53 protein-coding genes are annotated in these 57,671 nt (G+C 55.1%); 26 read left to right on the forward strand and 27 right to left on the reverse strand.

The genetic code is table 11. The features are described 5' to 3' along the window. The 4 genes from B2R48_RS04105 to B2R48_RS04120 form a co-directional block, all read right to left on the reverse strand. Positions 1-318, reverse strand: a 318-nt coding sequence (locus B2R48_RS04105) for a 23S rRNA (pseudouridine(1915)-N(3))-methyltransferase RlmH (protein WP_296998133.1), incomplete at its 3' end; no start/stop codon positions are given. Between the two features lie 81 nt (positions 319-399). Beyond that, a complete protein-coding gene (gene rsfS, locus B2R48_RS04110) occupies positions 400-789 on the reverse strand; it encodes a ribosome silencing factor (RefSeq protein WP_342344550.1) in 390 nt (129 codons plus the stop codon). Between the two features lie 55 nt (positions 790-844). After that, on the reverse strand, positions 845-1,453 hold the full coding sequence (locus B2R48_RS04115; RefSeq protein WP_296998136.1) for a nicotinate-nucleotide adenylyltransferase: 609 nt from the start codon (positions 1,451-1,453) through the stop codon (positions 845-847). Further along, a complete protein-coding gene (locus B2R48_RS04120) occupies positions 1,450-2,736 on the reverse strand; it encodes a glutamate-5-semialdehyde dehydrogenase (RefSeq protein WP_296998139.1) in 1,287 nt (428 codons plus the stop codon). The genes B2R48_RS04115 and B2R48_RS04120 overlap by 4 nt, the downstream gene beginning before the upstream one ends. A gap of 256 nt (positions 2,737-2,992) precedes the next feature. Between B2R48_RS04120 and B2R48_RS04125 the strand changes: the two genes are divergently transcribed. Next, positions 2,993-4,867 carry an ABCB family ABC transporter ATP-binding protein/permease gene (locus B2R48_RS04125; RefSeq protein ID WP_296998142.1) on the forward strand — a complete coding sequence of 625 codons (1,875 nt, stop codon included), beginning with the start codon at positions 2,993-2,995 and terminating at the stop codon, positions 4,865-4,867. A gap of 161 nt (positions 4,868-5,028) precedes the next feature. Beyond that, entirely contained in the window at positions 5,029-6,042 is a 1,014-nt protein-coding gene (locus tag B2R48_RS04130; RefSeq protein ID WP_296998144.1) for a YHYH protein, read from the forward strand. On the opposite strand, the gene B2R48_RS04135 is transcribed toward B2R48_RS04130, so the two are convergent. After that, a complete protein-coding gene (locus B2R48_RS04135; RefSeq protein ID WP_296998146.1) occupies positions 6,043-6,999 on the reverse strand; it encodes an AEC family transporter in 957 nt (318 codons plus the stop codon). A gap of 88 nt (positions 7,000-7,087) precedes the next feature. On the opposite strand from B2R48_RS04135, the gene B2R48_RS04140 reads away from it, so the two are divergent. Continuing rightward, positions 7,088-7,702: a DUF4269 domain-containing protein gene (locus B2R48_RS04140; protein WP_296998149.1), complete on the forward strand. Its 615-nt coding sequence runs from the start codon at positions 7,088-7,090 to the stop codon at positions 7,700-7,702. Here the strand turns inward: B2R48_RS04140 and B2R48_RS04145 are convergent. From B2R48_RS04145 to nadB, 3 genes are all read right to left on the reverse strand, one after another. Further along, positions 7,699-8,769 carry a GAF domain-containing protein gene (locus B2R48_RS04145; protein WP_062955914.1) on the reverse strand — a complete coding sequence of 357 codons (1,071 nt, stop codon included), beginning with the start codon at positions 8,767-8,769 and terminating at the stop codon, positions 7,699-7,701. The two genes, B2R48_RS04140 and B2R48_RS04145, sit on opposite strands and share 4 nt — an antisense overlap. 78 nt (positions 8,770-8,847) lie before the next feature. Next, positions 8,848-9,297: an MOSC domain-containing protein gene (locus tag B2R48_RS04150; protein WP_296998154.1), complete on the reverse strand. Its 450-nt coding sequence runs from the start codon at positions 9,295-9,297 to the stop codon at positions 8,848-8,850. After that, positions 9,298-10,944: an L-aspartate oxidase gene (gene nadB, locus B2R48_RS04155; protein ID WP_296998157.1), complete on the reverse strand. Its 1,647-nt coding sequence runs from the start codon at positions 10,942-10,944 to the stop codon at positions 9,298-9,300. A gap of 262 nt (positions 10,945-11,206) precedes the next feature. Here nadB and B2R48_RS04160 point away from each other — a divergent pair, with 262 nt between their 5' ends. Both B2R48_RS04160 and B2R48_RS04165 read left to right on the forward strand, forming a co-directional pair. Beyond that, entirely contained in the window at positions 11,207-12,406 is a 1,200-nt protein-coding gene (locus B2R48_RS04160; RefSeq protein WP_296998160.1) for a hypothetical protein, read from the forward strand. Then, on the forward strand, positions 12,403-12,849 hold the full coding sequence (locus tag B2R48_RS04165) for a GFA family protein (protein WP_296998162.1): 447 nt from the start codon (positions 12,403-12,405) through the stop codon (positions 12,847-12,849). Before B2R48_RS04160 ends, B2R48_RS04165 begins: the two co-directional genes overlap by 4 nt. On the opposite strand, the gene B2R48_RS04170 is transcribed toward B2R48_RS04165, so the two are convergent. The 8 genes from B2R48_RS04170 to B2R48_RS04205 all read right to left on the reverse strand — a co-directional run bounded on the left by B2R48_RS04170 (position 12,840) and on the right by B2R48_RS04205 (position 22,442). Next, positions 12,840-13,811, reverse strand: coding sequence for an SAM-dependent methyltransferase (locus B2R48_RS04170; RefSeq protein WP_296998165.1), 972 nt, complete (start codon positions 13,809-13,811; stop codon positions 12,840-12,842). The two genes, B2R48_RS04165 and B2R48_RS04170, sit on opposite strands and share 10 nt — an antisense overlap. A 97-nt stretch (positions 13,812-13,908) precedes the next feature. Beyond that, the gene (locus B2R48_RS04175; protein ID WP_296998168.1) at positions 13,909-15,210 is read right to left on the reverse strand and encodes an esterase-like activity of phytase family protein; all 1,302 of its coding nucleotides are present in this window, start codon (positions 15,208-15,210) and stop codon (positions 13,909-13,911) included. A gap of 166 nt (positions 15,211-15,376) precedes the next feature. After that, complete coding sequence (locus B2R48_RS04180) at positions 15,377-15,982, reverse strand: flavin reductase family protein (RefSeq protein ID WP_296998170.1); 606 nt, start codon at positions 15,980-15,982, stop codon at positions 15,377-15,379. A 77-nt stretch (positions 15,983-16,059) separates the two neighbouring features. Then, a complete protein-coding gene (locus B2R48_RS04185) occupies positions 16,060-17,349 on the reverse strand; it encodes an amidohydrolase family protein (RefSeq protein ID WP_296998173.1) in 1,290 nt (429 codons plus the stop codon). A 48-nt stretch (positions 17,350-17,397) separates the two neighbouring features. After that, positions 17,398-18,339: an ABC transporter permease gene (locus tag B2R48_RS04190; protein ID WP_062955907.1), complete on the reverse strand. Its 942-nt coding sequence runs from the start codon at positions 18,337-18,339 to the stop codon at positions 17,398-17,400. An 11-nt stretch (positions 18,340-18,350) separates the two neighbouring features. Continuing rightward, a complete protein-coding gene (locus B2R48_RS04195; RefSeq protein WP_296998176.1) occupies positions 18,351-19,421 on the reverse strand; it encodes an ABC transporter permease in 1,071 nt (356 codons plus the stop codon). Beyond that, positions 19,418-21,025 carry an ABC transporter ATP-binding protein gene (locus tag B2R48_RS04200; RefSeq protein ID WP_296998179.1) on the reverse strand — a complete coding sequence of 536 codons (1,608 nt, stop codon included), beginning with the start codon at positions 21,023-21,025 and terminating at the stop codon, positions 19,418-19,420. Before B2R48_RS04200 ends, B2R48_RS04195 begins: the two co-directional genes overlap by 4 nt. A 409-nt stretch (positions 21,026-21,434) precedes the next feature. Beyond that, the gene (locus B2R48_RS04205; RefSeq protein WP_213474153.1) at positions 21,435-22,442 is read right to left on the reverse strand and encodes a BMP family protein; all 1,008 of its coding nucleotides are present in this window, start codon (positions 22,440-22,442) and stop codon (positions 21,435-21,437) included. Positions 22,443-22,928: 486 nt separating this feature from the next. On the opposite strand from B2R48_RS04205, the gene B2R48_RS04210 reads away from it, so the two are divergent. Beyond that, positions 22,929-24,029, forward strand: coding sequence for a site-specific DNA-methyltransferase (locus B2R48_RS04210; RefSeq protein WP_296998184.1), 1,101 nt, complete (start codon positions 22,929-22,931; stop codon positions 24,027-24,029). A gap of 142 nt (positions 24,030-24,171) precedes the next feature. Then, positions 24,172-24,381: a hypothetical protein gene (locus B2R48_RS04215; protein ID WP_232310642.1), complete on the forward strand. Its 210-nt coding sequence runs from the start codon at positions 24,172-24,174 to the stop codon at positions 24,379-24,381. Between the two features lie 93 nt (positions 24,382-24,474). Here B2R48_RS04215 and mutY read toward each other — a convergent pair whose 3' ends face one another. Then, complete coding sequence (gene mutY / locus B2R48_RS04220; protein ID WP_296998187.1) at positions 24,475-25,554, reverse strand: A/G-specific adenine glycosylase; 1,080 nt, start codon at positions 25,552-25,554, stop codon at positions 24,475-24,477. 60 nt (positions 25,555-25,614) lie between these two features. Between mutY and B2R48_RS04225 the strand changes: the two genes are divergently transcribed. The 9 genes from B2R48_RS04225 to B2R48_RS04265 all read left to right on the forward strand — a co-directional run bounded on the left by B2R48_RS04225 (position 25,615) and on the right by B2R48_RS04265 (position 35,025). Further along, the gene (locus B2R48_RS04225) at positions 25,615-26,226 is read left to right on the forward strand and encodes a DUF721 domain-containing protein (protein WP_296998189.1); all 612 of its coding nucleotides are present in this window, start codon (positions 25,615-25,617) and stop codon (positions 26,224-26,226) included. A 232-nt stretch (positions 26,227-26,458) separates the two neighbouring features. After that, a complete protein-coding gene (locus tag B2R48_RS04230; protein ID WP_213474150.1) occupies positions 26,459-27,055 on the forward strand; it encodes a DsbA family protein in 597 nt (198 codons plus the stop codon). A gap of 73 nt (positions 27,056-27,128) precedes the next feature. Further along, complete coding sequence (smc, locus tag B2R48_RS04235; RefSeq protein ID WP_296998192.1) at positions 27,129-30,662, forward strand: chromosome segregation protein SMC; 3,534 nt, start codon at positions 27,129-27,131, stop codon at positions 30,660-30,662. A 108-nt stretch (positions 30,663-30,770) separates the two neighbouring features. Next, positions 30,771-32,102 carry a class I SAM-dependent methyltransferase gene (locus B2R48_RS04240; RefSeq protein ID WP_296998195.1) on the forward strand — a complete coding sequence of 444 codons (1,332 nt, stop codon included), beginning with the start codon at positions 30,771-30,773 and terminating at the stop codon, positions 32,100-32,102. Between the two features lie 460 nt (positions 32,103-32,562). Next, positions 32,563-32,928 (forward strand): AtpZ/AtpI family protein, encoded by a 366-nt coding sequence (locus B2R48_RS04245; RefSeq protein ID WP_062955897.1) that lies wholly within the window; start codon positions 32,563-32,565, stop codon positions 32,926-32,928. A gap of 21 nt (positions 32,929-32,949) precedes the next feature. Next, a complete protein-coding gene (locus B2R48_RS04250) occupies positions 32,950-33,672 on the forward strand; it encodes a F0F1 ATP synthase subunit A (protein WP_008889876.1) in 723 nt (240 codons plus the stop codon). Between the two features lie 60 nt (positions 33,673-33,732). Next, a complete protein-coding gene (locus B2R48_RS04255; RefSeq protein WP_007089066.1) occupies positions 33,733-33,957 on the forward strand; it encodes an ATP synthase subunit C family protein in 225 nt (74 codons plus the stop codon). Between the two features lie 74 nt (positions 33,958-34,031). Further along, on the forward strand, positions 34,032-34,517 hold the full coding sequence (locus B2R48_RS04260) for a hypothetical protein (RefSeq protein WP_062955896.1): 486 nt from the start codon (positions 34,032-34,034) through the stop codon (positions 34,515-34,517). 4 nt (positions 34,518-34,521) lie between these two features. Beyond that, positions 34,522-35,025: a F0F1 ATP synthase subunit B gene (locus tag B2R48_RS04265; protein ID WP_062955895.1), complete on the forward strand. Its 504-nt coding sequence runs from the start codon at positions 34,522-34,524 to the stop codon at positions 35,023-35,025. A gap of 77 nt (positions 35,026-35,102) precedes the next feature. Here B2R48_RS04265 and B2R48_RS04270 read toward each other — a convergent pair whose 3' ends face one another. After that, positions 35,103-36,062, reverse strand: coding sequence for a glutathione S-transferase family protein (locus B2R48_RS04270; RefSeq protein ID WP_062955894.1), 960 nt, complete (start codon positions 36,060-36,062; stop codon positions 35,103-35,105). 161 nt (positions 36,063-36,223) lie between these two features. On the opposite strand from B2R48_RS04270, the gene B2R48_RS04275 reads away from it, so the two are divergent. Then, on the forward strand, positions 36,224-37,189 hold the full coding sequence (locus B2R48_RS04275; RefSeq protein WP_062955893.1) for a LysR family transcriptional regulator: 966 nt from the start codon (positions 36,224-36,226) through the stop codon (positions 37,187-37,189). On the opposite strand, the gene B2R48_RS04280 is transcribed toward B2R48_RS04275, so the two are convergent. From B2R48_RS04280 to B2R48_RS04295, 4 genes are read right to left on the reverse strand one after another with little or no spacing between them, the layout of a single operon-like run. Then, the gene (locus B2R48_RS04280) at positions 37,190-39,265 is read right to left on the reverse strand and encodes a hypothetical protein (protein WP_296998204.1); all 2,076 of its coding nucleotides are present in this window, start codon (positions 39,263-39,265) and stop codon (positions 37,190-37,192) included. Continuing rightward, complete coding sequence (locus tag B2R48_RS04285; protein WP_296998207.1) at positions 39,262-41,973, reverse strand: DUF4159 domain-containing protein; 2,712 nt, start codon at positions 41,971-41,973, stop codon at positions 39,262-39,264. The genes B2R48_RS04280 and B2R48_RS04285 overlap by 4 nt, the downstream gene beginning before the upstream one ends. Continuing rightward, complete coding sequence (locus tag B2R48_RS04290; RefSeq protein WP_296998210.1) at positions 41,970-42,923, reverse strand: DUF58 domain-containing protein; 954 nt, start codon at positions 42,921-42,923, stop codon at positions 41,970-41,972. Before B2R48_RS04290 ends, B2R48_RS04285 begins: the two co-directional genes overlap by 4 nt. After that, positions 42,924-43,964 carry an AAA family ATPase gene (locus B2R48_RS04295; RefSeq protein WP_296998213.1) on the reverse strand — a complete coding sequence of 347 codons (1,041 nt, stop codon included), beginning with the start codon at positions 43,962-43,964 and terminating at the stop codon, positions 42,924-42,926. 113 nt (positions 43,965-44,077) lie between these two features. On the opposite strand from B2R48_RS04295, the gene B2R48_RS04300 reads away from it, so the two are divergent. From B2R48_RS04300 to B2R48_RS04320, 5 genes are read left to right on the forward strand one after another with little or no spacing between them, the layout of a single operon-like run. Further along, positions 44,078-44,659, forward strand: a complete 582-nt coding sequence (locus B2R48_RS04300) for a DUF1285 domain-containing protein (protein ID WP_213474142.1) — start codon at positions 44,078-44,080, stop codon at positions 44,657-44,659. Further along, positions 44,656-45,300: a CoA pyrophosphatase gene (locus B2R48_RS04305; protein ID WP_296998219.1), complete on the forward strand. Its 645-nt coding sequence runs from the start codon at positions 44,656-44,658 to the stop codon at positions 45,298-45,300. Before B2R48_RS04300 ends, B2R48_RS04305 begins: the two co-directional genes overlap by 4 nt. 23 nt (positions 45,301-45,323) lie before the next feature. Then, positions 45,324-45,611 (forward strand): hypothetical protein, encoded by a 288-nt coding sequence (locus B2R48_RS04310; RefSeq protein ID WP_062955886.1) that lies wholly within the window; start codon positions 45,324-45,326, stop codon positions 45,609-45,611. A 52-nt stretch (positions 45,612-45,663) separates the two neighbouring features. Then, positions 45,664-46,998 carry a CCA tRNA nucleotidyltransferase gene (locus B2R48_RS04315; RefSeq protein WP_296998223.1) on the forward strand — a complete coding sequence of 445 codons (1,335 nt, stop codon included), beginning with the start codon at positions 45,664-45,666 and terminating at the stop codon, positions 46,996-46,998. After that, the gene (locus B2R48_RS04320; RefSeq protein WP_296998227.1) at positions 46,995-47,639 is read left to right on the forward strand and encodes a GDSL-type esterase/lipase family protein; all 645 of its coding nucleotides are present in this window, start codon (positions 46,995-46,997) and stop codon (positions 47,637-47,639) included. The genes B2R48_RS04315 and B2R48_RS04320 overlap by 4 nt, the downstream gene beginning before the upstream one ends. Before the next feature lie 29 nt (positions 47,640-47,668). On the opposite strand, the gene B2R48_RS04325 is transcribed toward B2R48_RS04320, so the two are convergent. From B2R48_RS04325 to B2R48_RS04345, 5 genes are all read right to left on the reverse strand, one after another. After that, positions 47,669-48,022 carry a hypothetical protein gene (locus B2R48_RS04325; protein ID WP_296998230.1) on the reverse strand — a complete coding sequence of 118 codons (354 nt, stop codon included), beginning with the start codon at positions 48,020-48,022 and terminating at the stop codon, positions 47,669-47,671. Positions 48,023-48,150: 128 nt separating this feature from the next. Continuing rightward, positions 48,151-49,992, reverse strand: a complete 1,842-nt coding sequence (locus tag B2R48_RS04330; RefSeq protein ID WP_296998235.1) for an EAL domain-containing protein — start codon at positions 49,990-49,992, stop codon at positions 48,151-48,153. Between the two features lie 217 nt (positions 49,993-50,209). Further along, positions 50,210-51,160 (reverse strand): site-specific tyrosine recombinase XerD, encoded by a 951-nt coding sequence (xerD, locus tag B2R48_RS04335; RefSeq protein ID WP_296998237.1) that lies wholly within the window; start codon positions 51,158-51,160, stop codon positions 50,210-50,212. Between the two features lie 42 nt (positions 51,161-51,202). Beyond that, positions 51,203-53,269, reverse strand: coding sequence for an antifreeze glycopeptide (locus tag B2R48_RS04340; RefSeq protein ID WP_296998240.1), 2,067 nt, complete (start codon positions 53,267-53,269; stop codon positions 51,203-51,205). Between the two features lies 1 nt (position 53,270). Further along, positions 53,271-53,408: a hypothetical protein gene (locus B2R48_RS04345; RefSeq protein ID WP_165374927.1), complete on the reverse strand. Its 138-nt coding sequence runs from the start codon at positions 53,406-53,408 to the stop codon at positions 53,271-53,273. A gap of 387 nt (positions 53,409-53,795) precedes the next feature. Between B2R48_RS04345 and B2R48_RS04350 the strand changes: the two genes are divergently transcribed. The 4 genes from B2R48_RS04350 (at position 53,796) to B2R48_RS04365 (ending at position 57,638) form a co-directional block, all read left to right on the forward strand. After that, a complete protein-coding gene (locus B2R48_RS04350; protein ID WP_296998243.1) occupies positions 53,796-54,407 on the forward strand; it encodes a shikimate kinase in 612 nt (203 codons plus the stop codon). Between the two features lie 4 nt (positions 54,408-54,411). Further along, positions 54,412-55,527: a 3-dehydroquinate synthase gene (gene aroB, locus B2R48_RS04355; RefSeq protein ID WP_296998246.1), complete on the forward strand. Its 1,116-nt coding sequence runs from the start codon at positions 54,412-54,414 to the stop codon at positions 55,525-55,527. Between the two features lie 133 nt (positions 55,528-55,660). Continuing rightward, on the forward strand, positions 55,661-56,935 hold the full coding sequence (locus B2R48_RS04360; RefSeq protein WP_062955877.1) for an HlyC/CorC family transporter: 1,275 nt from the start codon (positions 55,661-55,663) through the stop codon (positions 56,933-56,935). Positions 56,936-57,188: 253 nt separating this feature from the next. After that, on the forward strand, positions 57,189-57,638 hold the full coding sequence (locus B2R48_RS04365) for a CBS domain-containing protein (RefSeq protein ID WP_296998249.1): 450 nt from the start codon (positions 57,189-57,191) through the stop codon (positions 57,636-57,638). The last annotated feature ends 33 nt before the right edge of the window (positions 57,639-57,671 follow it).

Below are 57,671 nucleotides of genomic sequence, written 5' to 3' on the forward strand. Positions count from 1 at the left end.
GCCATGCCCGTCCGCCCCGCCAATGGCAAAGGCGATATTGCCGGAATATTGATCCATCCAGCCTTCAAGCTTTTGCGAAAACTCGATCGAGCCGTATTCCTTGCCGCGCTCATCAAGCGCGATCAGAAACGCGTTTTCCGGAATGACGCCAAGCAGGAGATCCGCTTCGCGGTCTTTAAGCTGATTGGGCGGGAGTTTCTTTTTTTCTTCAACTTCGCGAAGCGCAAAAGGCCAGCGCAGTCGGCCTGCGTAATGGTCAAACAGATCTTTCTCGGGGCCGGATTTCATCCGTCCCACAGCTGCAAGGGTAATTTGCATGTCTTCGATCCAGACCGTTACGCAGATATCTGTTCGGCGTCCGTTCGGGGGACCCGGGGAAGCGCCAAACAGCGCGGGCTGTTAGTACAGCCGCGCTGCCTGCTGTTTCAGAGCCGGGTTTTCAACGCCCCACATCTCTTCGATGTTGTAAAAGGCACGAACTTCCGGACGGAACAGGTGAACGATGACGTCGCCCGTATCCACCAGAACCCAGTCGCCCTGTTCCTTGCCTTCGGCCAAAGCACGGCCCTGACCAGCATCCTTGATGGCCTCGACAATGTGTTCGGCCATGGCTGCGACCCGGCGCGATGAAGAGCCGGTTGCGATAACCATGTGATCGGCAAGAGAGGTTTTATCGGTCAGATCAATGGTGACAAGGTCTTCGGCCTTGTCATCTTCAAGCGTACTCTTGATGAGCGAAAGCATTTCGCCCGGTTTAAGAGTCTGTTTTGCGGTACCTATGGTCGCCACCTTAATTTTCCGCGCGATGGTCGGCTTTTGCCGACAAATAACATCGCTGCGATGCTTACACCTGCCATCTGCCTTCGGCGCGAATTGCGGTCGAAGAAGCCGGATGGCGCTTGATTGGCAGGTACACCCAGGCCGGAACATCGAGATCGGCCAGCAAACCCGCCCTGTCCATGGGAATGCGCCAGCGTTCCATACGGCGCGCGGCGGTTCCGGACAATGCCTTGTCAGAATACCCCTCACGGTCGAGAACCGCAATGGGAGCACGTAAAATCAACCTTTCCCACCATTTCCATTTATGGAACTGGGCCAGGTTGTCTGCTCCCATCAGCCAAACGAACTTTGTTCGGGTAAAACGGCGTTGCAAGGCTGCAAGAGTATCGGCCGTATAGCGGGTTCCGAGCTCGGTTTCAATTGCAGAAACAACAATGCGGGGATGCTTTGCCATCATCAGTGCAGAATCAAACCGATCCGCGAAGTCGGCCATACCTGACGATGATTTCAACGGATTTTGCGGCGATACCAGCCACCAGACCGCATCAAGCTGCAAGCGTTTCAATGCTTCGAGCGATATATGAAGGTGACCTTCATGGGCGGGATTGAACGACCCGCCCAACAGGCCGACCCGTGGCGGGGCCACATGTGATCTGGGCGCAGATGACGTCATGGACGGGTCTGACCCTGACCACGGACAATGTATTTGTAGCTGGTCAACTGTTCGACTCCGACCGGGCCACGCGCATGCAGCTTGCCGGTCGAAATGCCGATTTCAGCCCCCATGCCAAATTCGCCACCGTCTGCAAACTGGGTTGATGCATTAACAATCACGATCCCGGAATCCACACCATTCAGGAACGTGGCCGTGGCGGTGGGATTTTCGGCAACGATTGCATCAGTATGGTGTGATCCGAACGTGTTGATGTGATCAACGGCTTCTTCGACACCCGATACAACCTTGATCGAGACAATCGCATCAAGATATTCGGTGACCCAGTCATCGGCGGTGGCGGGTTTGATGCGCCCGTCAATTGCTTGCGCGGTTTCATCACCACGCAGCTCACACCCCTTGGCGACAAGTGCTTCGGCAATGCGGGGCAATAGACGACCCGCAACCGAACTGTCGATCAGAACCGTTTCGGTCGCACCACAGATACCAACCCGGCGCATCTTGGCATTGACGACAATATCCACAGCCTTTTGCGGATCGGCACTGGCATGGACATAGGTGTGGCAAAGCCCTTCAAGGTGCTTGAAAAGCGGAATGCGGCTTTCATCGGTGATGCGCGAAATCAGTGACTTGCCACCGCGCGGGACAATGACATCAATGTAATCTGACAGTTTCAGCATCTCGCCAACAGCGGCACGGTCGGTCACCGGGATCATCTGAATGGCGTTCTCCGGCAGGCCCGCTTCACGGATGCCTGCGACCATGCAATCAAAAATCGCACGCGATGAATGGAAGCTTTCCGATCCACCGCGCAGGATGGCAGCATTGCCCGACTTGATGCACATGGCACCGGCATCGGCCGTCACGTTCGGGCGGCTTTCATAGATGATGCCAATCACGCCAAGCGGCACGGACACACGTGCGATATCAAGTCCGTTATGTTCCGGGCTCCAGCGCGCCAGCTCGCGTCCGACGGGGTCGGGCAATTCACCAACGGCTTCGACACCCTTGGCAATCCCTTCGATGCGGTCTGCATCCAGTGCCAGACGATCAAGCAAGGCTGCGGTCAGGCCCTTGGCACGACCGGCTTCCATGTCCTTGGCGTTGGCGCTCAGGATGGCATCGGAATTTTCACGCAACTTGGCAGCCGCGGCCTTGAGGGCAGCTTCTTTTGGTTCGGACGGGACCTGTGCGAGTTCGAGTGCTGCTTTGCGGGCTTTGATTCCCATATCGCGCATCAATGCTGCGATATCCTGGCTTTCGATACTGGCAAGCGCCGTCATGGTCCTGGTTCCGTTCATGAAGATAGAAAATGGGTTGGCAATCAGGCACCAAACCCGGTGTTTCTGAGATTTTATCAACAAATTGGCAAAATAGACATCAAACCGGCTATCTGCAATGACCTTCGTGGATAAACGACCCAGGATGCTTGCCAAAATGGCCTGATCGGTCCATCTGTTGATGACAGAATGAAAAGATATGCCGTGCACATCCTGAAATGCTGTTCGGTACCTGTTTGGGGATAAGAAATTGAAAAGCATGGGTTCCGACCAGCCAACTGCGCGCGCAGAGTTTGGCGTCGTCAAGACATTCCTGCCGTATTTGTGGCCGCGCGGCGAGGTTGAACTCAAGGCGCGTGTTGTGTTGGCATTGCTGTTCCTGGTCGGTGCCAAGGTCGCCAATGTCTATATCCCGGTATTGTATAAATACGCGGTCGATGCGCTTGGCGGTGGTGACAAGGCCGGTGATGCAGCAGCAAACGCGACCCAATCTGGATCGACAGATACCACAGCCCTGATTGTTGTGCCGGTGGCATTGATCATTGGCTATGGTCTTGTGCGTATTCTTGTCTCGGCCTTTGGTGAAATGCGCGATGCGGTCTTTGCCAAGGTGGCCCAACGTGCCATTCGCAGATCCGCGCTCAGCGTTTTTGAGCACCTGCACGGTTTGTCGCTGCGTTTCCATCTGGATCGTCAGATGGGCGGGTTGTCGCGTGCGATTGAACGCGGGGTGAAGGGCATTGAATTTCTTTTGTCCTTCATGCTGTTCAACATCCTGCCGACCTTGCTCGAGATCTTCATGGTCTCGATCATCTTGTGGGCGCTTTATGACGTCTGGTTTGCGCTGATCACCTTTACCACCATTGTGATCTATATCGTCTTCACACTGGTGGTGACGGAATGGCGCATGAAATTCCGTCGCGAAATGAACAAGCGCGATGATGAAGCCAACACCAAGGCCATCGATAGCCTGATCAATTACGAAACAGTCAAATACTTCAACAACGAAGCCCATGAATCGACCCGCTATGACAAGGCATTGCGGGGGTATGAAGTTGCCGCGGTTCAGTCGCAAGTCTCGCTGTCTAAACTTAACGTCGGGCAAGGCGCGATCATTGCGCTGGGCTTGGTTCTGAACATGCTGCTGGCTGCGCAGGGCGTGAAGGACGGTACGATGACGGTGGGTGATTTCGTTCTGGTGAACACCTATCTGCTGCAGCTTTACATGCCGCTGAACTTTCTTGGGTTTGTCTATCGCCAGATCAAACAGTCCCTGACGGATATGGAGCGGATGTTCTCGCTTCTCGATGTCGAAAAGGAAGTCGAAGACAAGGCGGATGCCAAAAGCCTTGCCTGTGATGCGGCAACCGTCCGGTTTGAGGATGTGCATTTCTCCTACAACCCGGATCGCAAGATTCTTAAGGGTGTAAGTTTTGAGGTTCCGGCTGGAAAAACCGTTGCCGTTGTCGGGCCAAGCGGTGCAGGCAAATCAACCCTGACCCGTCTGATGTTCCGCTTTTATGATGTGTCGGGCGGCAAAATCACGATTGATGATCAGGACATCCGTGAGGTTACGCAAAACTCGCTCAGACGTGAAATCGGCATCGTTCCGCAAGATACCGTCCTGTTTAACGATACCATTGCCTATAACATTTCCTATGGTCGACCGGGTGCGGCGCACGATGAGATCGAAAATGTCGCCAAGCTTGCCAGCATCGACGGATTTATCGCAGGCTTGCCTGAAGGCTTCAAAACCATGGTTGGTGAACGTGGCCTGAAACTTTCGGGTGGGGAAAAGCAGCGCGTATCGATTGCACGCATGCTCCTGAAACGTCCGAAAATCATGATCTTTGACGAGGCAACATCAGCGCTTGATACCCGGACTGAAAAGGATATCCAGCAAGCACTTCGCGATGTGTCACGCGGGCACACGACCCTGATCATTGCGCACCGTTTGTCGACCGTGATTGATGCTGATGAAATCATTGTGTTGCGTGACGGGCAGGTGGCAGAACGCGGCCGCCATCAGGAATTGCTCGATCGTGACGGCCTTTATGCCGAGATGTGGGCACAGCAACAGGAAATCCGCGAGGCCGAGGAAATTCTGGCCCATGCTGGCGAAATTCCGACCTGACAGAACCGCGTGGCAAATTTGGACTGGAACCGTGCGCGGCGTCGCTAAATAATAGGGGTGTTATCGCAACTGGTTTTGGGGGGCGTCCAGTGCCGAAATTAACACGAACTGATCTGCATGCGCTTAGGGGGGCGTCGTCAGAACACCATCATCATCACCATATGCCAGCGGATGAAGGGTGTTATGCCGGTGATGCGCGTGAAGAAGTTGATCGCATGCGTCGCAATGTTCTGGTGGGAATGGGGATGTTGCCGCTTGCTGGCATGGTCCTCAATCCGACAAAGCAGGCCTGGGCTCTTTCAAATCAAGTCAGCATGCGCGAAGACGGTCGCTATCGTTACATACGGTCCAATGCAATCCCGGATCATGCGACCGGCAGTTTCCCCAACCGCAAGAACCCCAATTCCATCAAAGCCCAATCGCTTGAGTTCAGGTTGCCGCTAAATCCGACCAAAGGCGGGCGGTTTTCATCGATTGATCACATGTCATTTGGTGTGGCGGTAAACGGCGTGCCATTTGATCCCTTCACGGCCGAATTCTGGCAACGTGATCGTCAGTCCGGATGGCGCTATGAAGCGATCTCGCCGACAGTGGATCTTGGTCTTGATCAGAACAATGCCCATGTCCAGCCAGACGGAACCTATCACTATCACGGCCTGCCCACGGGATTGATCAAAAGCTGGTCGCCTGACCAGCATTCCATTCGCATTGGGTTTGCTGCGGACGGGTTTCCAATTTATGCGATGTTTGGCTATTCCGACCCCAATAATCCGGCTTCACCCGTGGTGGCAGTGCGCAGTTCATGGCGGGTAAAGACTGGAACACGACCGAGCGGCCCGGGAGGCACATATGATGGCACCTTTGGCGAGGATTTCGAATTCGTTCCGGGGCTTGGCGATCTGGACGAAGCCAACGGCCGTGAAACGGTGACGCCGGAATATCCCCGGGGCACCTACGCATACTTTGTCACGGAAAGCTTCCCGTTCGTTCCCCGCATGCTGGCAGGAATGCCTGATCGCAGTTTCGCAAAGGGGCCGGGCGGCATGGGACCCGGCGGTCAGGCAGGCGGGCCGGGCAGTGGCCCGGGTGGCGCCCCTGATCAGGGGCGACGCCCACCACCACCGGGCGGCGGTTTTCCGGGGCAACGGCCGAAATTCGGACAGCCGCCGCGATAATCAGGGCAATGGTCCGAATACCGCGGTGCTATCAAGTAACCATAGTGCTGTGCTTATGGTGATAAAGGATAGAGATGTCGCTGCCATCAGGGATGCTGCCCCCATGCCCTCGTGCCCGTAACGCTGACCATAGATCGGGTAGACGCTCAACATCGGGGCACAGGCAAAGCCGACCGCAGCCACCTTCATCAACGGGTCCAGGTCGGGAACAAGTCCGAGCAAAAGGAAAATGATTAACGGGTGCAGCACAAGTTTGCCAAACACGATGCGTGCCATGTCGAAACGCAAACCGCGCAGTTTGAGCCCAACAAGCCCGCCACCGATAACAAACAGCGCCACCGGGCCCGACGCCGAGGCCAGCATATCGATCACCGAAAAGATCGGGCCGGGTAATGTGATCCCGGAAATCGAAATGCTCATCCCGATCACGATGGCGATAATGATTGGATTGCGTGCAAGCCGGGCAAGGGTCTTGCGCAGAATTTGCCAACGACTAGTGCCCTCTGCCTCGGCACTATCACCCAGGATCAGAGCAAGTGGCGTGATGACCAGATTTTCGATGATGAAGCACAATGCCAGCGCAATACCCGCCGTAGGACCAAGCAGCTGCAGAACAATCGGATAGCCGATAAAACCACTGTTGGACACAGACATCCCCATGCCTTGCAGTGCGGCATTCTGTTGGCTTTTCCTGGCGATCAATCGGGCAAAGAAATAGCCCAGAGCGAATACGATCAGCGACCCGCTGCCATATGCCACCAGATAGTTTGTATTGAAAACCTTGTTGATATCATGGGCAATTACCGTGCGGATCAAAAGGCATGGCAGAGCAAAATTAATAACGAATGCCCCCATGCCACGCACAACTGTTTGAGGCACAATGTTGCGAAGAACAGCGATATAGCCGATGGCAATGATTAGAAAAATCGGTGTTGTTATGGCAAGAATATCAAGCATTTGTGCCAGCGGCTTTCGTTAGGGGTGGGCGTAGATATCAGCTATCCCGGTAAAACTGTGCAGGTCAAGAAACGGAATGACGTTCAGAATGAACCAAACGGTAATGGATTGGCCTGAAGGGTTGGATACCCAGAGCTTTTCGGGGATCGGTCGACTTGCGACTGCATCGCCGCAGGGCGCGCAGGCAGCCGATATTCTTGATCGTTTCCAGATTCTGGAATGTCTTTTGGGTTACGGTCCGGAAGTTGTCGGAACCCTGCCGTTGGGGATAGATATAGCAACATCTGACATCGACATATTGTGCAATGTGTCCGGACTGGATGCTTTTGGCTTGTTTGCTGATCAGGCCTTTGGTGATTTCGCGGGCTATACCCGGCACAGGCGTGATGCGACCGACCATGTCGACGCGGCCGTTGTCGTGCGTTTTGAATGCGACGGACTGCCCATTGAAATCTTTGCAACGGATCGCCCGGCCCGCGAACAATACGGCTTCGTACATATGTTGGTAGAGGCGCGCATCCTCCATGTCATGGGGGATGGCTTTGCCCGTAAAATACAGGACTTGAAGCAAGCAGGCATCAAGACCGAGCCAGCCTTTGCCAGCCTTTTACGGCTCGATGGGGATCCCTATCTCGCATTGGCAAAACTCGCTGACCTGTCGCCAAGCGAGCTCTGCGGGCGGCTTGGAGTATCGGGTATCTAATTTGCCTCTTCAGGCACAGGTAACGCGCGATAAACGACGTTTTCAATTTCCATTGAACGTGCTTCGAGAAGTGCGTTGCCTGCAAGGTCAAGGATTTCACCAGCTGTGTGGTGGAACTTGGTTTCCGGTTCCGCCCAAGTGGCACCGACACTCACGGTGATCCTGACCGGATCGCCTTCGGCATCGGTGAAACGGCATTGTTCGCGCACGGTGTCACACAGTTTGAAACCCAGAAAACTTGTTTGTTCTTCACGCGCGCCGGGCATCAGGCAGGCAAAGCCATATTTATCAACACGCCCGACAACATCACGGTCGCGAAGCGATGACGTCACAGCAGAAGCAATGGCTTGTACCACGCGCTCCAGGGTTTCCGCTCCGTACGTCTTGGCAAGGTTTTCATGCTCATCAATCTCAAAGCGAAAGATGGCAATCGGTGTGTTTTTGAGGCGCGCATTGATCAGCTCGCGATGCAGGAATTCCGTCATGCCTGCCGCATTCCAGGAGCGCGTTTGGGGATCGGTCAGGAGTTCTTGTTTGGCCGGATCAAGGTCATCAAAGACCTGTTGTGGGGTTCTTGCACCATAACGCAGTGCGATGATGGTTTCCGCCCACAACCCGAGATCCTCAAGAATCTGAATGTCTTCATCGCTGAACTGGCGACTGGTGGTGTCGACCACACACAAGGTTCCGATCTTGAAGCCGTCCGGGTTTGTCAGGGGCACACCGGCATATGACCGAACAAACGGCGCGCCGGTGACCAGCGGATTGTCACGGAACCGGTCATCGGATATCGCATCTTCGACGACGAATGTGCGATCATCATGAATCACATGACCACAAAATGAAACGTCCCGCGGTGTTTCAGAGGTCGGCTGGTTGATGTTGGACTTGAAAAACTGGCGGTCGTTATCAAGCAGCGATATTGCCACGATTTCAGAGCCGAATATCCGTTGTGCAACACGCGTGATGCGGTCAAGTTCCGGATCGGCAACACTGGTCAGAATGCCCATGCTTTCAAGAGACTTCTGACGGTCCAGTTCGTTATCGGGCAGTTCCGCCTTGTGCATCCAGTAATCCCCCAATTAGGTGCTCTTGATATCCGGAATTCTAGATGGTTCAAAAATCTGATCAAGTTGACCTTTGAACTAGATAATCTGGTTGACCGGATCTCCGATCGATAGCGTTCCGGCTCCGACCACGCGGCAGGTTACGCCGCCACGCCAGTTTGGTGTCAGCGCGTCTTTCAGGCCCATGGCGACTTCGTCCATTCGATCACACGGGTCGGTTTCCCCGGTGATCTCGAATATCACACCACCGATTGAAAGTTTGCTGCCTTTGATCCGCGGTAACACGATGCCGCAGACATACAAGTTTGCGCGGCGTTCGGTCCATGGGATATCGCCTTGACCAATTTCGCGACATGCCGCCTGCCAGTCTTCCTTGGCCAGAATGGTGACCTGACGACGGCGCAACTTGCCGCGATAATCACCATTCACGCCAAGCTCTTTTGTGACCTCAACGCGGTCAAGGCTTTCCATGGGGGCTCGCGATCGCGCCTTGCGTGCGATGCCAATCAGTTCCGCTTTGATCTTCATTCAAGTTTTCCACTGACCGGAAATCACCCAGCGACCTGCGAAGTTTTCCGGGACCAATATGGTCTGGCGCGGGGTGCCGCTTTCATCAAGTTCAGGGTAGTCGATCGTGTAATGCAAACCCCGGCTTTCGCGACGCCACAGGGCGGACTGAATGATCAGTTTGGCTACCACCGAAAGGTTACGCAGTTCCAGAAGGTCATTGGTGACGCGGAAGTTGCCGTAATATTCGTCAATTTCTGACAACAGCAAGTCCACCCGGTGCTGAGCGCGTTGCATGCGTTTGGTTGTGCGCACAATGCCGACAAAGTCCCACATCACGTTGCGCAGCTGTTCCCAGTTATGGGCAACAATGACTTCTTCGTCTGAATCGGTAATGCCGGTTTCATCCCAGTCTGGGATCGGTTTGAAAAGATCTTCGACCGGAAGGGCTTCGATAATGTCCTTTGATGCGGCATCACCAAATACAAGGCATTCCAGAAGCGAGTTTGACGCAAGTCGATTGGCCCCGTGCAAGCCCGTGCCAGCACATTCGCCAATTGCGTAAAGGCCGGTCAGATCAGTACGCCCGCGCAAATCGGTAAGAACCCCGCCACAGGTATAATGGGCGGCTGGAACAACCGGGATCGGTTGTTTGGTCATATCGATGCCGTAGCTCAGGCAGTTCTCGTAGATGGTCGGGAAGTGCTCCTTGATGAAATCCGCCCCCTTGTGGGTGATATCAAGGTAAACGCAATCCGCACCAAGACGTTTGAGCTCATGGTCAATCGCGCGTGCGACAATATCGCGCGGGGCCAGTTCACCACGTTCGTCGAACTGGTCCATGAAACGTGTGCCATCGGGCAACAAAAGTTTGCCGCCCTCGCCACGTACAGCTTCGGAAATCAGGAAGGATTTGGCCTGTGGATGATAAAGGCAAGTCGGGTGGAACTGGCTGAATTCCATATTCATCACACGACAACCCGCACGCCAGGCCATCGCAATGCCATCCCCGGTCGAGCCATCCGGGTTGGACGTGAATCGGTACACCTTGCTTGCCCCGCCGGTGGCAAGGATCACGGTGCGCGCGTTAAATGATTTGACCTGCCCGGTGCCAAGATCAAGCGCATAAGCCCCGATACAACGCCTGCCTTCACCGCCGAACTTGCGGTCGGTCACCAGATCAATCGCCAGATAGTTTTCAAAGATATCAATGTTTGGGTGACTGACGGCTTGGCTTTGCAGTGTGGTCTGGACCGCGCGCCCAGTGGCATCGGCGGCATGGACGATGCGCCGATGGCTGTGGCCGCCTTCGCGGGTCAGATGAAATGGCTGGTTGTTGTCGCCATTCGGGTCGCGGGTCAGTTGAATGCCAAGTTCGTCAAGCCATGCAATTGCCTTTGGCGCGTTGGTGGCGACGAATTCGACGGTTTCACGTTTGCACAGGTCCGCACCGGCGACCAGTGTGTCACGGACATGGTTTTCAACACTGTCAGCGGCATCAAGAACAGCGGCAATGCCACCTTGTGCCCAATTGGTCGAGCCATCATCAATCTTTCCCTTGGAAAGAACGGCGACCTTTACATGTGGGGCAAGTTTAAGCGCAGTGGACAAACCGGCAGCACCACTGCCGATGATAAGCACGTCATACTGGAAAGAATTCTCGGACATTTTTCCCATCACTTTCGGGCGGTGCCTGATGGCAGAAACTGGCGCGGTGGCGTCAATATCAGGCTCCGAACAGAGGCGCAGAATAGGGCTGCTTTTGCGCAATCTCAAACATAATCGCCATCAATCGCTACGAATACCCGCCAAGGGGTGAACACCTTTGGTTGTATGAATATCTTGCGAACCAATCCGGGATCGGATGAAATAGGGGTTTGTATGGCAGCTTGTCTTGCCACCCGCCATCAGCTTATCGGGGGATGCTGTTGTGGTCGATAAACTCCGCCTGCGCCTGATTGATTTCTTGCCCTTGTTGCTTGGGCTGCTTGGTTTTGCCATTGGGACGACACTGCTTGGCCGGTTTGGGTTGCATGAACTTGTACTGGTGGCGGATCCAAAGGCGGAAATCATTGAGCATCTTGGCGAAATGCCAACCGCCACACAGGTCACTGCACGATATGCCATGGCGGCGGCCTTTTTGACATTTCTGATCGCGGGTCTGGTGGTGGTCATTCAGGCGTTGCGTCAGATTGCATTTTGCCTGAAAGACAGAATGCATTTTACCCTGGTGCCACCGGGCTGGGTATTGCGCGTGCCGGGAAGTGTTCTGTTGCGTAAGGGGCTTGGATGGTTGTCGGCAAAACTCACTGCCCATGCGCTTGTTCTTGTGACCTCCATCATCTTGCTTCTCGGTCTGGTGGGGTATCTCGAACCACAGGTCTATCAGGGGCGCTTGTTACCCTGCGCCGTGTCGGAGGATAGTGCGTGTGTTGCAACAACCGATGACCAGCAGACAGAAATGGTTCGGAAGTTTGCGCCAGCCGTATTTGACAACATCCTGGGGCGTTGCAATGAAACGGGTTGCCTGACGGAAAGTGACGCGCCTGGCGGAGATGAGGAGTATTTCCTGTGGGATTTGCGCAAGAGCATTGTGATTGGCAACGTGCTTGCGGCTGTTGCGGCATTTTTGATGGCCGTTGCGGCATCCTGTCTTGTCATCCGGGCGTTTGACGTCGCATCGGATGATCCGGATGCCCGTGTTGTCTTTGCCCGGTTGGGAGCCCGTTGGAAAAATCTTTTGTACTTTACGTCGCTGTTTCTCGTTACCAGCGTTCTGCACATGAACTATTGGCGCAGTTGGCCTGCGGCTTATCTGCCAGACGATGCCAAGTTGACAATGGCATTCGAAGCCGCAGTAAAAGGTACGGTCCTTTATGAAGGTATCCTCTATTCGATTATCCTGTTTTTGACTTTTGTGACGGCAGCGACGCTGATGGGGGATGCCTATGAAAAGGCGGGGCTGGAGCCGGAAGTCGACAAAGGTGCCAAGGGCGTCATGGCATTGCCTGATTTCAAGAACATGCTCAATATCGGCGAGTTGGCAAAGACCATGCTGGCGATCATTGCACCCGCTGCCAGTGCCGCCGCCCCGATTATCGAGCAGCTTTTGACAGGAGCACCACAATGACAGCCCCCAATTCGAAGTCAGGCAAGCATCAAGGTGGGTGTCATTGCGGTAAGGTACGCTTTGAAATCCGCGGGCAGCTAGATAATCCGGTAATGTGTCACTGCAATTTGTGCCGAAAATTGCACGGACATGTCAGTGCTTATGCCCGGTTCAATCGCAAGGATTTGCACCTGATCGAGGAAGACGGTTTGCGCTGGTATCGAATGTCGGGCAAGACGGATCGTGGCTTTTGCAAGCTTTGCGGAACGGGCCTTTTCTGGCGGCCAGTCCGGTCGCGCAGTATGGCGGTGATGCCCGGTACCCTTGACGATACCAGTCAACTTACGATGTCAGGCCAGATTTTTTGTGCCGATAAGGGGAATTATTATCCGCTTGATCCGGCAATTCCCCAACATGATCAATCAGACAATGCCGATAACGCTGCTGTTGCCGATCAATCCTGATCGGTAACGCCGGGCACCTTCATCCAGGTCAGTTCGTGCTTGTTGTTATACAGATGCACGACCTTTGACCCCGGAATATCGGCAAACTGGGTGATGGCGGAATAGTCCGTATTGCCCTGAAGCTTGATGGTGCAGATGAAATTGGTCGCCATCCCGGCATCCATCCACTGATTGACCAGTTGGTATAGCCGATCCGGATAACAAATCACGTCCGAACACAGCCAGTCGATATAGCCAACTTCGTCCGGGTTCAGGCCAAAGGCACTTTCCTGGCGGAAATCAACGCGGGGCAGATTGGCGATCTTGCTATCAAGGCGGGCCTTGTCGATGGAAATGACATCGGTGCCAAATTCATGCAATACCCAGGTCCAGCCGCCGGGACTGCCGCCAAGATCCATGGTGCGATCACCGGCCTGCGGATAGGCGCCCAGACGGGTGAAGGCTTCCCACAATTTAAGGTACGCGCGGTTGGGCGGGGTGACCTTGTCCTCTTCAAATTCGATTTCGCCGTTCTTCCATGGGCTGGAACAATCGGCCGCCGCGATGATGGTATCGGGATCAATCAGTGTCCATGATCCAAGCGGTGCGGTCGGGGCCGGTTCGCCAAACACCTGCCGCTTGGCTGAAACGTGGGGCAGGTGGCTTTCAATCAGCTTGGCGCGGGAAAAGTGGTCAAACTTGAACAGCGCCCAGTTGCGTTGATTGAATTTCAGGATTTTCGCCGCCCCCTTGATCGACGGGATGGCAATGCGCACAGGATTACGCCAGACATTCTGTGCCCAGAAAACGCGCCGTTCCGGGCCGGGGGCAAACATCAACCGGTCATGGCGTTCAATCACGCCGCCAAGCTCTGCTTCCAGCTGATCCTCAAAGCCCACAGGGGCGAGATAGCCGGTGGCATCCATTGGTTCGATGACAGCATCAATGCCGTCCGGGGTGTCGAATATCTGTTTGTTTTCCATCATGGGCCTGCTTTTACGCCGTTTTGACCCAATAAAAAAGCGGGAAAGCTGCATGACAGCTTTCCCGCCCGTGATTGCCGGTTTGAGAAGCAACAACTCAGAATTTGTCGGCCTGAACCAGACCGTCGATCAGCAGAACCTTGGTCGGATCGCCTTTGATGCCAAAATCATTATCGTTGATCATCGCAAGCGCGCCGTCCCCCATGATGGCCAGGCCTTCAAGCTTGTTCGGGGCTTCCGGGTAATCGGCACTGTCGAAACGCAGCGTCTTGGAAACCGCGACCAGATCAATGCTGCCAAGGTCGTTTTGTTGTTCCAGTGTCGGGCTAGTGGACATGTCGTCCCAGCGGGTGGCAAGGATGTTGGTCGCCCCGCTCAGTTCGACTTCGTGTAGCTTGGTGGTCTTGTTGGTGCGTTCCAGTACCAGCAGACGGTCATTACCAAGGGCCAGAACTTCGGAAATGCGCGGAGAATTCTGTTTCTCGGACGGGTCGTTGCGGAAGGTCTGCGGGTCATCAAGCCGGTAGATATATTCACCGCTCAACTTTGAAGATTTACGATCATAGACAAACAGACGGGTGTTCTTTGCCTTGGTGTAGGCAGCTTTGTCGGGGTTCGCCAGCGGGTTCTGAACCATGAAATACAGTTTGCTTTCATCTGGCGAAACGGCCATCGATTCAATGCCACGGTTGGTCTGGCGCTTCACGAGAATGGCCGGAAGGCCGCCACTGACCTTATAGGCAGAACCTTCGAAGTCCTTTTCCGAGCCGGCTGGAACGATACGTTCAACAACCGTACCGTCTGCCGTGACATGCAGGATCGACGGACCGTTCTCTTCACCGATCCAGTATGACCCGTCGCTCAGGCGAATAATGCCTTCGGCATCTATCGAGGAAACCGACTGTTCAAGCATATTGCCATCGGCATCAACCGGCTTTTCGGTTTTGGCGACGGTCAACTTGTTGGTCAGGCCGGTCAGCGGCACACCGTTCTGGTCCTTGATGGTAATGACATCCTTGATGTCAAAGCTGCCATCGTCATTCAGGAAGATGGTGTAGATCGAGGGCGAATAATCCGGGGTCGGATAAACGCGAACTTTCGCACCCTTGCAGACCTGATCGGCGGGTACGCCCAGAACCACTTCGACATTTGCGCAGGTAAAGTTCGGACCACGGTCAGACACGGCATAGAACATGTTGCCCGGATCGCCCGGACGACGATACGCGCCAGAACCAAGGCCGATGGTCAGATCGCGTGCCTTGCCGCCGTCGACCATAACGGTCGACAGGTTGTTGATCGCACTTTTGGTTTCAAAAACCTTGGCTTCACCTGCCATGGCAGAGCCCGTTACCAAGGTGGCGGCTACGCCGATTAGACCGGCTGCAAATGACCGTTTCATTTCTGGGAATCCCCTGGAAAAATTTCACAAAAACACGCAGCTCAAGCCCGTCACGTTCGGGCGAGCTGTGTTCTTGTTCACACTAAGGGGTCTGTGTGACAGTTTGGTTGCGCTTGAGCGTCGCTTTGATGAAACAAATCAGATGCTTGGCGGCAGCTGTCACCGACTATTTCCAGAAATCCTCTCGGCGGACCGTGAAAGTTTCCGATACGCTGGCATATTCCTGATAGCCAAGGCGCGCGAGTGGTTCAAACAGGGTGACATCGACCATGCCATCGCGAATGATGGCATCATCAATATGCAGACCAATGACGGTACCAATAACCATGGCGCAAGGATGTTGCGGACTGGGGCTTGGCAGGTCAACGATCTGGAACACCTTGCATTCCATGTGGATCGGCACCCCCTTGATCAGGTGCGGTTTGACACATTTGGCGGGCAATTTTTCCAAGCCAGCATATTCAAACTCGTCCCCACCCGGCGGCAAGGGGGCTGAAGAAAAGTTAAGTTCTTTCAGCATCGCCTTTGGGGCAACGCCAACCACGAATTCACCTGTGTCACGCGCATTGCGCAAACTGTCGACAGAACCACCTGATGAAAACATCACCATTGGCGGGTTGCCATGCACTGCATTGAAAAATGAATAGGGGGCCAGGTTGGGCCGACCATCGGGGTCAACGGTGGACACCCAGCCAATCGGGCGCGGGGCCACACAGGCCTTGAATGGATCATGCGGCAAGTTATGCGCGGTTTTTCCCGGTTCGTAGAACATGGTGCGTCCTGATGTGTTTGCGTGTTTCTTATCCGCGAACTGCGCCCGTTTGGATCACAAGAAGTTATCCGGATCTGTTACTGGCGCGGGGCATATTCATGTTCTCGTACATGATCCGGGCGGTCTGACAGGTGCAGGCGCGTTTGGGCCATCGGTGTTTCGGCGATGATCTTGCCGTGCTTGATCACAAACAGGCGGTTGGCGCGCATGCGGATGGCTTCAATCGTGTCGCGGGCCTGAAGGATGACGAAGTCTGCGTTATTGCCGACCTCAATCCCGTAACCTTCAAGACCAAGGATCTTGGCAGGTTCGGTGGTGACGGCATCAAAGCAGGCGCGGATATCATCGCGCGACGTCATCTGGGCCACATGCAGCCCCATCGATGCAACTTCAAGCATGTCGCCCGATCCCATGGAATACCAGGGATCCATCACACAGTCATGACCGAATGCCACGGTCAGCCCGGCCTTGCGGAGCTCCGGTACGCGGGTCATGCCGCGCCGCTTGGGATAGGTATCGTGGCGGCCCTGCAGGGTGATGTTGATCAGCGGGTTGGCGATGGCGGAAACTTCCGCCTCTGCCATCAGGGCGATCAGCTTGGACACATAGTAATTGTCCATCGAATGCATCGATGTCAGGTGTGATCCGGCTACACGGCCCTGAAGCCCCAACCGCTGGGTTTCATAGGTCAGCATTTCGATATGACGCGACAGGGGATCGTCTGACTCATCGCAATGCATGTCGACCATAAGCCCGCGTTTGGCCGCCATTTCGCAAAGTTCTTTGATGCTTTGTGCACCATCGGCCATGGTGCGTTCGAAATGCGGAATGCCGCCCACAACATCAACACCCTTATCAAGGGCGCGGATGGTGTTTTCCTTGGCCGTCGGGCTGCGCAAATAACCATCCTGCGGGAAGGCAACAAGTTGCAGATCGATATAGGGCGCGACCTGCTTTTTGACTTCGAGCAACGCATCAACCGCAAGCAAACGGTCATCGCAAACATCAACATGGGTGCGGATGGCAAGCAGGCCCTTGGATACTGCCAGATCGCAGTATTTAAGCGCGCGTTCAATCACCGCTTCGGGGGTCAGAAGTGGTTTTAGTTCGCCCCACAACGCGATGCCTTCAAGCAACGTGCCCGACTCATTCATGCGCGGCAGACCCAGTGACAGGGTCGCATCCATATGGAAATGGCTGTCGACGAAGGGCGGGCTGACCAGCATGCCGCCGCAATCAAGCACCTCGACCGCCGGAACATCAATATGACTGGCTATCTCGACGATCTTGCCATTCTGGCAGGCAATATCCACGCCGGTCTGGCCGTTGGCGATATTGGCGTTTTTCAGGATCAGATCGGGTTGCATGATGTCATCCTTGGTCTGGTGGTAGCGATCACAAACGGGTTGTATTGCTTAACGTTGTCCCTTGAACCATGGCACAAGAAGCGCCTTGGGGTAATCGGCTTTGCGGGCCACAACAATAAGCGCAATGATCGACAGGATATAGGGCATCATCAGGAATACCTGCGATGGCAGGAATGCGCCGACCTCGGTCTGCAAGCGCACCTGAAACGCGTCAAATGCCCCAAACAATAACGCCCCGATCAATGCCTTGCCCGGTCGCCAGCTGGCAAACACGGTCAGCGCGATACAGACCCAGCCACGGCCATTGATCATGCCAAAGAAGAACGCATCAAAGGCCGACATGGTCAGGAAAGCCCCGCCCAATGCCATCAGCGATGATCCGACAACGACCGCACCAATGCGAAGGCCATAAACCGAAAGTCCCTGTGCCTCGACCGAGGACGGGTTGTCACCAACAGCCCTGATCGCAAGACCAAGCGGTGTGCGATACAAAACCCAGCCGGTGACAAACACCAGAACAAGGGCCAGCATCGTCATGGCCGTTTGCGAAAACAGCGCCTGTCCGATGAAGGGCAGGTCTGAAAGAAACGGGATATCAAGCGGACGGAACGGTTCGATGCGCGGCGGGGACGAAACATCGGGTAATGCCGTGCGATAGGTGAAATATGACAAACTGGTCGCAAGCAACGTCACCCCAATGCCCGACACATGCTGGCTTAGCCCAAGCGGCACAGTCAGGATCGCATGGATCAGGCCAAAGAAGCCACCCGCAAGGGCTGCAACCAATACACCACCCCAAAGACCGGCACCCAGCCATACAGCCATCCAGCCCGCCATGGCACCGGCGGTAAAGATGCCCTCGATCCCAAGGTTAAGCACACCGGCGCGTTCGCAAATCAATGCGCCCAACACGCCAAAGATCAGCGGGGTCGCAATGCGAATGGCGGCTTCCCAGAAGCTGGCGGCAAGAAGAATATCAATGATTTCCATGGTCTTTCCCCTTAGCCCTGCGCCGATTTGCGATCAAAGTGAACCCTAAACCGGGTCAGGAACCCGCCGATCAAAACGCACAGCAACGCCATGGCAACGATCAGATCGGCGAGATAGCTTGAAACGCCAATCGCGCGGCTCATGGAATCTGCACCGACAAAGACCGATGCAACAAAAAGCGCCGATGCAATTACCCCGATGGGTGACAGACGTGCCAGCATCGCGACTACAATTCCGGCATAGCCATATCCGGGCGAAAGGTCAGTTGCGAGGTAACCACGCGTGCCAGCCACTTCCGATACCCCGGCAAGACCGGCCAAACCACCTGACAGGGCGGCAACAAGGATCATGGTTTTAGTCACCGAAATGCCGGAAAATTTGGCAGCGGCGGCATTTTCCCCAACCGCACGAATTTCAAAGCCCCATACCGTGCGTTTGACGAAAACCGCCAGTGCAATGGCCGAAACAAGTGCGATGAGAAGCCCAATATGTACCCGCATGCGTTCGAGAAGGGCCGGGAAGGCCGCACTATCAATGATCGGTTCGGACTGTGGCCAGCCCATCGACATCGGGTCTTTAAGCGCCCCTTCCAGCATCATCTGCACGAACAACAATACGATGAAGTTCAAAAGAAGGGTGGTGACGACCTCGTCCACACCAAGGCGGGTCTTCAAAAGCGTCGGACCAATCAGCATCAACGCACCAGCAATCATGCCAGCGATAATCACGACCGGGATCATCACCCAGCTTGGCCCGTCAATCACACCGGAACCAACGGCAACGGCGGCCATGGCCCCCATGTAAAGCTGGCCTTCGGCACCGATATTCCAAAGCTTGGCGCGGAATGCAATGGCGGCCGCAAGCCCGGTCAGGATCAGCGGTGTGGCGCGGGTCAGCATTTCCGAGGTTGAGAACACTGATCCAAAGGCACCACTGATCATAAGGCCATAGGCCTCAATAATCGGTGCACCGGCAAGCGCCAGCGGAATGGCGGCGAGAAGTATGGCAATCGTAGCGGCCAGAACCGGCACGCCATAAACAAGAAGCGGGCCGGGATTGCTGCGCGCTTCAAAGCGGATCATGCCGTTTCTCCCGGTTTGGTGGTCGTCGTGCCATCGGGGGCATGCGGGGCGGCTTTTTGTCCGGCCATCATCAGGCCAAGCTCGGACCTGTCAATGCTGTCGGTTGGCATGGCGGGCGTTATGTGCCCGGCATGGATCACGGCGATCTGATCTGAAATGGTCAGAAGTTCATCAAGGTCTTCGGATATCAGAATGACCGCTGCCCCACCCTGACGGGCTTCCAGCAAGCGGCGATGGACTTCTGATTGCGCACCAACATCAAGGCCGCGCGAAGGTTGGTTGGCAAGGATCAGCTTGGGCGATTTTTCCAGAACACGCGCCAGGATCAGTTTTTGGATATTACCACCCGACAAAAGACGGGCAGGCGCATCAGGACCCGGGCAGCGCACGTCGTAATCGGCAATCGCATGTTCGGCCCGTGTGCGGATGGCGTCGAAATCAAGGAAGCCGAGTTTTTGGTATTCCGGGCTTCGGACATCCTCGATCGCGATATTTTCAGCCACGGTCATCGACCCGACCATACCGTCATGATGGCGATCTTCGGGGATGCGCGCGATGCCGTTTTGGGCGAATGTGTGGGCATCGAATTTGGTGATTGTTTCGCCAAATATCTCGACTGTGCCGCTATCGGGTTTATCAAGGCCTGCGATCAGTTGCGCGAGCGCCGCCTGGCCATTGCCCGATACCCCTGCGATGCCAAGGATTTCACCCTCGCGGGCGGTGACATTCACCCCATGCAGGGACCGACGGGAATCCCCGCGATCAATTATGACGTCTGCAAGCGTTATCACCGGTTTTCCGGCCTCGCGCGGTGTGCGGCGGCTGGCAGGAACTTCGCGACCGACCATCAGTTCAGCGATGGATTTGTGGTTCGCGTCGCTGGTTTTCATTTCGCCAACCTTGGCCCCGCCGCGCAGCACCGCAATCCGGTGCGATACGGCAAGAACTTCGGCCAGTTTGTGGGCGATGATAATCACCGCAAGGCCGGTTGCGGCCAGTTTGCGCAGGATGGCAAACAGGCTGTCGGCTTCTTGCGGGGTCAGAACAGCGGTCGGTTCATCAAGAACCAGCAACCGCGCATCGCGATAAAGCGCCTTGAGGATTTCAACGCGCTGCTTTTCGCCAACGGTCAGTTTGTGGACCGGTTGATCCAGATCGACATTAAGCCCCGATCCGGCCATCAGTTCACCAAGCTTTGCGCGTGCGCTGCTGCGATCACGACGGAGCCTGAAAATCGGTTCGGTCCCAAGGACGATGTTATCAAGACCGGTCAGGTTTTCAGCAAGTGTGAAATGCTGATGAACCATGCCGATCCCGGCATCAAGGGCTGCCTGCGGGGCGCCCGGTTCAAGCTGCTCAAGGTCGCCATCGCGACCGGCAACCGTAACGGTGCCTTCGTCTGCGACATAGTGACCGAACAGAATATTCATCAAGGTGGTTTTGCCAGCGCCGTTTTCGCCAAGAAGGGCAACTATTTCGCCCTTGCGAACGGTCAGATCGATGGCGTCATTGGCAACCAGCGGGCCAAATCTTTTGGTGACACCTGCCAGCGACAGCAGCAGGTCTTGCGACGTTTCAGAAGATGTGTGCGCAGCAGATGACATTCGGGTAATCCGTTTTGTTTTTATGCGTCACGCTGTGGGGCAGTGGGCGTATGCGGGGCGGGATAGGGTTGTGACCCTATCATGTTGTAAACAACAAAGGGCAGTTCGATTATGTAACCGAACTGCCTAGGGTCAAAACTCGTTCAAATCACCGACTTGGTCTCTCGGATTTGTGCGGATATGCGGAGCAAAATCGCAGCAAGATCTAAATCTTGCAAGGTTTTGTGACAAAATAGCCCGTGCAAATCCGGGAGATCCGGAGGACAACTGCTATGAGAGAAAGCCACTGCGTCAAATCCCTTGACCGGGGATCACCCCGATCTGCAGGCTTTTCCTAGCGTTTTCTCTCATATCAGTTGCCAAGGTGGTGATTTGAATGAGTTTTGACCCTAGTGATTTCAGCGAAATCTTACATCGATGATTTCGGTTCTTCGTCGTTTACTTCGACAGTGAAGGACCCATCAAGGATTTCAGCCTGCTTGGCTTCGACTTCTTCAACCGTACCGTCCGGCAGCAGGGCCGGATCAAGAACGACAGAACCGCCGCCGAATTCCATGTAGCTGTATTTGCCGTAATCCTCGGCTTTGAATTCACCGGCTTTGACCGCTTCGATCGCGTGGTCAATGGTGGCTTCCATGTGCCACAGTGCCGAACCCAGAATGGTGCCCGGATAATCAGCCGCAGTGTCGATCACGTTACCAACAGCCAGAATGCCGCGTTCCTTGGCCGCATCGGATACGCCAAAGCGTTCGGCATACATGATGTCCGCGCCATTATCGATCATGGCAAAGGCTGCTTCTTTGGCCTTGGGCGGGTCATACCAGCTGTTGATGAAGGTCACCATGAATTCGACGTCGGGATTAACCGATTTGGCACCAGCCATGAAGGCATGCATCAAACGGTTTACTTCCGGGATGGCAAAGCCGCCAACCATGCCGATCTTGTTGCTTTCGGTCGCCTTGCCAGCGGCCATGCCGACAAGGTAGCTCGGCTCATGGATGAAGTTATCAAAGACCGAGAAGTTTTCCCCGTCCGGTGCAAAGCTGGACCCCATCAGAAATGCAGTTTCCGGATAGTCAGCAGCAACCTTGCGGGCAGCGCGTTCGACACCAAAGACTTCACCAACGATCAGATCAGAACCGTTTTCGGCATATTCGCGCATGACGCGCTCATAGTCGGTGTTGGCGACGTTTTCGGAAAACTCATAGGAAATATCGCCGCGTGCTTCGGCAGCGTTGAGCGCCTTGTGAATGCGCGATACCCACTGCTGTTCGACCGGAACGGTGTAGATCGCCGAAACCTTCAGCGGATCAGCGGCCTCTGCCGGTGCGCCAAAGCCAAACGAAACCACTGCGGCTGCGCCGGCGATGGCTGACAGCATGGCACGACGCGTTAGGCGGAAAGTACCAGACTTCATTTTTGTCCCCCTGCGGATTATTGCCGTTATACGAAACTCAACCTTTTGCATAGATTGTGTGCAGATTGTATACGCGATCACAAAAGAGGCAAAGCACCTTCTGTCCAAATGGTCAGTTTTCCACTTTTTGGTGTAACTATTTGGGAATGCGCGGGCTTTAAGCCAAATCCTCGGGCGGAATTGGCAGGGGGTTAATCAGCCCGGCTAGAAAGACGTTTTTCAGAGCGTCGATATGTACGCCGTCGAATGCCATTGGCCCACGGAGTCCCCCGACATACTCCGGTGCGTTTCAGAATTGCGTTTGTCGTGGCAAATCTTCGCAAATCTTCCGGTTTTTCGACCATAGCCGTTAAGATTGTCTAAACAGGCGACGCACTTTCTAAGACAATGCGAATCCTTGAAAAATTTCGGAGTCGGTTAACTCTTTCATTAACTATTTCGGTTGATGCTTTCATCAAGATTTCAAGGGGGAACCTAGAAGGCATCATGACAAAAAAGACATCTTTACCACTTGATCAGGTGATGGTTGGCGATTGCATCGAACTGATGAACAGCCTGCCGGAAAAATCCGTCGATCTGATTTTTGCCGATCCGCCCTACAACCTTCAGCTTGGTGGGGATCTGCTGCGCCCGAACAATTCCAAGGTCGACGCTGTCGATGATCATTGGGATCAGTTCGACAGCTTCCGTCACTATGACGAGTTCACCCGCGACTGGCTGACGGCAGCACGCCGTGTCCTTAAGGATACCGGTGCGATTTGGGTGATCGGGTCGTATCACAACATTTATCGCGTTGGTAACACGCTTCAGGACATCGGTTATTGGATCCTCAATGACATTGTCTGGCGCAAAACCAACCCGATGCCGAATTTCCGCGGCAAGCGTTTCTGCAACGCGCACGAGACCCTTCTGTGGTGCTCGAAAAGTGAAGAGCAAAAGGCGATCACCTTTAATTACGAAGCGATGAAGCAGCTTAATGAAGGCTTGCAGATGCGCTCTGACTGGTTGATGCCGATTTGCGCCGGCTCAGAGCGTCTTAAGGACGACAAGGGCAAGAAGGTCCATCCGACCCAGAAGCCCGAAGCACTGTTGCAGCGTGTTCTGATGGCGACCACCCGTCAGGGTGACGTGGTGCTTGATCCGTTCTTTGGTACGGGTACGACCGGCGCGGCTGCGCGACGTCTTGGCCGTCACTTCATCGGCCTGGAACGCGAAGAAAGCTATGCCGAGGCCGCACGTGATCGCATTGCCAAGGTCCAGATGCTGGATGGCGACAGCCTTGAGTTGACCGAGTCGAAGCGTTCCTTGCCGCGTATTCCGTTCGGTGCTGTGATCGAACGTGGCCTGCTTTCGCCGGGCGACAAGATCTATGACAACCGGGGCAATGTCGCTGCCATGGTACGTGCCGACGGGTCCATCAGTCACAAGGACAATGCCGGTTCGATCCATCAGGTTGGCGCGCATGTGCAGGGCGCACAGGCTTGTAATGGTTGGACTTATTGGCATTACAAGTGCGATGGCCGACTGGTTTCGATCGACAATCTGCGTAGTCAGCTGCGCAAGGAAATGGGTCAGGTCCCCGCCTGAGCCTGACCGGAAAATTCCGACTAGATCATTGATGCCCAAAAAAAACCGGCGTGGTTGCGAAACCCGCCGGTTTTGCTTTTGCGCAAAATTCTTGCTATATTCCAATCATCAAACTTATCCGCAAGGATAGATGGAGAAGAACATGCAAGCAGGTGCAGTAGGGGGTGCCGCATACGCACCCAACCCGGTCCAAATTCAGCAGGCCACAGCGCCGATTGCTGAAACGGGTAACAATGACCTGAATACACCGCCGACACAGCGGGTAGAGCAAACAGCAGAAGCTGAAACGTCGCAGCAGGCCGCACCGACCCCGACAGAGGGCCGTGGACAGGTAATCGACATCTACGCCTGATCGCGCCGCGCGATGAAAGAAAAAGACAAAGGCCCGTGGTTTTGACCACGGGCCTTTTTAATTACGCAGGTTTTATGCGACAGAGCTGCCAGATCAGGCAGGCCCGTATTTGAGGGCATGACGGACGATCTTTTTCATGACAGTCGGCAGGGCAAAGTCCGACAGCCCGTCAATTGTTGTCCAGCTGCCGTCAAGTTTATCTGCCTCCTCAACGGGCAGGGTGGTCGCAAGCACGCTGACATTCAGATGAAAGTGCGTGAAGGTGTGGCCAACCGTGCCGTCAAGCTCTGCCCACTTGGCCGACACCGGTGCTTCGGACAGCATCACATCATCAGGCGTCTCAATCGCGCGCCAGTCGCTTCCGGGGACTTCATACAAGCCACCAAGCAATCCCTTTTCCGGGCGGCGACGCACAAGGATGCGGCCATCGTCTTCGCGCCGGATCCAAAACGCATAACCGACCCGTGTTGGTTTCGGTTCTTTCTTGCGTTTTTTGGGAAGCTCTGGCGCGATGCCCGATTTGCGTCCTTCGCAATCGGCCTGCCACGGGCAAATGCCGCATGCCGGATTGCGTGGCGTGCAAACCGTTGCGCCCAAATCCATCAGCGCCTGGGCGTAATCGCCGGGGCGATCAGACGGGGTCAGGGCGGCTGACTTTTCCTTGATTTCGGGTTTGACGTCAGGCAGTGGCGTTTCCAGTGCAAACAGACGTGAAATCACCCGTTCAATATTGCCGTCAACCGGGCTTGCATGGCGGTTAAAGGCAATGGCGGCAACCGCGCAGGCGGTGTAGGGGCCAATACCCGGCAGCTTCAACAAGCCTTCCTCGGTATCGGGAAAAACGCCGTCATATTCGGATGCAACAACTTTGGCGCATTTATGCAGGTTGCGCGCCCGCGCATAATACCCAAGCCCTTGCCAGGCATGCAGCACATCATCAAGTTCTGCATTGGCAAGATCGGTCACCGTCGGCCAGCGTTTCAAGAAGGCAGCAAAATAGGGCCCCACCGTCTGCACGGTGGTTTGTTGCAGCATGATTTCGCTGAGCCAGACATGATAGGGATCTGGCGTCTCGCCGGGTTCTGATCGCCAGGGCAGGGTGCGGTGATGGCGGTCGTACCATTCAAGCATGCTTGCTGCGAGGCGTTGGGTATCCTGATGGGTGAAATGCACGTCGATCCCGTGTTATGTTGTTTTTCGGACTTTGAAGCAGACCCTACGAAAGAAGCGGGCGTGAGCAAGAAAAAAGATAGTGTCGGTACGAAAAGTGGCTCGATGCTGGATCAGCCATCCAAAACCGTTGCACCGAAAAAGAAGCAGGCATTTACACAGCTTGGCAGTTCAGAACGTCGCATGGGTCTTCGCAATGTCGCCCCGCTTGTTGGCAATCTGACCCGGCCGCTGGTGCGCAAACGTGGCTTTTTCCAAACCGAAATCATCCTGCACTGGGCCGAGATCGTCGGGCGTGACCTTGAAAAATACACCATGCCGTTGAAATACAGCCCCCCGCCCAGGGAAAGTATCGCCGGTGGCACCTTGCTGATCCGGGTTGTTGGTCCGGTAGCCCTTGAACTGCAACACCGTATGCCGCAAATCATCGAGCGGGTGAACAGCTATTTCGGCTATCGTGCGATCAACAAGATCACGATGCTTCAGGGTGATATTTCGCGCCCCGAACGCACAGTCCATCGCCCGACCGAAGTCCCCGAAGCCGACATCAGCCCAACCAGTCAGGCCGACCTCGAAAAGATCGAAGATCCCCATCTGCGTGAAGTGCTTGCACGGCTTGGCCGACATATCGCCGGGGCAAGTGGCGGGTTGCGGCCCAAAACCGGCAAGAAATAAGGCATTTGGTGCAGTTCGCAGGTGCCCGTGCTCCCATGTTTGGCGATCACGCCCTGTTGTGTTGCGTGCCGGTAATAATCGAATCAGTTTTCTTAAATGAACGATCACGGAGTTGCCGCAATTGCGCGCCAACTTGGCGACTCGTTGGTGGCATAGCCGTTTTCGGGGGTGTGTTGACTCCCGCGCTGCAACAGGCTTGTAATCACAAAACTTTGTTTTAACGGAGGTTTCCTTGCTAAAGGCAGTTAAGTTTCTTGCTGGTGCGTTTTTGATGATGGTCGGGCTTGCAAGCGCCCAACAGGCACAAGCAGTAGAGTGGAAAGAACATGTGATGGGTGACGAGAATGCACCGGTCACGATGATTGAATATGCATCTTTGACCTGCCCGCATTGCGCGTCCTTCCACAACGAGGTTCTGCCTGAGATCAAGGAAAAGCTGATTGATACCGGCAAACTGAAGCTGATCTATCGCGACTATCCGCTTGACGGTGTTGCGTTGCGTGCTGCTGCCATTGCGCAGTGCGCGGGCGAAGATCGCTATTTCGGTGTTCTGGGCATGCTGTTCAAATCCCAGATGACCTGGGCACGTTCGCAGGACCCGGTCGCCAGCATCAAGGAAGTGGTGCGCTTTGCAGGAATGACCGGCGATGCGGTGGACGCGTGTATTGCCGATCAGGAACTGATTGATGGTATCGTTGGTTCGCGCATGACTGGCGAACAGGAATTCAATGTCAGTTCCACGCCAAGCTTCATCCTTGATGGAGAGCTAATTGAGGGCTCGCGCGAAGCAGAACTCTTTATCGAAAAAGTCGAAGACCTTATCGACTAAATAAAACAATCCTGCTGAACACCGTATCTGCGGTGTTCGGCAACAGGGGACAGGGTCGGACCGGGGGACATGATTGGTCCAGTTTAAATCGCTAAAGCTGACGGGGTTTAAATCCTTCGTCGATTCAACAGATCTACTCGTTGAAGACGGGCTGACCGGTGTTGTCGGCCCGAACGGCTGTGGCAAATCCAATCTTGTCGAAGCACTGCGCTGGGTGATGGGTGAAACATCGGCCAAGCAGATGCGTGGGTCCGACATGTCCGATGTGATTTTTGGCGGTACATCAAGCCGTCCGGCACGTAACGTGGCGGAAGTATCGGTTACCCTTGATAACAGCGAGCGCAAGGCGCCCGCGATGTTCAATGACTTTGACATGCTTGAAGTCACGCGCCGTATCGAACGCGGTGGCGGATCGAATTACCGCGTGAATGGCAAGGATGTTCGTGCCCGTGATGTGCAGCTGTTGTTTGCTGATGCCGCGACCGGCGCACGATCAAATGCCATGGTTTCCCAAGGCAAAATTGGTGCTCTGATCGGGGCCAAACCGATCCAGCGTCGCCTGATCCTTGAAGAAGCGGCTGGCATCACCGGCCTGCATTCACGCCGCCATGAAGCGGAACTCAGGCTTAAGAACGCCGAACAGAATATGGAACGTCTCGAAGACGTTCTTTTGCAGCTTGATGGCCAGATCGCCTCCCTGCAAAAACAGGCAAGACAGGCCGAACGTTATCGCAAACTCTCCGAAAGTGTCCGCCAGACCGAGGCATTGCTGTTCCACATCCGCTGGACCGAAGCCCAGAAACGTCAGGATGACGCACGTGAGTTGCTGGTCGCAGGCGAAAGCGCTGTGCGCGACCTGACATCGTCGGTGACCGAGGCAACAACTGTTCAGGCCCACGTGGCTGCAAGCCTTCCCGATCTTCGCAAAAAAGAGTCCGAGGCTGCAGCAGCCCTTCAGCGCCTTTTGATCGAACGCGAAGGTCTTGATAAGGACAAGGCCCAGATTGAAACCCAGATGGGCCAATTGCGCGCTCGCATCCAGCAGATTGACGCCGACCTTGCCCGCGAGGCGGAATTGGCAAGTGACGCGGAAGGCGCGCTTAAAAAACTGAAGGACGAGCGCGAAGAACTGAGCGAGGCGCAGGGTGGCGAAGACGACGCCCTTGATGAAGCCCGCGAGGTCGCATCTGAAAAGGCCCTTCGGGTTGAGGAGCTGGAAACAGAAGTTGATGCACTGACCAACAAGGTCGCCGAAGAAGAGGCGCGCCTGAAATCGGTTCAGCAGCGGCTGAGTGAACTCAATGCACGGCGTTCGCGCCTGACGGAACGCCACGACGAAGCGGTTGCAAAGCTTGATGACATCCGCATCGAGGCTGATTTTTCCGAAGCCCTTGAAGAAGCAAGCATGCATCTTGAAGAGTGCGAGGAGCTTGTTGAACAGCGCAAAATGGCGGTCGAAGAGGCGGAAATGCGCCTTGCTGAAATGCGGGATCGCGAAGATGGCTTGAAAACCGCCGAAAGCGATGCGCGCGATGCGCTGCGTGACGCCGAAAGCCGAAAGGCCCGCCTGACAGCGGAAATAGAGGCGCTTGAAAGCCTTTTGCGCGGCGGTGATGATGACAAGTATCCCGGCGTGATTGAAAACATCGCGGTACAAGGCGGGTTTGAACTTGCCATGGCGGCTGCCCTTGGCGAGGACCTTGATGCCCCCGATGCAACCGATGCCGCCATGCATTGGGCAACCATTGATCCGGCAACCGATGACCCGGCCCTGCCTGATGGTGTCACAGCACTTGCAAAATATGTCGAGGCACCCGCCCTTTTAAACCGTCGTCTTTGGCAGATCGGCATTGTCGATGATGAGGCGACCGGTAACTTCCTTGCCAAGAACCTTAAGGTTGGCCAGCGGCTTGTGTCGCGCGAAGGTGCTCTTTGGCGGTGGGATGGCTATCGCATTCTTGCCGGGGCTGAATTGCCTGCCGCCGTGCGGCTGCGTCAGCGCAACCGCCTTGAAGAACTGCGCGGTGAACTTGAAGAAGCTGATGCGGTGGTTGAAGCTGCGAGCGAGCGCGCCGAGATCGCCAGTGAAAATGTCGAACGCCTTGATGAAGAAATAGAGGCAGCCCGAACGGCGGAGCAGGAAGCCCACCGGGCGGTGCGCGATGCGGAAAATGCCGCGTCATCCGCGCGTGAGGAAATCGCAAATATCAAACGCGACGCCAGCGCCATCGAAAGCCGCCTTCAGAACGCCGAAGAAGCCGAAAAGCGGGCCAAGCAGGATCTTGATGAGCTGATTGCCGAACAGGAAGAGCTTGCGGCCCTGCCAGAAGAAAGCAGCGAGGGCCTGATGGAAATCAAGGCCGAACTGATCGAGAAACGCGCAAATCTGGCCGATGCGCGTGCCGATCACATGGAAGCCCGCAGCCAGCTTGAACGGATGCAAAGCACCATGTCGGGCCGGCGGAAGCGTCTTGAATTTGTTGAAAACGAAATTGCCACCTGGAACGAACGTGCATCGGGGGCGGGTGAACGGGTTGCCGAACTGCGCGAACGCCAGGAAGAAGCCCGCATGGAGATCGAGGAGCTTGAACTCAAGCCCGAAGAGATCGAAGAACGCCGTGCAATCCTGTCAGACCGGATCGAACTTTCTGACGCGACCCGTAAAGAAGCCGCTGATGAACTGCAACGCGCCGAAAACGCCCAACGCGAGGCCGATCAGAACCTGCGCGAAGCAGAACAAAAACTGGCCGAAGCCCGTGAGGGGCGTGTGCGTTGCGAAGCCCTGCTTGAACAAGCTGAGCAACATCGCCGTGACCTGATTGAACGTATCCGTGAACGGGTCAATGCAACGCCAGACCAGTTGGTGGAGCTTGGCCAGATTGATCTGACCAAGGACCTGCCAAGCGAAGGCGATATCGAAGCCCGTCTGCAACGCCAGACCCGTGAACGTGAAAATCTGGGCGCGGTCAACCTGCGTGCAGAGGTCGAACTGGCCGAAATGCAGGAACAGAAAGACACCATGGTGTCCGAACGCGATGATTTGATTGCTGCCATTGAAAAGCTGCGCAATGGCATCAACCAGCTCAACCGCGAAGCCCGTGCACGTTTGAAAGCCGCCTTCGATGAAGTCGACAAGCACTTCCAGCAACTGTTTGTCCGCCTGTTTGGCGGTGGTGGTGCGCATCTGATGCTGACCGACGCGGACGATCCGCTTGAAGCCGGGCTGGAAATCATGGCATCCCCGCCGGGCAAGAAGCTCCAGCATCTTTCGCTGCTATCGGGCGGTGAACAGGCCCTGACTGCTGTGGCATTGCTGTTTGCGGTCTTCCTGACCAACCCGGCACCGATCTGCGTGCTTGACGAGGTCGACGCACCACTTGATGACGCTAACGTGGACCGCTTCTGCAAGCTGTTGGAAGCCATCGGTCGACATGCCAATACCCGCTTCCTGGTTATCACGCACCACCGTATGACCATGGCACGGATGAACCGCCTGTTTGGTGTGACTATGGCCGAACGCGGTGTGTCCTCTCTGGTCTCTGTCGACCTGCATCAGGCAGAAGTCTATTCCAAAAAAGAACAGACCGAACTCGACTTCACCAGCTAAGACCCACAACATCGGCTCCAGGCCGCCCGGTTCTTGAGCAGTTTATTAATAAACTGATAGGGCACCCGATGCTAAACATCATAGAAACTCAATGATGGTGAAGGCCGAATGTCCCAAAAAGTGCGCGAGCTGTATGAGCTGTTTCCCTATCCCCTGCGTGATCCGCAGCAGGAAAAAGACCGTCTGTTAATGCCGCCACTTGATACACTCTCGCGGGTTAATCATTACTGCTTTGGCGGGGCCAAGGACTTCGACGACAGCTTTCGCGCCCTTGTGGCAGGTGGCGGAACCGGTGATTCGATGATCTGGTTGGCAGAACAGCTACGCGACGTTGGTGGATCGGTAACCTATCTTGAACCATCAAGCGCCAGCACAAAGGTCGCCCGGGCACGAGCCGAGGCACGCGGCCTTTCAAATGTCAGCTTTGTTAATCAGACGATCTCCGAGTTTGCCAAATCCAAACCCGAAGCGTTCGATTACATCAATTGCGCTGGTGTCTTGCATCACCTTGAAGACCCGGAAGAAGGCCTGCGGGATCTGACATCTGTGCTTAAGGCCGATGGGGCTATGGGCATCATGGTTTACGGCGAACATGGCCGTCTTGCCGTGACAGAATGGCGCAAAATGATCGAGCCATTGCTGGAAGGCAAGGACCTGCCGCAGCAGCTTGAAATGACGCGTACGTTGCTCTCGGCACTGCCCGAAGACAACATGTTGCTTAAAATGGGCGGCGGCCCGGGCTTTATCAAAGGTCTGCTTGAAAACGATCCGGAAATTGTCGACCTGCTGCTGCATCCCGTCGAATGTGCCTATGACGTCCATGGCGTTTATCGCTTTGCGTCTTCTGCGGAATTGCATGTTGCGGCCTTTACCGGTTTCTTCGGGTTCGGCGGCACGGGCAAGGCCCATTACAACATTGAAAATCTGGTCCGTGATCCGGCGTTGCTGCGTGAACTGGCGGCAAAGCCGCTATGTGATCAACAGGCATTCTGCGAACGCTTCAGTGGCGCGATGCCACTTCATGCATTTTATCTGACGCGTGAAGACAAGGGCCAAACGACCGAAGTTCTGCCGGATGCGGAACTGGCACCCTATTTCTTTGTTCCGCCCAACAAGACCTTCTTTGATGATCTGGTTGCGCTGGCGGGTCAGCCGGTCCTGATCGAAGATGGCAGTGGCAATGCGGTTGATCTGACAGGTGGGCCAGATTTGGCGCGCTTGTTGGCGGTCTTTGATGGCAAGAACACGGTCGCACAGATTGTTGCCATCCTGCGTGACGAAATCCTTGATACCCAGCCGATTGATATGAACTCAATTGCGGTCAATACGCTTGGCGCTGTTTGGGCACTGTTTCACAAGTTTGACTGGATGTTGGCTGCCAAACCGGATGGCTGGCAGAAAGTCGACGGTGAACGCACCCTGCGCGTGCGGAAGGTATGATCAGCTGATGGCTGTCCTCGGTGACGGGGGTGACGGGAATTGAATTCGCGGCCCGATGGTGAATCGGGAATATGGCCACCGGTTTAAACTGCCGATATTTCATGGTTTCGAAGAAATTCACCTCTGATTCTGGCAAATTGTATGGTCTTGGGGAAATTCACCAAATTTGTCAGTCGGCACAGAAACCGCTGGCAAATCGGTGATAACCAAGGAAAACCGCCCGTTGCAGGCAAGTGGGGCAGTTCACTGTTAATTTAACCGATTGCGACTATTGCCTAACATCAAAAGTGTTTTCAATCACATTTGTTGGGTTAAGTGTTTGAATTTTATCATTTAATGTCAGTTTTTAAAGCCAGCGCGAGGTGGGGTTTTACAGCTTGACAGCCCATGGGGTGCTAAGTATGTTGCCCGCGCATTTCCTTGCGACGTCTGCAGGGCTGCCAAAGCGGGGTTCACGACAATGAGCGATGATAAAGATCGCGCTTCATTAGCAGAGCTTGAAAGCAAACTGGCAGCAGTTACAGGCAAACGCAAAGACCTGCACAGCCCGAACCGGGCGACCGGCAAACCATCCCAAGGGATGGCGCTTGGCATGAGGATTTCGGCGGAAATGATCGCCGCGGTTCTTGTTGGCTTGCTGATCGGCTGGGCGCTGGATCGGGTGCTTGATACGACACCTTGGCTGCTTGTTCTGTTTGTTTTTCTCGGAGCAGGTGCCGGAGGTTTGAACGCTTATCGCGTTGCCAAAGGTTTTGACAGTGCTGTCGGACTTGGCCGTGCGATGGGGGAGCGCAAGCAGGGGAACGGGGACCAATCCGAACCCTGATAATATTGAGCGAGGATTACGGTGGCTGGACCGCTAGAGCAGTTTGAAATCAAGCCCTTGGCCGAACTTTCGGTTGCTGGCATTGATATTTCCTTCACCAACTCCGCACTTTGGATGGTGATCGCAGCCGTTCTCGTAACGGGCTTCATGACGCTTTCGATGCGTCGCGGCGCGCTGGTTCCGGGGCGCTGGCAGGGATCTGCCGAGGTGATGTACGAATTCGTCGCCAATATGCTCAAGGACAACGTGGGAAGCGCAGGTCGCAAATATTTCCCGTTCGTCTTTACGCTGTTTATGTTTGTTCTGTTCGGGAACCTGCTTGGCATGATCCCGCACAGCTTTACCTTTACGAGCCACATTGCTGTAACCTTTGCGATGGCTCTGGTGATCTTCCTCGGTGTGACGGTCATCGGCTTCATGCGTCATGGCACGCATTATCTTCGGATGTTCTTCCCTGAAGGTGCGCCGATTGCGACTGCGATCATTCTGATCCCGATCGAAATCATCTCCTATTTCTCTCGTCCGTTCAGCCTGGCGATCCGACTGTTTGCGAACATGACCGTCGGCCACATCATGCTGAAAGTTATCGGTGGGTTCGTTGGCCTGATTGGCATTCTCGGCGTGCTTCCGTTTGCTTTGCTGACGGGGATTACTGTTCTGGAGTTCGGCATTGCTGCGCTTCAGGCTTATGTCTACACAATTCTCACCTGCATCTATCTCCATGATGCAATCCACATGCACTGATGTGTGTGGTTTGGTGTGATCTCTTCTGATTGCCTTTAAGAAATTCGAAAGGGTGAAGTTATGGAACTCGATGCTGCTAAGATGATCGGTGCTGGCCTGGCTGCTATTGGCATGATTGGTGCCGGTATCGGTGTTGGTAACATCTGGTCGAGCCTGATTGCGACTGTTGGCCGTAACCCGGCTGCAAAAGGCGACGTTGAACTGTATGGCTGGATCGGCTTTGCTGTTACCGAAGCTATTGCACTGTTCGCACTCGTCGTTGCGCTGATCGTTCTGTTCGGCTAATCGGCGCCTTTTGCGCGAATACACGGCCCGGCGAGGCACCCCCTCGCCGGTCTCGTTGAATTCGGGAGTAGGCTATGCCGCAGTTTGATATTGCGACGTTCTCAGAACAGATTTTCTGGCTGTTCGTTATTTTCGCCATCTTGTATTTCCTGATGTCGAGAATCGCGCTGCCGAAAGTCGGTGAAGTTCTTGAACGCCGTCAAAAAACCATCGAAGACAACCTTGGCAAGGCTCGGGCGTTGAAAGACGAAACCGATGCCGCCATCGCGAAGTACGAGGCTGCTCTGGCAGAAGCTCGTGATGCTGCTCAGGCAGACATTCGCGAAGCATCGGAAAAGGCTGCTGCAGAGCAAGCCAAGAAAACCGAAGCTATGGTCAAGAAGCTGTCTAAAAAGACATCTGACGCCGAAAAGGCAATTGCGGACGCAAAAGCGGATGCGATGACGGGTGTTGCGGAAGCAGCATCGGAAATTGCCCGTGAAGCAACCGACAAACTTATCGGTGTCAAGGTTCAGGCCAAAACTGCCGACAAGGCTGTTTCGGCAATCGTAGGAGAGTAAGATAATGGCAACCCAAGAGGTTACTTTCCTTACCGATCCATACACCTGGACCACGCTTTCCTTCGTGCTGGTCGTCGGTTTTGGCGGTTTCAAAGCCGTCAAAGGGATCTCCGCTGCACTTGATAAACGTGCACAGAAGATTTCCGACGAACTGGACGAAGCACAGCGTCTTCGCGAAGAAGCCCAAGAGCTTCTGGCCAATTATCAGGCCAAACAGCGTGAAGCGCTCAAGGAAGCTGACGAAATCCGCGCGCATGCCAAGGTAGAAGCCGACCGTATGCTAGAGAGCGCCCAAGCAGAGCTGAAAGCGGCCCTTAAACGCCGTGAACAGCAAGCTCTGGATCGTATCTCCAACCTTGAAAGCCAGGCTATCGCCGAAGTTCGTGCGCATGTCGCCGAAATCGCAGCCAAGGCCACCACGGCCCTTGTCAGCGACAAGGTTTCGGGTGCAAAGGCAGACGAGCTGGTTGATAGCGCGATCGCGGAAATCAAAGTTCGTCTGAACTGATTTTTCCGATTTTCGGAAATTAAAAACCCCGCAGCGATGCTGCGGGGTTTTTTGTTCTTCGATACCGGGCTTGGTGATCAGGACAGCTTTTCGCGGCCATGTGGCGCATCCAGATCCATCACCGGGCCCAATGGAACCACACCAGACGGATTGATCGTCGGGTGGCTTTCGTAATAGTGGCCCTTGATATGGTCCATGAACACCGTCTGCTTGATACCTGGCTGCTGATACAGATCACGCGTATAGGCCCAAAGATTGGGATATTCATTCAGCTTGCGCAGATTGCATTTGAAATGCCCGTGATAAACCGGATCAAAGCGCAGCAGGGTGGTAAACAGCCGCCAGTCGGCTTCTGTAAGCTGATTGCCAACAAGATAGCGCTGTTTGGACAGGCGGTCTTCCAGCCAGTCGAGCGCGTCAAACAGGGTTGTGACCGCCTCTTCATAGGCTGACTGTGTCGTGGCAAAGCCTGATTTGTAAACGCCGTTATTCACGTCGTGGTAAACGCGCTCGTTCACCTTGTCGATTTCAGCCCGCAATGCTTCGGGATAGAAATCAACGTTGGTTGCGCCAAGGTCATCAAACGCACTGTTAAACATGCGAATGATTTCGGCAGACTCATTGCTGACCAGTTTGTTGGCCTTCTTGTCCCAGACCACAGGCACCGTGACACGCCCTGTGTAGTCGGAAATCGCGTCCGTATAAACCTGATGCATGAAGTCGCGGTCTTCAAGATGGTCGGGAAGCCCTGCGGTGCGATCAAACTCCCAACCGTTCTCGCCCATGTGCCAGTGCACGACCGATACGCTGATCATGTCTTCAAGACCCTTCAGGGCGCGGAAAATCAGGGTGCGATGCGCCCAGGGGCAGGCATAGGACACATAAAGATGATAGCGGCCCTTTTCCGCGGGGAATTCTGCATCTGCATCAGCCGAGATCCAGTTGCGAAACGCTGATTCCTGACGCTTGAACTTTCCGCCGGTACTTTTGGTATCGTACCATTTGTCTTGCCATTTTCCGTCGACAAGTAATCCCATGTCCGTTTCCTTGCATGTTGTCGGCGCGGTGCCCTAGCGGCTGCAAAGGGCATATTGCGATTGTTGAGGTTTATTGTCCCGATTTCCGCGTTGAAGACAATCCGTTGATGTGACATTAATTTGTTTCCAATCGCGCAACAGTCCGCCCGGGGAGTCGCATAATGTTGATCGGAAATCTTGACGGCATGACCGTCTTTGCCCGCGTTGTCGAAGAACGCAGTTTTTCCGGCGCGGCCCGCAAACTTGGTATGTCAAAATCTGCGGTCAGCAAACATGTGACGAAGCTTGAGGACAATCTTGGCATTCGGCTTTTGAACCGGACAACACGGCGGCTGAGCCTGACTGATGCCGGGTCGACCTTCTATCAGCACTGCGCACGCGTGGTCGAAGAAATCGAAACAGCCGAACATGCATTGACTGATTTGCGTGGCACACCGCGTGGCACACTTCGCATTTCCGCGCCGCTGACCTTTGGACAGATGTATCTGCCGCAACTCGTGACCGAGTTCATGGAAAAGTATCCGGGGCTTCACGTCGATATTCACCTGGCCGATCATATGGTCGATCTCGTGGCCGAGGGGATTGATATGGCGTTGCGAATCACGCGCCTTAAAGATTCCAGTCTTATTGCACGCAAACTTGCCGATTTCAGGGGGCATGTGGTGGCATCCCCGGGGTATCTGGCCGAACATGGCGAACCCAAAACGCCACAGGATCTGCTCGAACACAGGACGATTTCATATACCAACGTCCCAAGTCCCAATATTTGGGATTTTGAAGGTCCCGATGGTCAGGTCTCGGTTCGGGTGAACCCGGTGATGTCATGCAACAATGGCGAGTTCACCTCTGTTGCTGCCATCCGGGGACTTGGCATCGCGCGCGAACCGGAATTCATCGTTGCAGAGGCCCTCAGTGAAGGACGTTTGGTGCGCATCCTTCAAGACTATGACCCGCTTAGCAGCGGCGGCATCTATGCGGTCTATCCCGAACGCCGCCACCTGCCAAGCAAGGTGCGTGTCTTTATCGATTTCCTGGTCGAGAAATTTAAAGGTGGCCTTTGTAACTTCCACAAGGAAGCATGCGTCGAGTATCACGAAGGGCGTGGACGTCAGCGCCCGACCCCGTAATTACTTGCTTTCAATCCGCCAGCCCAGCAAACAGATCGCCCCGATCAAAAGTGCCACAAATGGCATGGGCAAAAGGTTGGTGATGCCGCCAATCACGGTCTTGAAACTGTCGGTTTGTACAAAACCAGCCCAGTTACTGCCATGCCAGATACGATCATCAGGCACATGGCGAAAATCAGGCAAGCCGTCTTCGATCCGACCGATATAACCGTCATTTTCCGCCACCACGCCAGTCAGAAGGTCTGGGGTGGAATTGGTGTTCTGGGTTTCGGCGGTCAAAACATCGCGATCCACATGCAGGCTGGTTTGACTGCGATTGTTTTGATCGCGGACCCGAACCCGTATCAGACCACGGGTTTCAATAGGCACGGTCGCCTGCCATGACTGGTCGGGCAGTTGTTCGAACGTGGCGTTGATCTGTTCGCCTGTTTCCGGGTTGATCACGCTGGCTGTGTCCGGGGCCGCGCCGATTTTGCGCCAATTCAGGATCAGGCTGTCGCCATCGGGACTGCGTTCGCTGCGGATCGTATTTTCGTCAAGGGCGGGTTCCTTCATCAGCCAGTGTGAAAGACGCCGCAGCAATTCGGCAACCGGGCCGCCGCCATCATGGCCGCGCTGCCACAGCCACATCTGATCGGAACTCAGCATCGCGACGCGGCCTTCCTCAACACGCTGCATGGTCAGAAGCGGCATTTCGTCAACACCGGTCAAAAGCGTCATGGCGTCAGGATCAGAGACATGGGTTTCGATCTGGCGATACCACTGCCCCCATTTTGGTGGCGTATTCGGGGATCCGGCAATCGCGGTTGTCACCGGATGCAATCGTCCGGCCTGATTGACGCGCGGGACAAAGGCCTGTTCGATCACACGTCCGGTGGGTACGGCGGGCATCAGATCGTTCAAGGCCGTACTGGCAAGCCCCTCCGGCCCGATATATTCCGGCCCGGCGACGACCAGTGCTGCTCCGCCCCAGCGCACGAAATCAACCACCTTTTCCAGATAGTGGGGCGGCAAAACCCCGCGCATCTGATAGCGATCAAAAATAATCAGATCGAACTGACGCAACCGGACCTCAAACAGGTCACGGATCGGAAACGGGATCAGGGCCAGTTCATTGATCGGCGTGTCGTCGCCTTTTTCCGGGGGACGTAAAATTGTGAAATGCACAAGATCCACACCGGGATCGGCCCGCAGAAGGTTGCGCCAGGCGCGTTCGCCCGGATGGGGTTCACCAGAAAGCAACAAAACGCGCAGCCGGTCACGCACCCCTGTGGTTTCAAGGATCAACCGATTGTTGGTTTTGTCGGTTTCTTCATCAAACGTATCCATGCGCAATTCGGCCAGAACCGATCCGGCATGTGGCACCGGGATGCTCACCCGGTGTTGCTCATTGGCAGGCAGGGCAATCTCACGCTCCGTGCCGTCTTCGAACAACATCCGTACTGGGATGGCGGTGCCGGGGGCCAGTTGTGGATCAACGGCCTCGATCATGAATTCGGCATCCTTGCCGACAATGCCGTAATCGGCACTTTGGCGAATGACCAGCCTGCGATCACGTTCATCGCGGCCACCACTGATCAGAACATGCAATGGCGCGTTCAGGTCAAGCCGGTCGGGAACGTCATGCACCTGCCCGTCGGTAATCATCATGACCCCGCCCAGCCGTTCGCGCGGTAAACCACCAAGTAACCGGTCAAGCACCGCAAACATTCGTGTATCGGTTTCACCCGGAACATCTTCAAAACGCAGCTCAACAGACGGATCATCAGCAAAGCGATCTTGCAGTTCAGCAATAGCCGCGTCGGTCTGTGCTGCCCGGTCTGCGATATTCTGGCTGGCCGACCGGTCGACCAGCACCAGCACGATGTCGCTGAGTTGTTCGCTTTCCTGATCGGTGAATTGCGGAGCCAGAAGGGTCAAAAGAACCAGCACCATGACAACCGCCCGCCAGACCGTCCCGCGCAAGCGAAACAACGTAAAGACAATGACCGCCACCAGGCACAGGATCGCCAAACCTTGTAGAATGGTGATATCAAGCAGTGGTGAAAGCTGGAGGTTCTGCCATCCCTGATTCATCGGCCCAACCTTTCAAGGATGGCCGGGATATGCACCTGATCGCCTTTGTAACTGCCGGTCAGAGCATACATCACCAGATTAACACCAAACCGATAGGCCATTTCACGTTGGCGCGGCGAAATGTCTTCATTGCGCAGATCATCGCGGCCTTCCGGGATGATCCATGCCGACGCCCAGTCATTGCCACCAAACAAAACGGAAGCCACACCGTCCAGTCGCTGACTGGGGCGGGCATCAAGCCAAAGCGGTTCTGAAAACCGGCCAAAGGCATGATCCAGCAGATAGAAACTGCGGAACAGGATGTGATCACTTGGGGCGCGGTCCAGAAGCGGGACTTCCAGCCCGGCCAGAAGGCGCCGCAGACGGGCGGGTTCCACCTCGCGGTCGCGGCTATCAATCAGGATCATTCCCCCATTGTTAAGATATCTGTTCAAGCGATCCTGTGCGCGTTCGGAAAACGGTTCCTGACCATCAACCAGCGGCCAGTAAATCAGGGGATAGAAGCTAAGCTCATCTGTTTCCGGATTGATGCCATCAACGCTGTTCAAATCCGCCGCACTGCGCCGACGCAATATTTCGGTAAGCCCGGTCATGCCCGCGTGGCTAAGACGATCCACCGGCGCATTCCCGGTTTCCAGATAGGCCAGGCGTGGCTGCAATGCGGCCTCGGGAAGGTTGGTTGCGGCTGCCGAAGGCAAAGGGTGCATGGCGGCGATGCTGGCCCCGGTAAGGATAACGGCGAGCAAGACCGACGTCAGGGCATTGCTGCGGCGACTACGGCGCAGGGACACATGGTTTAGAACAAGCAAGATCAAGGCATCAAACAGAACAAGAATGAAAGCCGCCAACAAACAAAGGGCCGCAAGGTCTATCTGGCTTTGATCGGTGACTTCGCGTGTGCTGACGCCAGACGGCCATACGACATCGCGCCCGATATCCGTAAGCGACGGACCAAGATTAAGTGCAACTGCTTGCCCGTTCTCGCCGTAAATGCCCGGTGGATGGCGCGGGCTCGGTGTTGGCAGCGGTGTTTGAACCGGCAAGATCAGCGCGTCTGGTTGGTGCGGGTGCCCAAAACCGTCCAACACGGTTTGCGCCGGAAGACTGCTTTGAAGTTCGGCATCACTGCGATTGCTCGGACTGGCAAGTGGAAGGATCTTTTGCCACAGCTCCACAAACAGGCCTGACATTGGCAGTTTAGACCAATCCGCCCATGGTGTGACATGGAACAGCACAAGTCGGCCAGCGTTGCGCGGTGCGCTGGTAATCAGCGGCGTGCCGTCGGTCAGGCGCGCCCAGGTTTTGCTAACAATGTCCGGGTCAGGTTCGGCCAGCAATTGTCGGGTGACGGTGATGTCATCGGGGACAGCGATACCGTGAAAAGGACTGTTTTCCGGGAAATCGAGCAACCTTTTGGGTTTCTCCCATGACATTGATCCGCCAAAGTCCCGGTTGCCCAGTCTGAGCCTGACGGGCAGAAAGTCATTGCCGATTTGCGAAGAACTGTCGCCTGCGAAGCGGACCAGCATACCGCCTTGATTGATCCACCGTTCAAGCGCGTCAAACTGGCTACCCAGACCGGAAATCGGCCCGGCGGAGACCAGAACATCGACCCCGTTTTCCAACAAAGTGCCAAGTGGTGCATAGGTCACATCCGCATAGGGCGATAACGCACGATCAAGAAAGAAGTACTGATCAGACAATACCCCCGGCCCATCGCCGGAACTGGCAACGACGCCAACCCGACGTTGCTGCCAGCGCGCCCCGGTCTGGAACATCGTTGCCGCACTTTCGATACCCTCAATCCCGACAGACTGTATCGCGTTGGAGATATCACTGGGCAGCATTATGGCGACGTCGCTTTGGTCGGTATTGGCTGCCAGATCCACCGAATGGCGCAGGATTACATTGCCACGCTCTCCGCGCGCCAGAAGGTTGACTGTACGTGGAAGGTCATCGCGATTATGGCTCAATGTCGCAACCATGCCCGTTCCGGACCGGTTCAATGACCGGATGGCAATGCGATCAGTGGTGGTCGGCGAGATGATGGTGATCGGTGCGATATCAAGTAACTCGGATGCCAGTTCCGCTTTGTCGGGACTGTCCATCTGCCCTGTCAGCCACAGAATGCTTCCAACCGACCGGTTCATTTCCGGGCGTTCTGAAATCAGATCAGACAGTGCGGTGTAATCGGCCGACCAGGGGCGTGGTTGCAACCTGTCAAACAGGCTTGTGGTGTCGGCGGGGGATAACGGCCCGACAATGTCGGGAAGCTTCCATGTGCTTGCGCCGGTGGCCTCGGGCACGGTTTGTGCGATATAAACTGTTTGCAGATCAAAACGGGCCTGGTTGGCGATCTGGTCCAGTGCCGTCCGGTATTGTCGCCAGTTCGCCGCACTGTCCCAGCCATTATCGGCAATGATCAGGATCGCGCCATCATCGGCGGCAAAATCATTTCGGTTCATCACCGGACGGGCGGCGGCAATGATCAAAAGTGTCAGGATAAGACAGCGCAGAATGGTCTGCCAAATCGGGGCACGCTGGATGTCGCGGCGATTACTTTTAAGACCGCGCAAGATGCGAGCTGCCGGGAAAACAATGGTTTTTGGTGAACGCGGTGCCGATCTGATCAGAAGCCAGACAATCGGTAAAACCATCAGTCCGGCCAGCAACGCGGGGTACAGGAATGTAATGGCCGAAAGGCTCATGACGTCTCCTGCCTGTTGGCACGCTGCAGGTTCGGGCGACCCCGCCCGTTTGAGCCGCTTTGGTTTTGTCGTTCGCTCAGATGCTGATAAAGCGCAAGCAGGGTCGGGCTGGCACTTTCTGATGTGACGTGGCGGTCATAGAGCCAGTCATTATGACGCGCGGCATCGCGGACCTGCGCGCGCCATATTTGCGCGCGCTTTTTAAAACCATCGGCGAGGTCTTCGAACTTTTCGCTGCGAAAAATCATCTGATCGTCGGTATCGAACAGATCAACACGCCCCTGATATGGCGGGGTGATCTCCGCAGGATCAAGAATCTGAACCAGCGCCCCGTCATTTTGATATTGCCCCAAGCGACGAACAGTTTGCGTCGATCTTTCGGTTTCATCTGAAAATTCAAGGAAGTCACCCAGAATTAGAACCGAATGTTTCCGTCCGGGATGAATGTTTGCGCCCTGATCGGAAATGCTTTGCGGACTTGCCAGCATCGCATGGGCCAGCTTCTCAAGATGTTCTGCCGATGTGATGCGCGTGCGTTCACCATCGAAAGTGCCAACGGTTTCACCGTTGCGGATCAAAAGATCAGCCAGCGCAATGGCGATGATCAGGGTGCGCTCTGCCTTTGATGGCAGGCTGTCTTTCGATGCCCAATAGGTTGATGGCGAAAGAACCGGCCAGATCCAGTAATTGTGACTGGCCTGCCATTCGGTTTGTCGGATGAAGGTGTGTTCGCTGCGCGCCGAACGACGCCAGTCAATCTGGTTGGTCGGATCGCCCGGGACATAGGGGCGGAACTGCCAGAAATCGCTGCCCGGTCCGACCTTGCGATTGCCGTGCAAACCACTGCGCAGACTGATGGCCGTTCGGCGCGACTCATCAATCAGCTGGGGCAGTCGGGCCGCAAGGGCGCGGGCGGCGGCAACATGATCATGCACGGGGGCGGTGACCAATTAGCTGTTCTCCTGCAGATGGGCCAGCGCATCGGTTATGAGTCCCTTGGCGGTAAAGCCCTCGGCGCGGGCACCATAGGTCAGACCGAAACGATGGCGCAGGACAGGGACGGCAAGTTCTTCGATGTCTTCGATGGATGGCGCGAAGCGGCCAAACAGCATGGCGCGTGCCCGGCATGCCAGTGACAGGGCCTGTGCGGCACGTGTACCGGGGCCCCAGGCCACATTTTCGCTAATTTCGGCAAGCGATGTGCTTTCCGGGCGGCATTCGCGACACAGTGCGATGATGGTGTCCAAGACCCGGTCAGGCATCGGAAGGCGCCGGACAAAGTCCTGTGCCTCAACCAGATCATCGGTCTGGAGAACCTGCCGCGGGCGGGCCGGATATCGGCCGGTGGTCTCGGTCACGATCTTGCGTTCTTCATCGGCATTGGGATAGCCAAGACGTACTTCAAGCAGGAAACGGTCAAGCTGTGCTTCGGGCAGGGGATAGGTGCCTTCCTGCTCCAGCGGGTTCTGGGTTGCCAGAACGTGGAACGGTTCGGGCAGCTTGTGGCTGTAACCGGCAACAGATACTTCGCGTTCCTGCATGGCTTGCAACAGGGCGGACTGTGTACGCGGGCTGGCACGGTTGATTTCATCGGCCAAAAGCAACTGGCAAAATACCGGTCCCTTGATAAAGCGAAACGCGCGTTTGCCGTCTGCACCTTCTTCAAGAACTTCAGAACCCAGAATATCAGCAGGCATCAGATCGGGCGTAAACTGGACACGCTTGTCAAGCAGGCCAAGAACCTTGCCCAGCGTATGGGCAAGCAATGACTTGCCAAGGCCCGGAGCACCAACCATCAGAACATGTCCACCGGATAAAATTCCGATAAGTGTTTGCTCTACGGCATCATTCTGCCCAAATATAATACTGGAAACCATTTTGCGGGCTTCGGCCAGCCGTGAGACGCACTCGTCCAGACGAGTTGCATCGCGTTCCAGACTGCTTTCCTGGGAGAAACCCATTTCTTCGGGAAATTTTGGCGCGTTTGTCATGGCGGTTGACTGTGCTTCCTATGTTGCAGTGCAGGCGATAGCAGGTCGAAGAACGCAGATGAAATCGGTTAAGTGAAACGGGAAAACGTCTGGTTCAGGATCAACTCTACAGCATGAATGATAACCAAAAAACCGTCGATCTCGCCGAGAAATTGTGGACGCGCCTTCGGGGGCAAAAGCCTGATACCGGTCGACATCCACAAATTTGCGGCGACATACCTATGTCTATAGGTCGTGATGGCACCTGGTTCTATCAAGGTGGGCCAATCGGCCGAATTGAACTGGTAAAGCTTTTTTCTTCCGTGCTGCAGCGTGACGAGGAAGGCGGCCACTGGTTGGTTACGCCCGCCGAGATGGCAAGAATTGATGTCGAAGATGTCGCCTTTATCGCGATCGAGATGCAAAACGAAGGCAAAGGCAAGGATCAGAATATCCGCTTTCGGACCAATATCGACCAGTGGGTCGAACTCGATAGCGACCACCCCCTGCGTGTCGAACATGATCCCGAAACGGATGAACCTTCGCCCTATATCGGACTGGAGCGCGGGCTTGAGGCCCGTCTGAACCGCGCGGTTTTCTATCAGTTGGTCGAACTGGCCGAAGAAATAAATGACCCTGATAACAATATGATCCGTATCGGTGTGTATAGTCATGGCCAGTTCTTTGAGATCGGTCGGATGGAGGCCACCGAATGACACCCGATGATATCATTGCAGCCTTGCGCGCGCCCGCGGGCGATGTTTTGCAGCGCCGTGGTGATCATGCTGTCGATTTCCCGGGGTCTAAATCCCGTGCGCGTGCCTTTGCCGATGGCGAACTGGTATCGCGTCCAGCCGCCGTTCTGGTGCCTTTGGTCAAACGCGATGCCGGGTTGCATGTGATTCTGACAAGGCGTACTGATCATCTCAGCGACCATGCTGGCCAAATCAGTTTTCCCGGCGGGCGGCAGGAAGAAATTGATGCGACATTGGAAGAAACCGCGCTTCGCGAAACAGAAGAGGAAATCGGTCTCGCGCGACATCATATCGATTTGGTTGGGCGGATTGACGATTACTACACAGTGACCGGTTATCAGGTGACACCAGTAATTGGTCTTGTGACTCCGCCCTTCGATCTGAAACCTGATGATCACGAAGTGGCCGAAGTCTTTGAAGTTCCGCTCAATTTCATTCTTGATCCGCAAAACCAGAAACTGCAAACCGTGACATTTGAAGGTACCCGCAGGCGTTATTTTGCGATCCCGTATCGCGAATATTACATCTGGGGGGCAACAGCCGGGATGCTGGTCAATTTTTCCGAAGTCATCCGGGCCAATGCACCATCACTTAACCGTTAATCCGAATATTAGGACAGAGCTTTATGTTGCGACAAATCATCCAGATCGGTCTTCCTCTGATCCTGCCCTTTGTGATTTACGGACTGTGGCTGAAATGGGCACGTATAAAGGCCATCCGCGAAGGTCATGATATTATCCCGCCCTGGAACAAGGGGCCGTGGCTTATGCTGTTTGGTCTGGGTGTGTTACTGACCGCCGCAATCCTGATTTTCACCGCACTTGGGACTGGTGCGCCGCCCGATTCCATTTATCATGCGCCGGTATTGCGCGACGGCGTGGTTGAACCGGGCTATTTCGAACCCAAGGAATAGCCATAACCCAACCCCCCCGTTGCGACAGTGGATATGCGGTAACAAAGCAACGATGACAGCACTTGAAGTAACCGGCAGATTGCGGCCATACGGGATCATGGCCGCCGATGATACCGCCCGCGTGTTTGATGCTATTGCGCAGCAAGGCGGTTGCGCGCGCTTTGTCGGCGGCGTGGTGCGCGATGCGTTGCTGCAACGTGATCTGGTCGATGTTGATATTGCCTGCGACCTTGCGCCTGAGGAAACCCAGTCGGCATTGGAAAAGGCCGACATTCGGGTAATCCCGACCGGGCTTAAACACGGGACCGTCACGGCGATCACCGATGCTGCGGCCTATGAAATCACCACCTTGCGGGTAGATGTTCTGACCGATGGCCGCCACGCAGAGGTCGCCTTTACCGACAGTTGGCTTGAAGATGCCAAGCGCCGCGATTTCACCTTCAATGCGATATATTGTGACCTTGATGGCACCATCTATGACCCGTTCGACGGCGAAACCGATTTGCGGGCAGGGCGGGTGCGTTTCATCGGTGTTGCTGAAAGCCGCATTGCAGAAGATTTCCTGCGTATATTGCGATTTTTCCGGTTTCAGGCTTGGTTTGGCAGTATGCCAATTGATCCTGTCGGTGCAGAGGCATGCCGAAAAGCGGTGAACGGGCTGCGCAGCATCTCGATCGAACGCATTCGCGACGAGATTTTCAAACTGCTTCGGTCGCCGAGCCCTGCAAGCACGGTCAATGACATGATCGGGTTTGGTATTCTGCCGGCTGTTCTGCCCCAACTCATCCATACAGATTGCCTGCGCATCATGCAGTGGCTTGATAGCACCGCGCTTGCTGATCCGACCATCCGGCCGGATCCCTTGCGCAGACTAGCATCATTATTTGCACCAGATGATGACACCGCAAATCATGGTGAACAGGAAGATGATCTGGCGTCGGCGGAACGCTTTGCACGTGGTTTGCGGTTGTCGAACGAGGAAACCGACCGGTTTGCGGAAATGGTTGCCCACGCACCACTGATCAATCCGAAACTGCCGATTGAAACGGTGCGTCGTGATCTTTACCGGATGGGGGCTGCGGCTTTTCGCGATGCTGTGCTTTTGGCATGGAGTGCGCGTGCTTCTATTCCGCCACGCTGCACGCGCGCGGAAAACGACGAATGGAAAACCCTTCTTGAAGCCGCGACAAACTGGCAACCGGTTACTTTGCCAATACAAGGGCGCGATATCTTGAACGCGGGTTTGGCGACTGCGGGGCCGCGTGTTGGTGTTTTGCTACGGCAGGCAGAAGAATACTGGCTTGAGCATGATTTCAAACCTGATCCGAATGAACTGATGGATTATCTTGCCCGCCAATCCCAAGTGGGCGACGAGGAAGCGCAATGAATACAGGTACGATTGGACATCGGATTTGCTGTTTTGGTGACAGCTTGGTCAACGGTGTTCGTGACGCCAAGAAGGGCGGTTGGCCGATGCGTCTTGGTCAGCGCCTTTTGGAACAAGCCGGGCGGGATGTCACCATTTACAATCTTGGCATCCGGGCGGACACGAGCGAGGGGATAAAAGCGCGCTGGCGGCACGAAGCCAGCCTGCGGATGGTTGAGGAATTCCCGACAATCCTGGTTTTCAGTTTTGGGGTCAATGACGCCAACTATGCCGAAGACCGTGGCGAGGAAACTACCATGCGGGTGTCTCCTGCGGCCTCGGCGGCGAACGCAGCAGAAATTATCGGCGCCGCATCCAAACTGGCACCCACCCTTTGGGTCGGACCGCAGGCCGTGATTGATGGCAGCAAATCAAGTCAGGAAATCAATCAGCGACTGGAAGGCCTAAACCAGATTTATCTGGAAACCGCGCGTGGCTTTGATGTGCCATATCTGGATCTGCATGCCACAACACTTGCCGATGACACCTGGCAGCGCGCCCTTCGGCGCGGTGACGGCTATCACCCCGATACAGCGGGTTACGACCGGCTGGCAGACTTGATATGGGAATGGGGTGCTGTGCAAAAGGTCATCGGTCTTTAGGCATCTGATCGCTAAAGACCGGTGACGGATCAGGTCAGAATGTCGAAATACTGACCACGACCGCCGGAACTGGCGGTCAGGTTATTTAATGAATTTCCCGACGCGTTATAGGTCGGGGACGCGAACTTTTCGATATACTGATCCGATTGCGTCTTTTGTTCGCCGTCTTTTAGAAACTGTCTCTGTTCACTGCGGTCGCGCTGATAGGACTGAACGGCGCGTTCAATTTCCTGATCAGATGTCAGGACAGTGGCACGTGTCCCGTCAATAATCCGGCTTTGTTCGGCAAACCGTTGTTCGTCGCCGCGTTGCTGGGCGATCGGGCTTGCCTGACGGACGGGATTGGACGACGGAAGATCAGAAAAAGGCGCGATATCTACCATTGACGGAACTGCTCACTCGAACCGATTGGTGTTGTTGATTTGGTCGGAATATTACTCAGAGTGAGTCCGATTTGAAGCCCTAATTTGACCTGTGACATAACAAAATTACAAGTCTTTGAAAACCAAAATCAAAGCAGTTTTGGTGCGCTGGCATTGTTGCTGTTCGCATCATAGATTCCGGTCGCAAACCGGCCCGGGCTGGTCTTTGCAAGTGCCTTCAGTTTCGCCGCTTCGACCGAAATATGATCAAGGGTAATATCGGTGCGTTCGGCAGGAAGGCGGATCAGAGCGGCGCTGACACTCATCAGGTCAAATCGTGCCGGTTCGCCATCGCGCCCCTTGCCCGTGAGATAACCAGTTTCACGGGTTTTCGGATCATAGAAACTCTTGATCTGGGCATCGAACATGGCCTGTGCGCGTCGCACTGCAGCGACTGCATCCTCAAAATCAATCGACTGGACATAGGCAAAGAAATCATCACCGCCGATATGTCCGACAAACCAGTCATTCTGACTTAAAACCTTGCCCAGAATATCCTTGAAAAGCAGGATCGCGCGATCACCCTGACGAAAACCATAGCGGTCGTTAAACGGCTTGAAGTTGTCGAAGTCGAAATAGACCGCAAACCGGCGTCTGCGGGGTTCGGCCAAAGCGCGCGCGGCATACCGGTAAATCGCGCTGTTGCCAGGCAAGCGGGTCAGGGGGTTTTCATCACGGGCATTAAGCGTGTTGCGTTCGTTCACTGCGCGCAACAGCGCACTTTGATCCAAAACGCCAAGGTACTGACCATTTTCTGTCAGGATCACGCCATCAAGGGCTTCTGTCGCAACAAAGGTTTCAAGCAGTTCTGACAGGCTGGTGCGGATATCGGCAATCGGGCAGCGGCGCAAGAAACGCTTGATGTTGGCGCGGTTGGCCGGGTTCTGCAAAAGTTCACGCCCGAACGGGGTATAGATGAACGCCTTGAATTCTGAATCCCGGACGATACCCAGTGGTTCGCCATCCGGTCCAACCACCGGCACCAGCGAAATGTCCGGGTTTTGTTGAAAGTACGTCAGAATATCGACCGGGTTGATATCACTTGGCAGGGCCGGAGTTTCCAGCAAATAGGACCTGACGACATCATCATCGTGATCAGACTGACGACGTGAGTCGGCCGCGATGTCTGCGGCCGCTTTAACGATATCCGTTTGTTCGGGAATATCGCGTCCGGGGCGTGCGATAAAGAAGCCCTGTACCAGATCACAGCCCAGACGACGGCAGCACAGGAACTCCTCGCGGGTTTCGACACCCTCCGCGACAACTTGTGCTGCGATCATATGGGCAAAGGCGGTGATTTGGGTTACGAACAACTCCTTGCGACGGTCACGGTCGATGCCATCGATAAAGAACCGGTCGATCTTGATGATGTCTGGTTCGCATTCGTAAAGCGCGCGCAATTGGGCAAAGCCGCTGCCGTAATCGTCAATGGCAATCTTGAAGCCCTGACTGCGATAGCGCACCAGAATGTCTTTGAGATACCCGGCATTGCTGATGTCGTGGCGTTCGGAAATCTCAAGGAAGATGGTATCGCGTTCCAGTCCGGCTTCGCTCAGGAGGGCGGCGGTTTGACCGGGTTGGTAATCTTCGGTCTTAACGACGCGATTATCGAAATTGTAAAACAGCTTAAGACGTTTGGCATCCGGGAAGCGTGCGAATTTCTCGATCGCCTTGGCGCGCAGCATCATATCGACACTGTGCAGGTTGCCGGTGTCCCAGGCGGTATCAAACAGTGCCTGAATAGATGAAAACCCGGCGTCCTCCCAACAGCGCAGAAGTGCTTCATAACCAAAAACATGGCCGGTATGTGGGCTAACGATTGGTTGAAACGCAAAGTCGACTTTTTCGACGACCTGCTGCCAGTTACGGAGCATGACCGGATGGGTCATGCGTCGCTCGGTTATCCATTGTTCATCTGCATCAGACGTCAAATGCAGTACCCCGATCTTCAAAATGGCCTGATTTCCCGGAAGTTAGAAAAGACATGAGTTTCCGGTAATGCTGTTAAACCAGATATGACAACAAGTTCATGACAGCGGGGTTACGAATATATGACATCCGCAGAAAACGTCCGCTTTTTTGTCAAAAAACGGCAGGGTGCCTATACATAGGGGTTAGACAAATCGACAGAATCGATACTGCATCGACCTAGCTGTTTTTACGTGCGGCAAGCGGATGATGTTCCTGAACCAGTCCGCGAAGCCGAGACTCGAGAACATGGGTGTAAATCTGCGTGGTCGAAATATCGGAATGGCCCAGCATCTTTTGCAGGCTGCGCAAATCTGCACCATTGGCCAGAAGGTGGCTGGCAAAGGAATGACGAAGAACGTGCGGCGAAACCTTTGATGGCGGCACTCCGGCTTCAACAGCCAGATCCTTGATCATTTTCAGAAACATTTGGCGGGTCAGATGCCCGGTTTTCCCGCGCGACGGGAAAAGGTATGAGGATTGCCCGGGCCGATCCGCATGGCCGGCCGATTTGTCTGATGGAATGAAGGCGTCGCGCACTTCAAGGTAATCGCGCAGGGCATCGCGCGCCGGATCGGAAAGCGGTACCAGTCGTTCCTTGCTACCCTTGCCCCGGACAATCAGCATCTGCGGATCGCGGGATGCCGCCGCAAAGGGCAACTCAACCAGTTCGGAAACACGCATGCCGGTGGCATACATTAATTCCACCATCGCCAGCAGGCGTTTGCCCTTGATGCCCGGATGATTGGTCGCTGCGATGATCAGGCGGTCAATTTCCTCGATCGACAGAAACTTTGGCAGGGCCTGTCCCTGCTGGGGGCTGTCGATATTCGATGACGGGTCATCATTGCGATAGCCATCAGAATAAAGGAACTTGTGAAACTGCCGCAAAGCCGACAGACGCCGCGCCTGTGTGCGGGGAGCAAGTCCGGCAGAACCCAGTTCGGCCATATAGCGCCGAACATCAGCATCACTTGCAGCCACCGGGTCGGATTTCCCGGCCGTCAGCGAGGACGCGTAGTCTTCAAGATCCCGGCGATAGGCATCAAGCGTGTGGGCACTGGCCCCGCGTTCAGCCGCCATCATTTCCAGAAAGGCCGATATCAGCGAACTTGTCATTGCCTTGGCCATGGCCGGTCCCAGCGGTGATTAAAGGACGTGGTGATCAGCGGCTCAGTGATTGAATGATATCAGCAATTCTGTTGCCAGACGCCGCGCATCACTCTCAAGCCCGACGGTCTCAAGCGACGTGACGGTATCGCTCAGAACCTTGGGATCGGCATTGTCCGCCGCAGCAATCTGCTGGGCCTGAATGGTCATTGCGACGGTTTTTGCCTTTTGCTGCGCACGGGCAGCGGCGGTTAGATGATGGGACACCGCACTGCTGGTGGTAACGCGTTCCTCGGCATAGGGGGCTGTTAGAAGCCCATCCCACAAACTATCGGGCACTTCGATGCCAAAGCCTTCAAACAGGTTGAATATCAGTTCGCTGTAACGTCTTGCCGCGGCCTGATCGCCGCGTGCAGCCTGCATTTCCTGCCACTCGATCATGCGCGCACGATGACGGGCAAGGGCAGCGGCCCGTTCAGATGCGCTTTGAACATCTTCGGGGGAGGCCGAATTGGGCATCACGGTTGCTGATGCCATGCCGCCAGTTGATGTTGGCGCGCCCGGAACAACAGCTCCACCCAGGCCAAAGTTCTGCTGTGGGGCGGATTGCGTGTCGCTGCCAAATGTCTGTGGTGTGCTTTGGTTTGCCGCATTGGCAACCGGTTTGATCGCGCCGGTCTCTTCAAGGCCCGAAATCGCCAGAACCGGATAAAGCAGGCTGAGGCGCGATGAAATATCATTCGATGCATTGGCCGAGGAGCGCGCAACCAGAAGCCAGTTTTCAGCGCGCTCGAAACTGTTTGCGGCAATGGATGCCTTAAGGGCAGAAACCGCAAACCACGAAAAATCCCCATTGATCGGAATGTCGGCAAGCAAAGGGGCAGACAAGCGGGCAGCTTGCATGAAGTCGCCTTCAAACTCGGCGGCCTCAAACAGGGCGGCCAGAATTTCGGCACGCGCTGCCGGAACGTCACTTTGCGCGGCTGCCTGATAAAGCTTGGCATATTGGCGGGCCTGTATGCCTTCGCTGGCATCATCAAGAACGCTTTCCAGTGCGCCAGCCGCGAAATTCACTGATTGATAAACGTCTGCCAATTTTTCCGCACTGATCAGGCCAAGCTTTTCAGCCTTGCGTGCGGCTTCAAGGCGAACATCCGTTGCTGTTGCATCGGCGTTGGTGATACCAATGATTGCCGCCGCATTACCGGTTTCAAGCTGGCTGGTCGGGATTGATTGCTTGGCAATCGCCAGAAGAGCGAGATCCAGCGGGCGCAATTGGCTGAGCAGTTCCGGATCGGCGGCGTTTCCGCTTCGGATCGCTGATACCAGACCAAAGAAGGTCTCATCGCCTTCGCCGCCCATTTCACGCACCAGGTCGACCGAAAAGGCCGCCGAGGTCGGATCATTGGCATAGAACGCACACATCGCTGCGGCCTTCAGCCAGAAAAGTTCCTCGTAACTTGCGCCGTAACTTTCAATTGCGTCGCAGGCGGTATCAAGGTCTGAGCCGATCAGCAGCGCGTTAATTTCGGCCTGTGCCAGCATCGAGCCACGCGACCCTTGTGGCGCAGCGCGGACAAGTTCTATGGCTTCATCCAGTGCGCCCATTTCAATCAGCTTGGCAACGCGCGCTTCAAGCAGGCTGATTTCAGCCGAATCCTGTGGCAGGGCAGCCGCCGAAAGCAGCATGCGTTCCTGCAAATCGCGCGCGGTGTGGGTCGCTGGTGTGGCGGGCAGTTCGGAAATCAGTTTTGCGGCAGACCGGCGTGTTGTGCCGTTCCACATATCGATACCAAGGCCGCCGCGCGATCGATCAATCGTACCGACCGCTTCGGCATCCACAGCGCCAAGTGACAGCGACTGGACTGCATTTGGATCAGACGGGAATGCTTCTGTCTGCTGTGTGTTGGAGTTCGTGCTGCCAAAACCGCCAGATAGCGGGGCGCTTGTCGTTCCCGGATTGGTCGTGTCCTGCTCAGACTGACGTTCCGCGTCCTGCTCGGCTTCCTGTTTTAGAAACAGCGGCACAGGGGCCGATGTCTGCGCGAATACAGGCGCGGCACCAAGTCCCGTTCCCGTCATCATGGCCAGTAAACAGGTTCGCATTAACAGGCGGGAACGCAATGTCATATTAGTTGAACCTCGAATTCGGGATGGTTTCTTCGATTTGGGCGGTCGGGGCCGGGATGTCCCAAGTCACAAGGAACGTAGCACCGCCGGCAATCACGGCGATAACCAGCAACAGGATGATGCGCGATAGAATTCTCATTTTGATCCAGACTTCGAAGCGTTTAAGCGAAGGACGCGAATACCAGTATGCGGACGAAAATCAAAGATGCAACAACAGGAACCGCCAATCAATCTGACGATCCGTCCGCGTATCTCCGACCTTTGATCGCATTGGGGTGGTCGCACTCCAATTCGGCAACTTAAAGGCAGTATAAGTGCCTGTTACTCACAGAGAGTTAATGGCATCGCGCAGAACAAGGTTCGGCAAAACGATGCATCGGCATGCCTAAAGTGACTGAAAGGGGCAATTTGGGGCAGTATTTTTGTCGTGTTTTCTGTGCGGTTTGCTTGCGTTCGGGGGCAAGCTGGCCTAAAGATTTGGGTAATTTGTATCTCAATGATTGAACCACAGGACTGCAAACCGAACATGGACAGCAACATTGCCGAGTCGGGTTTGCACGAAGACGTGATCGCCAAAATTCGGGATGGCCTCAAAGGCCGGACATTGGTGTTCATTGGACTGATGGGTGCAGGAAAAAGCTGCATCGGCCGTATGGTCTCCAAGGAACTCGATCTGGATTTTGTCGATGCCGACCGCGAAATTGAAGAAGCCGCTGGCTGCTCGATCGCCGATATCTTCAAGCTGTATGGCGAAGAGGCGTTTCGCGACGGCGAGGAACGTGTAATTGCCCGTTTGCTTGATGGTGAACAGATTGTGTTGGCCACAGGCGGTGGTGCGTTTATTCGTGAACGTACCCGCGAACTCATTCTCGAAAAATCCGTATCGGTCTGGCTGCGTGCCGACCTTGATCTGCTGATGCACCGCACCAGTGGCCGGACGCATCGTCCGTTGCTCAATAACGGTGATCCAAAGCAGGTTCTGGCCGAGCTGATTGATACGCGTTATCCGGTCTATGCCGGGGCAGACATTATTTTTGACTGTGATGAGTCCTCAAAGGAAGCAACCCGTGATGCGGTTCTCGAACTGCTTGCCAAATCCTTTGATGACGATGGTCAATTGATCAAGACAGGAACCTGACAGAGTGAGCAATCACGACACCCTTCGCGTCGAACTTGGCGCACGCAGCTATGATATCCTGGTTGGCAGCAACCTTTTGGCCGACACCGCCAAATATATTGCCCCGTTCGCCAAGAAGGCCGGGGTTGTTGTGATCAGCGATGCGGCCCTTTCCGACAATCACCTGCCAACCGTTCTGGCATCCCTTGACGGGGCGGGGATTAACCATCGCGAAGTCGTCGTACCGTCTGGCGAAAAATCCAAAAGCTTTGCGATGTTTGAAAACGTCGTTGAACAGATTTTGGCGATGGGGATCGAACGTTCCACCCTGATCATTGCATTGGGCGGTGGGGTTGTTGGTGATCTTGCCGGGTATGTCGCGGCGTCTTTGTTGCGTGGGCTTGATTTCGTCCAGATTCCGACAACCTTGCTGTCGCAAGTCGACAGTTCCGTTGGCGGCAAGACCGGAATCAATTCCAAGTCTGGCAAAAACCTGATCGGGGCGTTTCATCAGCCGCGTCTTGTTCTGGCCGACACTTCGGTTCTTGATACGTTGCCAGCGCGTGAATTGCGCTCGGGTTATGCCGAGGTTGCAAAATACGGGCTGATTGATGATCCTGAATTCTTTGCGTGGCTCGAAGAAAACGGGCAGGCGGTTCTTGAGGCTGATGGGCCTGAGCGCCGTCAGGCCGTGATCAAAAGCTGCGCGGCCAAGGCCCGCATCGTTTCCGAGGACGAACGTGAGGGCGGCAAACGTGCGCTTCTGAACCTTGGTCACACCTTTGGGCATGCGCTTGAAGCCGAAACCGGGTACGGCGAAAAGCTTTTGCATGGCGAAGCCGTTGCCATGGGCATGGTCATCGCCCATGACGTTTGCGGTGCCATGGGTATGGCACCTGCGGGCGAGAAGGATCGGATTATTGCCCATCTGAAATCGGTGGGGCTTCCGGTGGCGGCGTCCGAGGTAACGGGCATGCATTGGGATATCGACAAGGTGATCAGTCACATGTCGCGCGATAAAAAAGTCCGCGACGGGGAGATCACCTTTGTTATGACACGTGGTATCGGCAAGGCATTTACATCCAAGGCCATGGATGTCGAGAAGATGCGCGCAGCGATCACCCGGTCTTGCCGGGGCTGAGCAAACATTCGACCCATGACGCGGTCGAATGTCGCCAGTGTGTTGTTGTTAACTTGTTTAACGCCATTTGACCTTATAGATGAACACAGAACAAACTTGCTCTGTTGCAATCACCGTTTGGAGACGGACCTGAATGACGATCACGATTGTCGTGATTTTTTTGCTGTTGATGCTTTCGGCATTCTTCTCTGGCTCGGAAACCGCGCTGACGGCTGCGTCGCGTCCGGTCATGCATCACAAGGAACAGGATGGTGACCCGCGCGCCGGGATCGTCAACAGGCTGCGCCAGTATCAGGAACGTCTGCTGGGCGCGATTCTGCTTGGCAACAACATGGTCAATATCTTGGCCTCTGCGCTTGCAACGTCTGTGATGATCGAACTGTTTGGCGAGAACGGTGTGGTCTATGCCACCGCCGTTATGACCGCCCTTGTTCTGATATTCTCGGAAATTCTGCCAAAAACCTATGCGCTTCAGCATGCCGATACCATGGCGCTGCGTGTGGCGCGCCCAATGAGCGTGCTGGTCGTTCTGTTTGCGCCGATCACCCAGACCATTCAGGTCCTGGTGCAGGCCACCTTGCGCTTGTTTGGCAGTGGCGAGGGACCCGGGCTTGATAGCGAACGCGAATTGCGTGGCGCGATTGAACTGCATGCCGATGACGTGGTGGTTGGTAACCACCATGCGGAACGGACCATGTTGCATGGGGTTCTCGATCTTGAAGATGTTGGTGTGTGGGAAATCATGGTGCACCGTCGCAAGGTGCAGATGATCGATATTTCCCGACCGATGGAAGAAATCCTCGATACCGTTCTGGCAAGCCCGCATACCCGTATTCCGGTTTACGAAAAGGACCCGGACAACATCGTCGGCGTTTTGCATGCACGTGAAGTTCTCAAGGCAATTGTGCGTGGGGCGAAGCCGTCCACCGCCGCGGATGTCCGGGAACTGAGCGCCGAACCCTGGTTCATCCCGGACTCAACCACCCTTGCCGATCAGCTCAAGGCCTTCAAGGAACGTCACGAACACTTCGCCATTGTCGTGGATGAATACGGCGCGTTCGAAGGTGTTGTGTCGCTTGAGGATATTCTCGAAGAAATCGTTGGTGACATTGCCGATGAAACTGACGTCGAAGTGGTTGGTGTACAGCCGCAGGCTGACGGATCGGTCATTGTGCGCGGTGATGTCACCATTCGCGATTTGAACCGTCGCTTCGGGTGGCGCCTGCCGGATGAAGAAGCTGCAACTGTTGCTGGTCTGTTGCTATATGAAACCCGGCGTATTCCCGACGTCGGGCAGCAGTTCCGCTTCCATGGGTTTGAGTTCGAAGTGCTGCGGCGCATTCGCAACCAGATCACCCGTGTGCGGCTTCGTGCCGTCACAGATCCGCTTGGCGAGGAGCAGGAATAAAACCTGCCCTTCCTCGGTGCACGTGCGATGCCGGAAAACCACTATCGCGTAAAAAATTTCAGCTTTATCTACTTATGGGTTAAACTCTTGTTCCAAGGTCTTGACCCAAAGGATTGCAGGGCCACTTGCAAATAAGGGCCCGTCACACTGTGCCATGCAACGACGTCACTATTACCTGACGTCTGCCAGTGTGAAACCAGATGATCTGATCGGGTTTGGGCATGTGCAAACAGCAACCTGCAGAGAGAGATGCATGGATACGAAAATTGTACCGGGTGTGGTCCAGGAACAATCCATCGCGACACTCAATCCCGCCGATTCCGTGATGGACGCCGTCAATATGATGTCGGAACGCAAAATCGGTGCGGTCATCATCGTTGACAATGATGCCAGACTGGCGGGAATTTTTACCGAACGCGACCTTGTTAACAGAGTGGTCGCCAAGGGGCTTGATGCGGCGTCAGTGCCGCTGTCAAAGGTCATGACGGCAAACCCGGATACGCTTAGCCCGGATGACTTGGCTATGAGTGCGCTTGATCTGATGAGTGCCCGGCGATATCGCCACCTGCCGGTCCTCGATGGTGACAAGGTTGTCGGTATGGTGTCGATCCGTGACCTGTTTAACGTGGTCAAACGTCAGCTTGAAGAAGACGTGCGTGAACGTGAAAAGTTCATCTTCGGCTCTGACTACGGGGTAGCATAAACACCCCGGTTCTCAGCAGAACAGCCTGATATC

It is taken from the genome of Thalassospira sp. UBA848 (assembly GCF_002295455.1).
GTDB lineage: Bacteria > Pseudomonadota > Alphaproteobacteria > Rhodospirillales > Thalassospiraceae > Thalassospira.

Bases quoted from the DNA above. Each gene is read 5' to 3' on its own strand.
- B2R48_RS04115 (WP_296998136.1), bottom strand. From the start codon at position 1,453: ATGACGTCATCTGCGCCCAGATCACATGTGGCCCCGCCACGGGTCGGC.
- B2R48_RS04120 (WP_296998139.1), bottom strand. From the start codon at position 2,736: ATGACGGCGCTTGCCAGTATCGAAAGCCAGGATATCGCAGCATTGATG.
- B2R48_RS04125 (WP_296998142.1), top strand. From the start codon at position 2,993: ATGGGTTCCGACCAGCCAACTGCGCGCGCAGAGTTTGGCGTCGTCAAG.
- B2R48_RS04130 (WP_296998144.1), top strand. From the start codon at position 5,029: ATGCCAGCGGATGAAGGGTGTTATGCCGGTGATGCGCGTGAAGAAGTT.
- B2R48_RS04135 (WP_296998146.1), bottom strand. From the start codon at position 6,999: ATGCTTGATATTCTTGCCATAACAACACCGATTTTTCTAATCATTGCC.
- B2R48_RS04140 (WP_296998149.1), top strand. From the start codon at position 7,088: ATGAACCAAACGGTAATGGATTGGCCTGAAGGGTTGGATACCCAGAGC.
- B2R48_RS04145 (WP_062955914.1), bottom strand. From the start codon at position 8,769: ATGCACAAGGCGGAACTGCCCGATAACGAACTGGACCGTCAGAAGTCT.
- B2R48_RS04150 (WP_296998154.1), bottom strand. From the start codon at position 9,297: ATGAAGATCAAAGCGGAACTGATTGGCATCGCACGCAAGGCGCGATCG.
- nadB (WP_296998157.1), bottom strand. From the start codon at position 10,944: ATGTCCGAGAATTCTTTCCAGTATGACGTGCTTATCATCGGCAGTGGT.
- B2R48_RS04165 (WP_296998162.1), top strand. From the start codon at position 12,403: ATGACAGCCCCCAATTCGAAGTCAGGCAAGCATCAAGGTGGGTGTCAT.
- B2R48_RS04170 (WP_296998165.1), bottom strand. From the start codon at position 13,811: ATGGAAAACAAACAGATATTCGACACCCCGGACGGCATTGATGCTGTC.
- B2R48_RS04175 (WP_296998168.1), bottom strand. From the start codon at position 15,210: ATGAAACGGTCATTTGCAGCCGGTCTAATCGGCGTAGCCGCCACCTTG.
- B2R48_RS04180 (WP_296998170.1), bottom strand. From the start codon at position 15,982: ATGTTCTACGAACCGGGAAAAACCGCGCATAACTTGCCGCATGATCCA.
- B2R48_RS04185 (WP_296998173.1), bottom strand. From the start codon at position 17,349: ATGCAACCCGATCTGATCCTGAAAAACGCCAATATCGCCAACGGCCAG.
- B2R48_RS04190 (WP_062955907.1), bottom strand. From the start codon at position 18,339: ATGGAAATCATTGATATTCTTCTTGCCGCCAGCTTCTGGGAAGCCGCC.
- B2R48_RS04195 (WP_296998176.1), bottom strand. From the start codon at position 19,421: ATGATCCGCTTTGAAGCGCGCAGCAATCCCGGCCCGCTTCTTGTTTAT.
- B2R48_RS04200 (WP_296998179.1), bottom strand. From the start codon at position 21,025: ATGTCATCTGCTGCGCACACATCTTCTGAAACGTCGCAAGACCTGCTG.
- B2R48_RS04205 (WP_213474153.1), bottom strand. From the start codon at position 22,442: ATGAAGTCTGGTACTTTCCGCCTAACGCGTCGTGCCATGCTGTCAGCC.
- B2R48_RS04210 (WP_296998184.1), top strand. From the start codon at position 22,929: ATGACAAAAAAGACATCTTTACCACTTGATCAGGTGATGGTTGGCGAT.
- B2R48_RS04215 (WP_232310642.1), top strand. From the start codon at position 24,172: ATGCAAGCAGGTGCAGTAGGGGGTGCCGCATACGCACCCAACCCGGTC.
- B2R48_RS04240 (WP_296998195.1), top strand. From the start codon at position 30,771: ATGTCCCAAAAAGTGCGCGAGCTGTATGAGCTGTTTCCCTATCCCCTG.
- B2R48_RS04245 (WP_062955897.1), top strand. From the start codon at position 32,563: ATGAGCGATGATAAAGATCGCGCTTCATTAGCAGAGCTTGAAAGCAAA.
- B2R48_RS04255 (WP_007089066.1), top strand. From the start codon at position 33,733: ATGGAACTCGATGCTGCTAAGATGATCGGTGCTGGCCTGGCTGCTATT.
- B2R48_RS04260 (WP_062955896.1), top strand. From the start codon at position 34,032: ATGCCGCAGTTTGATATTGCGACGTTCTCAGAACAGATTTTCTGGCTG.
- B2R48_RS04265 (WP_062955895.1), top strand. From the start codon at position 34,522: ATGGCAACCCAAGAGGTTACTTTCCTTACCGATCCATACACCTGGACC.
- B2R48_RS04270 (WP_062955894.1), bottom strand. From the start codon at position 36,062: ATGGGATTACTTGTCGACGGAAAATGGCAAGACAAATGGTACGATACC.
- B2R48_RS04275 (WP_062955893.1), top strand. From the start codon at position 36,224: ATGTTGATCGGAAATCTTGACGGCATGACCGTCTTTGCCCGCGTTGTC.
- B2R48_RS04280 (WP_296998204.1), bottom strand. From the start codon at position 39,265: ATGAATCAGGGATGGCAGAACCTCCAGCTTTCACCACTGCTTGATATC.
- B2R48_RS04285 (WP_296998207.1), bottom strand. From the start codon at position 41,973: ATGAGCCTTTCGGCCATTACATTCCTGTACCCCGCGTTGCTGGCCGGA.
- B2R48_RS04295 (WP_296998213.1), bottom strand. From the start codon at position 43,964: ATGACAAACGCGCCAAAATTTCCCGAAGAAATGGGTTTCTCCCAGGAA.
- B2R48_RS04300 (WP_213474142.1), top strand. From the start codon at position 44,078: ATGAATGATAACCAAAAAACCGTCGATCTCGCCGAGAAATTGTGGACG.
- B2R48_RS04305 (WP_296998219.1), top strand. From the start codon at position 44,656: ATGACACCCGATGATATCATTGCAGCCTTGCGCGCGCCCGCGGGCGAT.
- B2R48_RS04310 (WP_062955886.1), top strand. From the start codon at position 45,324: ATGTTGCGACAAATCATCCAGATCGGTCTTCCTCTGATCCTGCCCTTT.
- B2R48_RS04315 (WP_296998223.1), top strand. From the start codon at position 45,664: ATGACAGCACTTGAAGTAACCGGCAGATTGCGGCCATACGGGATCATG.
- B2R48_RS04320 (WP_296998227.1), top strand. From the start codon at position 46,995: ATGAATACAGGTACGATTGGACATCGGATTTGCTGTTTTGGTGACAGC.
- B2R48_RS04325 (WP_296998230.1), bottom strand. From the start codon at position 48,022: ATGGTAGATATCGCGCCTTTTTCTGATCTTCCGTCGTCCAATCCCGTC.
- xerD (WP_296998237.1), bottom strand. From the start codon at position 51,160: ATGGCCAAGGCAATGACAAGTTCGCTGATATCGGCCTTTCTGGAAATG.
- B2R48_RS04340 (WP_296998240.1), bottom strand. From the start codon at position 53,269: ATGACATTGCGTTCCCGCCTGTTAATGCGAACCTGTTTACTGGCCATG.
- B2R48_RS04345 (WP_165374927.1), bottom strand. From the start codon at position 53,408: ATGAGAATTCTATCGCGCATCATCCTGTTGCTGGTTATCGCCGTGATT.
- B2R48_RS04350 (WP_296998243.1), top strand. From the start codon at position 53,796: ATGGACAGCAACATTGCCGAGTCGGGTTTGCACGAAGACGTGATCGCC.
- B2R48_RS04360 (WP_062955877.1), top strand. From the start codon at position 55,661: ATGACGATCACGATTGTCGTGATTTTTTTGCTGTTGATGCTTTCGGCA.
- B2R48_RS04365 (WP_296998249.1), top strand. From the start codon at position 57,189: ATGGATACGAAAATTGTACCGGGTGTGGTCCAGGAACAATCCATCGCG.